Genomic DNA, 57,211 nt, shown 5'->3' with positions numbered 1-57,211 from the left:
GAATGATGTCGTAGTGCCGAATTGTACACTGCTCGATTGTGACAGCCATCCAACGGTAAGGATCACCAGTTCTGGGTGGCCTTGCGTATTGTTTGACGGATCGACTCTGAATTCTAGAGAATCATCCTGTACTTTTCACGCCAGCAAAAAAATCGGGGTATGCTTTATAAATAATTTCGAACACGGGATATATGGCTTCGACGTGCCTGATGGGTTGCCGTGCGGATAGATAGTGGATTCGCAATTATTCACCCAGCAACGGATTGGCGCGTAGGTATCCAGTATTCCCGACCTGCAATTGAGACACGGCAACCATCGGCATCAATTGCGATCGAATAATCCGAGATCTGCCTGCTGAGCCTCAGTGGCAGACCATGAAAATATTCGAGACAAATGCAAACCCATTCCCTCAGAAACGATTCCTTACCGTCTCCGCTGCGCGCCAAAGTCAGCAGAGTCCTCTCCAGGCTCTTGCGGCGTCTCGCCGCGACAAACTTCTCATCGACGGCGGCAGTGAGCCCCAGCGTGTACCGTTCGTTAAGGAACCGGATGAAGCCGCTCAACGCTGCAAGTTGCCCCGGCGCTTTGCACAGAAGGCCGTCTACGGCAGTTTGGTCCGGCAATGAACGTCCAGATGCATCTGCAGAAAGAAGCAAACTCGCTGCGGGGCGTAATGCCAAGCGCATAGAGCGTGTTGTTAACTTTCCCGCAGCAATCTTTGTCCGAAGCTTGTTGCTGTAGACAGACAATACGATAGCCCCAACTGTAGCGGCGGGCACAGTAGCGATGATCGCGCCGACTCGTCTGATTTCAGAATCTGCCTCACGTGCTACGGCGTCGACGGTCGTCTGCTTGCTCTCGGCAAGCCATTTCATCGGTAATCGCACGCGTCGGAGTCCTTCCGCACCAAAGGATTTCAGCAGATCCGGATAGGCGGGAATTGTCCCCCAGTGCTTCTCAATCTCAGCAAAGAATGGCACATAACGATGGACAGTTAATGCCGCACGATGCTCGCCGACATGACACTGCAGCCACGCGCCGAAGTCGGCAAACAACGTGGCAAATCGCGGCGACTCGAACACCGCCTGATCCAATTTCACGCGTTTTTTGTGTAGCCCGCGCCAGTAACAGGCTTCGCAGACATTCTTACGGCCGGCTGGCATCTGATCGCCACAAGCGGGACAACTGATGGTCCCTATAGTCAGGCACGCCTTGCACAGCATGCGTCCGTCGTCTGATTTCGCGAGCAACCGGTGTCGGCGACACGCCTGACACGTGGCGAAATCACATCGCGCGCATGCAGGGCATACCTGCACCTGTAAGCCAAGCCGCGAAACGCCGGAAAGGCGGTTCGACGGTCTCCCACATTCTCCGCACGGCTTTGGCAAGACGAAATGTGGCCGGCACGCGTTGCATACAGGCCCATATTCCGTCACTACGCCGATGTTGCGCCCGTGCTCACCGCAGCGAACGCATTGCCGTGCACTTTCGCATTTGCGGCACATGGAATCCTCACCCGGGGGCAATCTGGCAAAACTCCCGCAGGACGGGCAAACGCGGCGCTTGAACGTACGTGCGTAACAGGTAGCACAATAGCGCTTTCCCTTATACCGACGATGCGCCTTGTCCATTACGTGACCGCAGGCGTCACAATGCCGCATATTTCCCACGCCAGTGCCATCTATCACGGCCGTACCCGTCGCCTAAGCCGAGCCACCATCCGCTGTACCGCAATTCTGGGATGCAGGCGACGATATGTTGTTGACCGCTTCGTGTGGTGCGGCGTCGCTCGCGCCGGAAGCCGAGACAGCAGTGAATCGAGACACGCCGGGGCATTGCCTCCGCCGAATAGCAATGCGCAACGCGTAAGGCCTTCGGAATCCATAGCATCTGCTAACACATCCGGTCCCGCATCGAGAATCTGGCATGCAAGCGCCAATAGTGCCACCCGCTCTTCAACCGGCAACAGCTCCAGTGGAAGCCCTGTTGCCGGCGATTGCATAAGTCTCTGGTCTAGCCCCACGCGAACGAACACCCGAACAAGGCACTGATGTCCGCTACGCCCTGCTGCGCGAAGCAACGCGATAATGACGCGAGTAAGCCGGAACCATTCCGTAGTCTCGATGAGCTCATTGCCATAACACCCCATCCCGCGCTGCAGTACCTCATCGGCAAACTGCTGGAAGTTCGCCGCCAGCGGACTCCATGCAGGTAGCGACTGGCCGCGAAGGTCGGCCTTGCAGCTAGCGCACAGTGCAATGTGAGAGTCCGACTGAGTCAGTCGGTGCGGTTCAAGCACTGCCCCACACGAGCCGCAGTGATCCAGCAGCGCGCAATCGTGCTCAAAACAGCCCGTGTGCCACGCAAATCGCCAGGATCGCCGATAGTACGGTGTGCGATCCATAGCGAGACATGCAGGGCAGAACTGCAATCCTCCGTGGCGCAATCGATTTCGGCAACCAACGGCTAGAATCCACGGCCAGATTGCAGTATTCAAGCCTTTCGCACCCGCAACTTTAGATGCGGCGCCACGCAGTGTCAGGTCACCATATTCGCTACCTGACAAGCCACCCCTAGCATCCGTCTCCCCGACCATTCCGCGATCGAGATCGGTCATCCAGACACGCCGATGCGGCCATAGGCATGACGTCAGCACAAGCGGATCACAACCTTGGGCCAAGGCCAGACGCACCAACCAGGACGACAGCAGCTCGTCCGGCTGGCGCATCACACGGACGGCCATGCCGGAAATCACGCAGCAAATTCCCGGATGCCACTAGTGGGACGCATCCAAGCTTTAGCCTCAACTGTTGTCCTGTCGATGCACTCCGTACCGTTCTGGATTGCATCATTGGCACACGCGATAAGCAGACGGTGCAGATTGCCGAGATTGCCATCGCAGATGGAATGCAAGCTCAGCGCTAGTTCAGGTTGATGCAGACGCGACGGTTTCCGTAGCGGCAGGACGCGCTCGAAGCTCGCTAACAGTGCTTGGAACTCCTTGTCCAACACCCACTTTGGCAGGCTAAATACATCAAACCGGCTTGCATGCTGCGGGTCAGTATGCAGCACCCGCACCGCTTCTCGAGTGCCAACGCCGACTATCGGAATGGCGAGTTCATTGCATAACAGCTTGATTGCGTTCATGACTTCGCGCTGTTTGATCGGGGAGCCGGTTAGAAGTGAGTGGAACTCATCGATCACCAGCATGCGCACATGGCAGGCACGGAACAGGTGAATTACTTGGTAGCGCAACTTGGCGCATGGATCCGTTGCACGATACGGTGTGAAAAACTGCTCCAGTATGGATATGTACAGCCCCTTTTCATCGGCACTCGGTGGGGCTTCAGCAAGAATGACTGGTTTGACTGGTTCTGATTCTTCGTTCACGTATCCTTTGCCACAAAGCTCGGCGAAGCGGCGCACGATCGTGGTCTTGCCATTATTCGACTCCCCCACGATCAAAAGATTGGGCATGCGTGGCCGTTGCGGCTTGTGCAGAAGACCCTGCAACGTCTCCAAGATCTGCTGTGCCTGGGCATAGCCGATCCAGCGTGGTAGGTCTAGAAAAGCCGTGCGCTCCTTGTCGGACAAAGCCATTACGTGCTGAAACTCTGGATGAATGTGCGCATAATTGCTCATGCAATATCTCCGTACGGATCGACGTCATCCAACAAGTCGGCAATGGCAGCATTGACCAGCGTCGGCGCAGCCGCTGTCGGCCGCCGTGGCGCTACGCCGGCCAAAGGGGAACCCGGTGACACTCTATTCGCGTGATCCTTGCGGCGCTGTGCCTGCTTGCGTGCACGCTTCGTCTTTTCCTGAGCCTCATCGACCTTCGCTCGTAGCTCCGTAACAGCGCGCAGAATCTGGTGGTGATTAATGCCAGCCCGCCCTTCCTGCTTGAGTTTTTCTCTGACTTCACGGTACTCCCACACGCTCATAGCTGGCAACGCCTGGTCAGCGAACGGTATCTTGAAATACTGCCTAATTTCGGCGTCGAAGAACCACAAGGAGCTGATGTCGCGTGGATCACGTCGAAACGTGAACTCGCGTTTCACGCCTGTCTCCTTGTCGACCGCGTTGATCCACGGCCGCAGTGCTTCGGCGTAATAGCTCATTCCATCAATGGTCACACCGAACGTCTGCACAGTTCGCTTAAATGACGGCAGAAAATCCAGCAGGATGCTGTGCCCGTCCACCGGGCGAGGAGGGATGCCTACGCCTGGTATCTCAGCATTACCAAAAACTCCAATCTCCCATTTTCTGGAGGGCGACATCATCAGAGCCGAGTGCAGGCGCCGGTGGTACACCTTGCAGATTAAGGTCACGAGCCATTCTTCAAACTCGGATTTGGTCAGAGCAGCATGCTTCTCGGCGTCGTAGCCATCGCGCTCCTTGACCGACGAGAAAGTAGTGCCTGGAAGAGCGTGGATTTCGCGTAATAGTGTGCCCAGCATTCGCTCGATATGCCCCCCGTACCGTGGTTGCTTTACAGGGCGAAACTCTAGATTGATGCCGTACATCAAGCACGACTGCTGGAAATTGTTTGATCGAAAATCCGCCCCGTTGTCGACGTGAATGGTCTTAGGCACGCCCCACACCGGCCATTGAGCATCGACCCGATGAAGCGTTAGCCAGTCTTCTTTGGGTAGGACCGAATGTGCAACACACATGGCCACAGATGTCTCCGACGGCGGATCGAAGGAAAGGTAGTAGCCGGTGACCATACGGCTGTGCACGTCCATGGCCAGCGTGATCCATGGGCGACCGATGGGCTTACGGTAGGTATCATCAACAAGGATGATATCGGCCGGCGTGTGGTCGATTTGCACGACGGCCAGCGGATAGTCCGCGTTGGGAAACTTGCCGGCCGCCGGCAAAAATCGGTTCTTTGCCTTCTCCTTGTACCCCCGACTACGCAGTCGCTCCCGCTCGCTTAGACTTCCGATTCGAGATCGAATAGCCGATTCCCCTGGGGCATTGATCCCTCTCTCCAAGCAACGCCTCTGGATCTCCACGATTGTCTTCTGTGCGCTGGGACGCTGGCTGGTCAGGTAGAAATCCGACAAAGCCTGGCTCACGACCTCCTCGGCTTGTGCCGAGATGCGCCCCTTACCCTGTTTCCACCCTCGCTTCCGGGGAATAAGCGCCGAAACAACTTCGTAGGCCCGGTAGCGCTGGAGCCATCGATATAGCGTCCCGGTGTCAACGCCGACCTCTTTTGCGCGCCGCTCAACCGCTTCTCGCCCCCCCGCAAATTCGCCCAGCAAAGGTTTGATCGCGGTAAATCGCTGCTCCGCAATCTGCCAGTCTTTGTCCGCGATCTCCGTCAGGTCGACATTGTGCGTCGTCGACTGCAACGCGGCCTGGACCGGCCGCAGTTCACCCAGCCGAAGTGTCGTACTGCGCCCCGTTTCCACGTTAATGCCAATTGCAGTTTCGAAATCGAGAGTCTGTGCAATCTTGTAGATAGCGTGGTCATGTTGTACGAACGCCCCGATCTCCAAATTTACGCGTTGTCGGCGCGGCTCGAATTCTGGATTGATATGATTAATATCATCGTGCATGATCTGACACCCACAGTTCGGTCTGGTCACAGAGAGGGCGACTCATGTCACAGTCGATCCGCCGGTTCGCCAAAAGATGCCAGATGTGCGCTACGCCATTTGCGCGATAGGCGCCCATGAAGTGACGAGCTAGCAGGTAATGAAAAGTCGTGGAGCCCATCTGCCGAAGGTTGCCGACGATCCACTGCGACTCTTCAGATGCGAAATGCATTCGCTGAAATCGTTCCAGAAACCGAATGTTCTGAAAGGTTTGATCTCGAATGCGAGACTCATCCTGAATCTGGAACTGCCAGCCCTGCGCGCGCGCAAACTGGCGCGCAATCTTCCACTTACTTGCCCAAATACGCCAATTGGTCTGCCATGCCTCTGCAGGTTTAACCTCGACGAGTAAGGGGCGCGGGTAGTCGTCGTAGGATCGATCGCCGAGTCGATAATGAACTAAATAGTCGGGCGTGTAGATATTGGGACGTCCCTGTGCATCGGTAAACGGAATACGCACCGGCTGAGGCGTGACGTCGAGAATATCCAACATGAATTCGGCCCGGATCAAGAAATCCCTTTCCAGCGTCGATTCGAAGGGAATTGGCGTCTCCCGCCGGAACATGTAGACGCCAGATACGCTGCGCCGCGTCGGGCCGATGCGGCGAGTCTGATGGGGGGATACCGGATCGCACCTATTGTCACTCATCGTGCTTTCAGTCGCAGTTAATACAGCAATTTCATCGCAATAAATTCCACCATAAGCCACGACGAAACATAGGTTTCAGGGGTCCCGTGTCGCAGCTATTTAAATATCTTACAGGCGCAATCCGCCGCAGCCCGGCGAGATCACGCTCGCCCATCTGGGCGTGCTGTTTCTCGACGAACTCCCGGAATTCGACCGTCACGTACTGGAAACGCTGCGCGAGCCGCTCGAAGCGGGTTCGATCACGATCTCGCGCGCCGCGTGGCAAACCGACTTCCCCGCCGCCTGCCAGCTCGTCGCGGCGATGAATCCATGCCCGTGCGGCTGGCGCGGCGATCCATCCGGGCGTTGCCGCTGCACGCCCGAAGGCGCCGTACGCTATTTGCGCAAGCTGTCGGGGCCGCTGCTCGACCGCATCGACATCCAGATCGACATTCCCGCGCTGCCGCCCGCCGAACTCGCGGCCCGTGCGAACACGCCCGGCGAACCGAGTGCCGCCATTGCCGTACGCGTGGCAGCGGCACGCGCGCGTCAGTGGCAGCGACAGGGCAAGATCAACCGGGAATTGAGCGGCCGCGACACCGATGAAGTCTGCCGCCCGGACGCCGCTGGCGAAGCGCTGCTGCGCGAAGCGGGCGAACGGTTTGGCTGGTCGGCGCGCGCGTACTACCGGGTTCTGAAGGTCGCGCGCACGATCGCCGATCTCGCGGGCGCGTCGGTGCCCGCCTCGGCCCATATCGCAGAAGCCATCCAGTACCGTCGCGCCCTTGCAGACCATTAGAGCCCACATCGAGCGCCGCTTACCCGGCAAACGTCATCACCGCTGCAAGAAAATGCCCCAAAGACTTGACTTATGCACACAGCGCTGCATTAGCAAGCAATTTGTGAGAAAAGCACATCCATCTGGCGGTATTTTTTCAAACCATTGATTTTATTTAGTTTATTGAATTGCCGATTACCCGGGCAAACTAACGAAAAGCCCACAGGACGGACCTTTGCAGCCCGCTATCCGCTGTTTTCCACAAAGTTACCCACAGGACCTGTGGGTAACCCGTAAACTTCCAATCAAATCCGGGTATTAGCGCCACAAGCTACGAAGGAACTTTCATTCGAATCGGCGATCGCTCGCCCTCAGGAGAGCTTGAACGAGCCGAAGAACTGGTCGATCTGCTCGACGGGCGGCAGTGCGCGGCCCACGATGGCGACCTCGTATACATGCGCGCCCTTCGCGACGAGCCGCGCGTGGATCGTGCGGGACGTTCCGCTCTCACCAGTCGTGCCTGCCTTGCCGGTAAGCCGCATCTCGACGCCCTCGACCGTCCCGCCCGCCGCCAGCGGGACCGCCACATCGTGGGCGCCGGGCGCATCGGACGACAGGCCCACGTTGCGCGCGAGCCCCGCGCGCAGGAACGCAATCACCCGCTGCTGCGTTTCGGGCCGTGCGTCGGGCAACTCCACCGTGCCGACCACGAAAAGTACATCGTCCACTTCGGCTGTCTGCATGCGCATGCGCATCGGCGTGCCGTCGATGTCGACGTCGCGCTGGTCCGCCGCCGGCTTCGCGGGTAAATCGACGCTATAGCCGCTCGCGTTGTTCGTCACCGTGCGCCAGTCGTAGGTCGGCGTGCACGCGGTCAGTACGCCCGCAGCCGCGAGGACGCACAGTGCCCGCGGGCCGAATCTGAACAGCAGCGAAGCGCAAGCGTGGCGAAAAGCAGTCAGAGACATGAGGTGCAAGGAGAACGGAAGTTAAGGGGACGCAATACAGGGGCGCAATACAGGAGCGCAAAACAGGGACTCAACAGCACCGGCAGCAAGCTCGCGGCCGCATTCGACTGCAACCCGACTGCAACCCGACTGCAACCGAACGACAACCGCCGCGCCGCGTGATTCGGCGTTAGAATACTTCGGCCAGATTTCCGGTGTCCGAGATTCCGCTCATGAGTTCCGCCTCCCCTACTCCCCCGACCGCCCGCCGCTCAGGCTCCATTCGCGGCATTGTCGTCGCGCTGATCGTCGGCGCGCTCGCCGTCGCAGGTTACTTCGCTTTCTTCGGCAGCAAGGAGCGCGCGCCCGACGCCACGTTCACCCTGCTCTCCGGCCAGAAGATTTCCACCGCCGACCTGAAGGGCAAGGTCTATCTCGTCAACTTCTGGGCGACGAGCTGCACCACCTGCATGAAAGAAATGCCGCAGATGGTGCAGACCTATAACCGCTTCAAGGACGAAGGGCTCGATTTCGTCGCCGTGGCGATGAACTACGACACGCCGACCTACGTCGCGAACTACGCGCAGACGCGTCAATTGCCGTTCAAGGTCGCGATGGACGACGGCTCGGCGGCCAGGCAGTTCGGCAACGTGCAGCTCACGCCGACCACCTTCGTCATCGACCGCAACGGCAAGATTCTCAAGCGCTATGTCGGCGAGCCGCAGTTCGCCGAACTCGACGCGTTGCTGCAAAAAGCGCTGTCCACCGGATGACGGCGCACTGAGCGCGGCAGCGGCTCACCACATAGAAACGGCAGCGGTTCCCGCTGCCGTTTTCGTTTGCGCTTTCGCTACCGCTTTCGACTTCAGCCGCGCGTTTCCGGGTCGCCGCGCACGACGAGCCCATAGCGGCGGATCTTCTCGTAGAGCGTGGCCTTCGCCATCTGCAACTGCACTGCTGCCTGCGCGACCGCGCCGCCCGACTGCTCCAGCGCGTCGGCGATCAGCGCGCGTTCGTACCGCTCGACGCGCTCCTTGAGCGGCTGCGCCGCATCGCCACTGCCGCCCGCAGACGTGGGGGCATCGTCGGGAATCCCAAGCACGTAGCGGTCCGCCGCGTTGCGCAGCTCGCGCACGTTGCCAGGCCAGTCGCGCTGCGCAAGACGCAGGCGGTCGCGCTCGGTGAGAAGCGGCGCGGGACGCTGGTAGCGCACCGCCGCGTCGAGCAGAAAGTGCTCGAAGAGCGGCACGATGTCCTCGCGGCGCTCGGCGAGCGGCGGCAGCGCGATCGTCACGACGTTGAGCCGGTACAGCAGGTCGCGCCGAAATGTGCCCGCCGCGACATGCTCGGTCATGTCGCCCTTCGCCGCCGAGATCACGCGCAGATCGACGCGCACCGGCTGGTTCGAGCCGAGCCGCTCGAGGACGCCGTCTTGCAGCACGCGCAGCAGCTTCACCTGAAGCGCGAGCGGCATGCTCTCGATCTCGTCGAGAAAGAGCGTGCCGCCCGAGGCATGTTCGAGCTTGCCGATCCGCCGCCTGGCCGCGCCCGTGAATGCGCCCGCCTCGTAGCCGAACATCTCCGATTCGAACATCGGCTCCGGCAGCGCGGCGCAGTTCACGGCGACGAACGGCTTGTCGCGGCGCGGCGAGCATTCGTGCAGGCTGCGCGCGATCAGCTCCTTGCCCGCGCCGGTGTCGCCGTTGATGAGCACGGCCGCATCGGTCGGCGCGACGTTCGCGATCAGGCGGCGCACCTGCTCCATCGCCGGACTCTTGCCGATGATGCGCGGCGCGAGCGTATCCTGCCCCGCCAGCTCGCGGCGCAGCGCGAGGTTTTCGAGCACCAGCGTGCGGCGTTCGAGCGCGCGGCGCACGGTTTCGATGAGCCGCTCGGTCGCGAACGGCTTTTCGATGAAATCGTAGGCGCCGTCGCGCATCGCCTGAACGGCCATCGTGATGTCGCCGTGCCCCGTGACGAGGATCACCGGCACATCCGGCGCGCGCTCGTGGCATTGCGCGAGCAAGTCGAGGCCGCTCGCGCCGGGCAGGCGGATATCGCTGACCACGACGCCCGCGAACTGCGCGTCGACGAGCGGCAGCGCCGCCTCGGCCGTGGCGAATCCGGTCGCGTCGAAGCCCGCGAGCTGCAGGCTTTGCACGCCCGCGCGCCGCACCAGTTCGTCGTCCTCGACGTAAAGCACCTGGCCGCCGGTTGGAGTCACTTTGGAGTCACCATATTCGTTCGATTTCCTGATCTACCTGATTCAGACGTCGGTGGCGGCGACCCGCGCCGCGCTCACCTGTGCGCGGCGCAGCGTCAGCACGAAGCACGCGCCGCCGTCCGGTTCGTTGTGCGCGACGAGCGAGCCGCCGCAGTCGCGCGCGATCGAGGACGAGATCGCGAGCCCGAGGCCGAGCCCCTGTCCCATCTCCTTCGTCGTGAAGAACGGCTCGAAGAGGCGCGGCATCACGTCTTCGGGAATGCCGGGCCCGTTGTCGCGCACGCGAATCGCAATCGTCGCGGCCTGCGCTTCGATATCGATGGCGATGCGCGGCGACGCCGCGTCCGCCGCCGCGTCGAGCGCGTTGCCGATGAGGTTGATGAGCACCTGTTCGAGCCGCAGATCATCGCACTGCGCGACGAGGCCCGGATACGCGCCGTGCGGATCGAACGGAACGACGAGCGGCTCGCCCACGGTGTTCGCCTTGCCCACGGTGCCCGCCGTGCGATCCGTGAGCGTGAGGCTCACGCTCACGCCCGCAAGGCGCTTGGCGAGCAGCGCGAGCGCCTGACGCAGCGCGCTCGCCACCGGCGAGCGCAGGCTGCGCGGGCGCGCGCGGCCCACGAAGAGCTTGAGCTGGTTGACGATCTTGCCCATGCGTTCGGTGAGCGAGCCGATCGCCTCCAGATTCTCGTGCGCCGCCGCGTACTGGCCGCGTTCGAGGAACACGCGTGTGTTGTCCGAGAAGCTGCGCAGCGCCGCGAGCGGCTGGTTCAGTTCATGCGTGATGCCCGCCGCCATCTGGCCGAGCGCGGCGAGCTTGCTCGCCTGGATCAGCTCGTCCTGGGCGGCACGCAGCTCGGCTTCGGCGCGCGCACGCTCCTGCACTTCGCGCTGCAACTGCTCGTTGGCCTGCGACAGATCGGCGGTGCGCTCGGCCACCCGCTCGTTGAGCATCGCGTAGGCCTTTTGCAGCATCGCGCGGCTTTGCATGACCTCTTTCACGCGCTGGCGCCGCTGCCGCCAGTAAAAAACGAGCAGGCACAGCGACACCCAGGCGAAGCCCGTCACGATGGTCGCGCTGCGCGTGGCGACGACCACCGGGCGCACCGGCGACATCGTCACGAGATTCCAGTCCGGCACGCCGAGCGCGCGGCGCGTTTCGATGTAGCGCGGCGCACCGATGCCGCCGCCGATGCCGCCGCCGATGCGCACGATATCGGCGTCGTCCTGCAGCACGCGTTCGACGTGCGCGGGCAGCGGCGCGATGATCTGGCGCGCGTACTGCCGCGTCCGGTCGATGGACGCCACGACATCGGCGGGCAGCGGCCGCATCGTGTGGTACTTCCACGCGGGCACGGAGGACAGGAAGATCACGCCGTGATCGTCGGTGACGAGGAGCGGCTCGCCTGAGTCGGCGCCCGGAAACCATTCGAGATTGAGCTTGACGACCGCCACGCCGACGATCTTGCCGCCGCGCCGCACCGGCTGCGAAACGTAGTAGCCCGGATCGTGCGAGATCGTGCCGATGCCGAAGAAGCGGCCGACGCCGCCCTTCACCGCATCGATGAAATACGGCCGGAAACGGTAGCTCACGCCGACGAAGCTGTCCTTGTCGCGCCAGTTGCTGGCTGCGATGCACATGCCGTCGGCCTGGATGATGTAGGTGGTGGTCGCGCGCGCGTGGCGGTTGACGTCTTCGAGATAGCGGTTCGCCGCGTCGATCCACTCGGGCTTCGGATCGACGAGCACGTCCTGCACGAGCGGATGCTCGCCGACGATAAAGGGCAGCGATTCGTAGCGCTCCAGCGTGCTCCTGAGCGCGGCCGTCGTGCGGTCGCCGCGCACGGCGGCGGCGTGGCGCAGCGTGTCGATGCCGCTTTTCCAGGCGAGCGTCCACGTAAGCGCGCAGACCGCGACGAGCCCGGCGGCGAGCGCAAAGAGAATGAACAGGCGGCGCGTCACGCGATCGGCTTCCAGACGGTCAAACGGGGATTAACGGAATTGTGGCACAGGCGCACCGGGCGGAGCGCCCCGGCGAGGTGCGAGCGGATCGAGACGACCGCCGCGCCGGAAAAAAAGACAGCGCGCCGCAGGGGGTCGGCGCGCTGTCACGCCGTGTGGGCGGGGAAACAGAACGAAACGGAACGAGCTTGAGAGGCGGGAATCCGGCAGCAATGCCCCGGTGAACCCGCCCCTTCGTCCCGCGAGCGCGCAGCTTAAGCCTGTGCGCTTTCCTTCACATCGACTTCGCCCGCGAGCACGGCACGCAGCTTCTTGCGGTCGAGTTCCTTCTCCCATGCCGACACCACGACCGTCGCCACGCCGTTGCCGACGATGTTGGTCAACGCGCGGCACTCGCTCATGAAGCGGTCGATGCCGAGAATCAGCACCATGCCCGAGAGCGGAATCGTCGGCACCACGGCGAGCGTCGCCGCCAGCGTGATGAAGCCCGCGCCGGTCACGCCGCTCGCGCCCTTCGAGGTGAGCATCGTCACCGCGAGCAGCGTGAGCTGCTGCGTGAGCGTGAGGTCGGTGTTGGTGGCCTGCGCGATGAACAGCACGGCCATCGTCATGTAGATGTTGGTGCCGTCGAGGTTGAACGAATATCCGGTCGGCACGACGAGGCCCACCACCGAGCGCGAGCAGCCCAGACGCTCGAGCTTCTGCATGAGCTGCGGCAGCGCCGATTCCGAGGAGCTCGTGCCGAGCACGATCAGCATCTCTTCCTTGATGTACGCCACGAAGCGCACGATCGAGAAGCCGACGAAGCGCGCAATCGTGCCGAGCACCACGAGCACGAACACGATGGACGTGAGGTAGAACGTGCCGATCAGCTTCATCATCGGGATCAGCGAGCCCACGCCGTACTTGCCGATGGTGAACGCCATCGCGCCGAACGCGCCGATCGGTGCGAGCTTCGTGATGATCTTCACGACGCCGAAGAGCACGTTCGAGATGCCTTCGATGAACTCGGTCACGACGCGGCCGCGCTCGCCGATCTGCGTGAGCACCGCGCCGAACAGCATCGCGATCAGCAGGATCTGCAGGATCTCGCCCTGCGCGAACGCCGAGGAGATCGTGTCGGGAATGATGTGCATCAGGAAGTCGACCGAACTCGTGCCGTGCGCCTTTTCGGCGAACGAGGCGACCGACTTGGCGTCGAGCGTCTTCACGTCGACGTTGAAGCCCGCGCCCGGCTTGAGCACGTGCGTGGCGATCAGACCCAGCAGGAGCGCGAAGGTCGAGACGATCTCGAAGTAGAGCAGCGCCTTGCCGCCCACGCGGCCAACCTTCTTCATGTCCTCCATGCCGGCGATGCCGGTCACGACGGTACAGAAGATGATCGGGCCGATCACCATCTTGATCAGCTTGATGAAGGCTTCGCCGAGCGGCTTCATGTCGACGGCGAGCGCCGGCGAATAGTGGCCGAGGATAATGCCCACGACGATCGCGAGGATCACCTGGACGTAGAGCACTTTGTGGAGGGGTTTCTTCACGGTTTTTCCTGCATGCAAAAGTAAGCCAATGGCCGAACGCGAGCGCGCGGCGCGAATGGGAGATCCGGGCGGCGTTCGTGCGACGCGTGCCGCAACAGAACGGGGGGGAATCAGCGGAATTCGGCGGGGGTATCGGGCATCGACTGTCTCCTTGCTGTAGTTGTGAGGCCTGGGTGGCCATGCACGAAGCATTGCAAGGTTGGTGCCAGACGGCTTAATCGTCTAAGCCATTGATTTATTTTATTTTTCACGCCTGACGAGCGGCGAGGAATCCGGATTTCCAGAATTCGGCGCGGGTGGCGTATGGATTTCCGCACGCCTTCCGTAAGCTTCAGCCGCGCCCCTTCCACGGCACGAGACGCCGCTCCAGCGCGCGCATGCCGAGATCGAAGCCCCAGGCAAGGAGGCCGATCAGCACGATGCCCATGACGACGACATCGGTGCGCAGGAAGCTCGACGCATTGAGCACCATCTGGCCGAGGCCCGCGGTCGCGGCGACCATCTCGGCGGCGACGAGCGTCGTCCAGCCGAAGCCGATCGCGATGCGCAGCCCCGTGAGGATCTCGGGCAGCGCGGCGGGCAACACGACGAAGCGCACGATTTGCCAGAAGCTGCCGCCAAGCGAGCTGGCCGCGCGGATCTGCTCGACCGTGGCGCTTCTCGCGCCTGCGCGCGCGGCCATGGCGATCGGCGCGAAGCAGGCGAGAAAGATGACGACGATCTTCGCGGTCTCGTCGATGCCGAACCAGATCACGACGAGCGGCAGATACGCGAGCGGCGGCAGCGGGCGGTAGAACTCCAGCGGAGGATCGAGCAGCCCGCGTGCGATGCGCGAAACGCCCATCAGGATGCCGACGGGAATCGCCGTCGCCGCCGCGAGCGCGAACGCGCCGAACACGCGCAGCACGCTCCAGGCGAGATGCTCGGAGAGCGGCAAACCGCCTTCGATACGGCCCTGCCAGGCATCCACGAACGCGCGCCAGACGGCTTCGGGCGTCGGCAGGAAGAGCGGCGGCACCCAGTGCAGGTGCGTCGCGAGCCACCAGAGGAGCGCGAAACCCGCGACGGATGCGGCGGAAAACGCCGCGGTCGAGCCTTCGCCCGGCATGCGCCAGGTCTTTGCGCGTTTTGTTTTACGTATTTCGGCACGCGGTGCGGCAAGCGGCTGTTGCGCAGGCGCTTCCAGCGCCGCGTCATGCATCGATTCCTGAGGCACGCTCATCCGTTCCCCCTCACGTGAGCACCAGTCGCGCCCGAGCGAGCGTGCAGCAGACGGATCAGCCGCTCGCGCCACTCGATGAACGCCGCCGACGACTTCACCGCGCGCGCATCGCGCGTCTCCAGATAGCGCCGGGAGAACGGCAGCGCGTAGTCGTATTCGATGCCATGTTCGATGCGGCCCGGCCCCGGCGTCATCACGATCACGCGCGTCGCGAGAAAGAGCGCCTCCTCGACGTCGTGCGTGATGAAGAACACCGTCTTCTTCGTGCGGCCCCAGAGGTCGAGCACGAGTTCCTGGATCGACTCGCGCGTCATCGCGTCGAGTGCGCCCATCGGCTCGTCCATCAGCAGCATCTGCGGATCGCTCGCGAGCGCGCGCGCGAGTCCCACGCGCTGCTGCATGCCGCCCGAGAGCGCGTAGACGCGCGAGCGCGCGTGTGCATCGAGCCCCACGCGCGCAAGCTGCTCGCGGGCGATGCGTTCGCGCTCGGCCTTCGGCACGCGCTGAAAACGCAGCCCGAGCGCGACGTTGTCGAGCACGTCGAGCCACGGCATCAGCGCGTGCTTCTGGAACACGACGCCGCGATCGGCGCCCGGTCCCGTCACGCGCGCGCCGTTCACGCACACTTCGCCGTGCGTGGGTTCGGTGAAGCCCGCGATGCAGTTGAGCAGCGTGGTCTTGCCGCATCCCGACGCGCCGAGCACCACGACAAACTCGCCGGCCTCGACCGCGAGATCGACATGCGCGAGCGCGACGGTGCGCTGCGCGCCTTCGTAGACGACACTCAGGTTGCGGATTTCGAGCGAACGCATGGTGCGGTGCGTTGGTGGCCGTGAAGCCGCGTTCAGTGCGCCGGAGCGCGCTGCACGAACTGCGGATCGATACCCGCCGAGTAATCGGGCAGCACGTTCTGGATCGCGCCCTGCGCCTTGAGGAACGTTGCGGTCGCAAGGAGCGACTGCGCCGCGCCCGACTGCGCGCCGCCGCCGAGCCACGCTTTCGACGCCTGCTCCGCGGGCGTCGGGAACGCGTAGAGCGCGAGGCTCGCGGGTACATCCTGCGGATTCGCGCCGGACGCTTTCGCAACGGCTGCGACCTGTGGCGACGCGGCGGTCCAGGCGGCGCCATGGGCACGATAATCGGCGTCGGCGGCCGCGAGCACGCTCACGAACTTCGCAATGAAATCGGCGTTGTCCTTCGCGAAGCGGCGATCGGCGACGAAGCCGTCGAAGGTCGCCTTGCCGGTCGCCTTCGCCACCTGCCCCGACGTGATCAGCACGCGGCCGTTCTTTTTCACCTGCGCGAGCACGGGGTCCCAGATCCAGGTCGCGTCGATGTCGCCGCGCTGCCAGGCCGCTGCGACTTCGGGCGGGCGCAGGTTGACGATCTTCACATCGGCGGGATGGACGCCCGCGTGTTCGAGCGCGACGAGCGTGTGGAAATGCGACGTCGACACGAACGGCACGCCGACCGTCTTGCCCTTGAGCCCGGCGACGCTCGTGATGCCGGAGCCGTCGCGCGCGACGAGCGCTTCGGCGTCGTTGATGTTGTCGAGGATCCAGAAGAGCGAGATATCGACGCCCTGCGACAGCCCTGCAGCAATCGGGCTCGATCCCGCTTCGCCGAGTTGCGCGGAGCCCGACGCGAGTGCACGGATCACCTCCGCGCCGCTCGCGAACTTGCGATAAGTGACCTTGTAGCCGGTTGCCTTTTCGACGAGGCCCGTCGCCTGCGCATAGCGCCACGGCAGCACCAGATCCTGGCAGGCGATCACGACTTCGCGCCGGGCGTCGGCGGCATGCGCGGCGCCCGCGCCGAACGTCGCAACCAGCGCGACAGCCACGGCCAGCGAGGCCAGCGAAGCCACTACGCGCCGCGCGAAGCGCGATGAAGCGAAGGCAGGTGTCATCGATACAGATTCCGTACGCAAAGGCATATCGTGCACCACGAGCGCGCCGCGCATAGGCGCAAAAAAGCCCGCGTTTAGCGGGCTGTTCGGAGAATGAGCGGAGGATGAGCCGCGCTGCCTGCACACGGCTGACCCGACGCTTTCGGCACGGCTTTCACCGTGCCTTTCGATCAGACGACTGTGACCGATCAGCAGTTATCGGGAAAACCCATGTGAATTCCGCTGCCCATGATCAGCAGTTAGCGGGAAAAAATGCAGTAGTTCGTGGGAATAGTACCGCATCGCACCTCTGCGATCGCCCTCCGCTATTCGACAACCTCCAGCCGTTGGGACTGCGTACATGGTCTTTGAGCGAACAACTGCCGCGCCCCATCCCCTGGCTACAGGCGCTATTGCACTTCGAGCTTGTCACCTGCACGTGAAATCGCAGCCGTCACAGAAGGTTGTGGTTTCTGGGGGCGTATAGCGAGAAGTTAGGTTTTTGGGTGAAATACATCGCTGATCGAGCAGCAATCCCCTACCGATAAGCAAGTTGGCCCCCGAGATACAGCCGAGAACGGCCGCAGCGCCCCGAACCGCCCCCAAAAAAGAACCTTTCACGGCAGTCGGGCAGGGCCGTCCTCATCGCATAACGTTACGCCGCCCACAAACGCCAACCTTAGACCGCACTGACAGCAACGATCAAACACCGGGCCGCATTGAACATGCCCATTAATTGGGGTTGCATCATATGTCAACAACAACGCTCGGTAAGCCTGTAAAAGCACAAAGCCCGGAACGAAGCCGGGCTTTGTGTTTGGTCGGTACCTGTGCAGCTCTATACGTTTAGCTTACCAACAGCTTTGAAATAATTATCACTTATCGCTTTGTAGACAGACTGATCCGCCCCGGAGGCCGGCTTATGGAAGCTAGCCACGTCCACACAGTTGCCGTGGCCCGTCGTCTCTGGCAAGGACCTCGCAGCCGCAGCGGCCGGGACTCCACCATTAATGTTTGACATAACACGCAACTCAAGTTGCCGAGGACGCAGAGTCTTGGTCATTTGTTCCACCTACCGAGTTCAATTCAGGAAGTCGCAGCGGCGTAAGCGACATCTCAGCCAATACGACCTCTTCCAACCTAGGGATGGCACGAAGACTGACATACGTTGAGGGAGCTGCAACTCCCTTGGACTGCAATTCTAGCACCCCTTCTTTCGACTTTCGTGACCCGGCGTCAAAAAGCGCGATGAACCGCCGAGGGGCCACTCCGTCGAACTGTATCAACCGGACCAGCTTAGAGTTAGCAATATCCTCAGTCAATGCGTCTGAGTGTAACCGGGTTGCCAAACTCTTTCGGTACGGTTCAATGTAATACACCTCCGAAATTCCAGCCGCAACAATATGCCGTGCGCAGGAATGACATGGGTACGTCGTCACATAAATCTTCCCACCCAGTACTCGCTCCCCAGCCACTCGTGATGCGCCCAAGATCGCGTGCATCTCAGCATGCACGGCTCGGGAGAACTCAATGAGATCCTTTACTCTCGAGTCTTTTAAAATTGTTTCAAGTGCCTCTGCTTGCTTGTCACTTGGTATTACCGAATTCCCTACCAATGCCTCAATTATCTTGGTTGCGATTGTTCGCTTCTCTAAATCGTTATGGCACTTTGATCCGGGCAAGGCATAACAGCGGTGATCTCCCTTAGCACTATCTGACACTAAATGAAGAGAAGGCTTTCCATATAAACCGCCACCACTACTGGGTACATCATTCCAACCTGTAGCCAGTAGCTCGCCAGTCGCAGATGTAACAGCGGCCCCGACCTGACGCGACATACAGGCTGAGTTACGAGCGGCGGATGCTGCTGCATACATCGCATTCTCCTCTGGAGTAGGGGAAATCACCGCCGTTTTAAAAACCAGGTGAAACAATCGACGTAGTTTCTCAACTAGCTGACCGATCGCCGCCCCCTCTGTCGGCCCGACAATCGATTCATCAATTCGAAGAAAAAAATCACACTGCGGGAAGGTGTCACGAACCGACTGTCCATGACTAAATTCTTCACCGGAATCCGTATCAATGAGTTTTTCGATATCATCCTTAGTCAAGCCTCCGGATGCCCCCACCATGTTTCTCTTTCGAATTTCGAGCGGGGAAAAGACACCGACTGCAAACAATGCCTCCCCATAAACAAGGCGAAGTAACTTCAACTCGTCGCTGTTCTTGATCGAGTCGATAACATGGCAGATACGATGCGACTGTATCTGTTGATTTGGTAGCAACATTGCCTCTTGGGCCGCATCGCTAAACTCGCCATGTGCTTTGCGTCGATCACCGCTAATCTTGGCAATAGCCATTTTCGCCAGCACATCATTCTTGTGATGCCGGCGAAGTTCATCTCCAGCTCGGATAAGCGTCTCTATTTGAGAATATCTGGTCTCATTTCCTACCTCCACGTTAACGGCTTCGGCATTCATTTTAATCAAATCACTCAATCTAATCTGGACGGTTTTATAGCCAAATTCATTGAGTGCATTGCCGATCTGACTTGCCGTTTCGTGAAGCGGCGATCCAATTGGCCCACAAAGTGCAATCACTAATTCTGGCGTCAAGCTAGCCTTTGCCTCAAAGGTTGAGTCGACGGTATTAGACTGCGCCGACGGCCTTGACATTGCGTTTTCTGTGATCGATTGGGGAACCGCCATTTCATGCCTCGCCAGTTATTTATATAAACCGCACATCCCGATGACTGCAAGCTATGCCTGACACCATGCCCCGGGCTCAGGCTCCTGTCAAAGGGAATTAATTTACCATCACAGACAATTACCATCTCGACGTCCGCCGAGCCATCACCATTCGCGTGAGCGAAGCAACTGTGTACCACTGCGAATGCAAAGGACCACGTCAATACCCTTCACGAATACCCCGAAACCGCTCGATTCCGAAGCGACCGCCAGAATTCGCTCATGAGTAGCTCACATTTCTTGCGATTACTTTCACTCAATCCCGCGATCCATCAGCTTGCACCTGCAGACGAACCCGATATGCGTACCGGTTTGCCTGAGCGTCGTACAGCGCATGATGACTCGGCAATCCGTTTTTCTGATGAAAATCGTAAAGCAGCAATTCATTGATGTGATTGGCCACAGGTAGTGGGGCACACCACTGCGGGACGCGGTAATCCAGCGCATCAATGAACAAATCCCAGTCCGTCTGGTAATCGAAACAAATCTCTACGCACTCGTCAGTTGGCCTGACGATCTCCAACCAGTTGATGATGCGCGCGCGAAGATCATCAAATGCGCACGCCGAGTGAACAATTCGGCCTAGCTGGGGAATCACAGCTTCGCGCACAAACGCGCTGCATGCCTGATCGGGATACGGCACCTCGGCATAGAAATCCTCACCCGACTCTGCCGCCATGCCGATGCTGATCAGGTGGCAATCGATGAAATCAGTAAATTCCGTGTCGATGAAAACCTTGAGTGGCATTCCTCGTATTCCCCGACTGCAAATTGTGAGCCGACAACGTGCACCATGATGTACCTACTACCTGTAATCTGGAAGGCTTCGGCTAGAGCTGCCCTGCGTTTTGTGAAGAGCTGACCGCATCGGCAATCGAAAACTCCACCTCATCGAACGGACTCCACCCGCCCGATCCCGATGGCGCCACTTTCAGCGTCGCCTCAAAAGCCGCGGCGGCTGCCACGTCCTCCACCTTGCTGGCCACCGCTTTCACTATGGCCTTATTCTCGTTCCACTGCGCATCAGGTGCCGCCTCAATTGCGGCCTTAAGCTCACGCTCAAATCTCGCTTCCGCATCTGCGCGGGCATGTGTCAGTTTCATTGACGTCGCCTGATCGGCTCGCCCCCACGCCGGCACTTTCCCTGCGGTCGTGCTCCAGCCCTCCATATCTATCTGTGCGGACACGATACCGATCTCACGGAGGGCTTTCAGCGCAAGGTGTGCGTCTCGGAAGAACCTGGGCTTGCGCTCACGGGTAGTGACCAGCATCGCCTCACCATGCTTCGCCACAAAGAACACCGCCCACAGATTGGTATTCACCGCCCGAACGACGGTCGTTTCGATACCTCCGCTCCAGACATTGGCCCGAGCCGTATCGATATCAAACTCTCGTTGAGTCCCCATTTATCAAATTCCACTTGACGCGCCTCAATTTGTGCAGATTAAATCAGAACGTGACGAAATACAAATTACGTTACCCAATCACTATCGCTGACATCAACTAACCCAACACGCATATGCCTCCCCACCCACCAGTCCAGAGCTATCCGTTAAACACGAAAGGACGCAATTTCGTCGTGGGCGATATTCACGGCTGCTTCTCGCTGCTTGATGCCGAACTTCAGACGCTTGGTTTCGATCCGGAGCGCGACCGGCTGTTCAGCGTGGGGGATCTGGTTGATCGGGGCGAGGAGTCGGACGCCGTACTTGAAGCTGTGAGCCGCTACGGGATCAAGGCAGTACGTGGAAACCATGAACAGGGCATCCTCGACTGGATGGCACTCAACGGAGACGGCCCCAGTCCTCAGTTCCTGACAGATATGCGCGCCGATCCATATCACGCAATATCCGAGTGGGCGTATCGCGACGGTCCGACGAGGCAACTGGCCTCCAACGGCGGGGAATGGTTCATCAAGCTCTATGGCACCGAAGACATGGGGTGGAACCGGGCGCAAGCTATCGCGCGTTATTTCGCAGCGTTGCCCTATGCCATTGAGATCGAAACCGAACACGGCCAGATAGGGATCGTGCATGCCGATGTGCCGTTCGCAAGCTGGTACCAGTTGCTGCGTGCGTTGACTCGCCCAACTCCCGACGATTCAACGCGTGAGCAGCTCCTGTGGGATCGCCGAAGATGGAAATTGCGTGCCGTGGCCGATCATATTGAAGGCGTAACGGCCGTAATTGCCGGACACACGCCGACTCACGACGTTGCCCAGTGCGGCAACCTGATCAATATCGATACCGGTGCAGTCTACGGCAACAAGCTGACCATCCTGAACCTGAGCGACGTTCGCGGGGAGTTGGCCCGTGGCGATCGCGGCATCAACGGACGGCCTGGCTCCGCCACCTTACAGTTCTTATGAAACTACTTGTCCTGTCCGACCTGCACAACGAATTCGAACCGATGCCTTCGGACTCGGAAGCCTTGTCCGAAGCGGACCTGGTCGTCCTCGCCGGCGATATCCACACAAAGGACCGCTCAATCGACTGGGCGAAGGCTTTCGTGAACGATCCTGACAAGCCTGTCATCATGGTGGCAGGCAACCATGAGTTTTACGGCGGGCATTTCGATCACACACTGACAAAGCTGCGCGAGGCCGCGGACGGCAGCAGCATCCATTTCATCGAGGACGATGCCGTCGTGATCGGCGGCGTGCGGTTTCTCGGATGCACGCTGTGGACGGATTTTCGCCTGCCAGGCAGTGAAATTTCCGCAGCCATCTCGATGCGAGATGCACAAAGCGCGATGAACGACTTTCGCAAGATCCGGGCAACCAGTTCTTACAGGCGCCTGTATCCCGCAGATACTGTCCGGCGGCACGAGCAATCCCGCGCATGGCTGGCGAATATGCTGCAGGAGCCGTCCGATGGCCGAACGGTTGTCGTGACGCATCACGCACCATCGGCTCGATCGATCGAAGAACAGTACGCCGGTGATTCACTCGCATCGGCATACGCATCCGATCTTGAATCGCTGATGGGCCCGAGCGTGGATCTGTGGGTCCACGGGCATATGCATGCAAGTTTCGATTACAGCGTGAATGGCACGCGCGTGGTCTGCAATCCACGCGGCTACTCGCCTCGCCATCCGAATCCCGGATTCAACAGCAGTCTTCTGATTGAGGTGTGAGCGCCGGTATGCTGCTTTTTCTCGACACCGAATACACAGGCCTAGGTCAGCGCCCGCCAAAGCTCATCAGTTTGGCGCTTGTGGCCGAGGACGGCTCACGCGAATTCTATGTCGAGCTGAGCGATACATGGACGCTCGACGACTGCACGCCGTTCGTGCTGCGAGAAGTTCTACCGCTGCTTGACGGGCCGAGACGACCGCTTGACGTTGCTCGTGCACAGTTGAGCGCATGGCTCGAAGACGCACCGCGTTCCGTACAGATTGCGTGCGATTCGGAAACAGACTGGCGATTCCTGCTTGACCTCGCTGGCACGCCACAACCGCCCAGTCTGCTTGATCATTACTTTGACCTGAGGCCGCTGATCGACACCGCGATCTACGATCGCGCAGTGACGGCATATTACGAAACCGACCCACATATACACCACGCGCTGGTCGACGCGCGCGCTTACCGGAAAGGCTGGCTCGTATGGATGGATTCCCGCAAGGAATCGGGTACGTGATATGTCGCAAACAGATCAAAAAGCGAGAACTCATGAGTGCGCAGTCGACCGGCTAGTGGCGCTCTATTTCGTCGACACCGAGTTCACGAACTTCGACGTGTACCAGCTCATCAGCATTGCGATCGTCGTAGAAAACGGGAGCGAATTTTATGGCGAGGTCACCGACTTCGACCGCAGCGTGTGTAGCAACTTCGCTCATTCAGTCGTGCTGCCCAAGCTCGGGCGGTTTCCTGATCGCGCAATGTCATTTCTCCAGCTTCGCAACGCTCTCAGAACGTCGCTAGATGGTCTCCCGCTCACGCCTGCGCCGATCCTGTGTTTCGACTTCGAAGGCGATCTGAAACTCGTCGAGCACCTGCTGGGTACGTCACTACCGGCAGGCTGGGAAACGCTGGACATCTACAGCCAGATCGACTCTCTCGACACGGAGCGGTACTTCATGGAATACGACGCCGACGATCATCATGCCCTCAACGATGCGCGAGCAAACCGATACGCCGTTCTTTGATCAAGAGCTCGATCATGACTGCAGCGTGACAGAACCTTGGCAGAACCGCTGTACTGACTCATGTGCCTATACGACAAACAACGGAGCGGCCGGAAGGTCATCTTGCCCAGCTACATCAGATCATGACGAGTCGCGAACCGGAAGATGATCGTCGATTTTTATTCTGACATTTCTGACCAACCATGCCTGTCCGACGCATTCCCAAAAACCACCTGTTCGTTACAGGACGATTCTCGAGCAGAAAATCCGACCATGCTGTTGAATTCGAATCGCTTCTGGAAAAGGAATACATGATGCTGCTCGAATTCGATGAGCGCGTCGCCCGCTTCGAAGGCCAGCCCGTCAATATCCCTCTGGTCGGCGTCCCTCGCGGCTACACGCCAGATGTCCTTGTCCACTATCGAACCGATCCGGCAACAGGAGAAATTCGTAAACCGTTCCTGACGGATATAAAGCATTCGGACGAACTCCGACGCAACGCCGAAAAATACGCGCCCAAATTCAGGGTGGCAGAGCGATTCGCCGCCGAAAATGGCTGGGAATTTCGCGTGACGACCGAAAAGGAAATACGGATACCCAGGCTCGCGAACCTCAAGTTCCTGCGCGAATACCGCAACATCGAACCCCACGAACAAGAAATCAATCATCTTCGCTCAACCCTTGAGCAGTGCACCGATCAATTATCTGTCGCAGATCTGCTCAGCTACGTTGCACCCAGTGCAACCGAACGCCTTCGCTGGCTTCCAGTGATCTGGTTCGCCGTACTGCACCGGATCATCAATGTGGATATGGATCAACCGCTGACGCACTCAACCCTGCTTCGCCTTCACGGCTCAGAGCAATGACCGCGAATTCACCCGCCCAGTTCTTTATCCAGAAGGGTGCCACGATTTCGAGTAATGGCAGGGACTACATCATCACAGCCATTGCCGACATCAACCTCGTGTTTGCGCGAGATATCGAATCGAAGGCCAAGGTACTGCTCAAGATAGGCGATATCGGACCGCCGCGATTAGTCCACAAACCGCTGACTGATGAAAGTGTTGAGCGAGACTTATTGGGCGTACCCGCCGATCAGTGGGCCATTGCTGAAGAACGTCGCCAACTGATCGCCCCGCTTCTCGATAGCTATTACCACCGGTCCAACGCACTCGCTTACCAGCTTGCCGCGCGGGCCGGAGTTAGCAAAACAACAATTTACCGCTGGCTCGCGGAATTCCGGAATTCCGGCCTGCTTTCGTCGCTGCTACCCAACGCAAGTGAACGTGGCGGACGCGGAAAGGCACGAATATCGGCGGAGGTCGAGACCGTTATCCGGGATTGCATCGAGAATTTTCACGATACGATGCAAAATCGAACAATCGCCGAAACGATCACCGAGATCAGGCGCCGCTGTACTAATGCCGGCCTGCCACCACCTGCGATCAACACCATCCGGATCCGTCTGCAGCGGACGGACGGCCACGAACGCGTAGGTAAGCGTAACGGCCCCGCAGCTGCCCACGACCAGTTTGCACCGATCATCAGCTCCATTCCCGATGCCAACTGGCCGCTCGCCATGGTGCAGGTCGACCACACGCTCCTCCCAGTCATCATCGTAGACGACATCCACCGCAAATCCATTCGCCGCGCATGGATCACGCTGGCAATCGATGTATTCAGTCGAGTGTGTCTTGGCATGCACCTGTCGCTCGATGCCCCGTCGGCGATGTCCGCAGGCATGTGCATCTCGCACGCGATTCTTCCCAAGGAGCAATGGCTGAACCGGATCGGTACGACCGTCGCGGAATGGCCGTTCTGGGGCACGATGGGAATACTGCACATGGATAATGCCCGCGAATTTCGCGGCAACATGCTGAACCGGGCCTGCCAGGAATACGACATCGACCTGCATCTGCGACCTGTCAAGAAACCTCGTTATGGCGCGCACATCGAACGGCTGATGGGCACGGTCTCGCAGGGTCTCAAGGGGCTAAAGGGTGCAACGTTCTCTGGCCCGGATGAAAAAGGAAAGTACGACGCTGAAGGCAACGCCTGCATGACTTTCAGCGAGCTGGAAAAGTGGCTGATCCTGTTCTTTGCACGGTATCACCGGAAACGGCACAGCGGCATCCGCATGCCCCCGCTCGACAAGTGGCGAGAAGGTTTGCTCGGCAACGGAACTCAGCCCGGGCGCGGGTTACCCGTCAGGCGCACGGATGGCGAGCAGTTACGCATTAACTTCATGCCGTTCGAGGAACGTACCGTTCAGAACTACGGCGTCGTAATCGACGATGTTCACTACTACCACGACGTTCTGCGCCCTTATATCAACGCGCCACACCCAGAATTCCCCAGACACCGCAGGAAATTCCGCTTTCATCGAGATCCACGCGACATCAGTGTCCTGTATTTCTACGACGAGATCTCGCGGCGCTATTGCGCGATTCCCTACCGGGATACCAGCTTGCCACCGGCAAGCATCTGGGAACTTCGCGACGCACGTCAACAGGCAAGCGAGCGAGGCATTTCACAAGAAAACGAAAAAGCGGTCTTTGCGCTGCTTAACGAACAGCGGCGACTCGAAGAGGATGCTGCGGCAAAAACAAAATCGGCACGACGTGCGCAGCAGCGCCGAACGCAGCATGCAATCGCTCGGCAGCATAAGACCGAGGATTTACCGTCCGTGAGCCAGATCGAATCTTCGCCACCACTCGCTGTACGCGGCTACGATCCCGACGCAGTTGTCCCCATGGAGGATGATTGATGTCGTCCGCAGAGCCATATGCCCACCTGAACAGGGCGGCAGCCGAACTTGCTGAGCTATCTGACAGCGCACGTATCCATGCTATTCGCGCCGATAGCTGGCTCGGATACCGCGATGCGAAAAAGGTTCTTTCGCGCATGGAGGATTTACTCTCCTATCCGCGGATCACGCGCATGCCCAACATGCTTCTCGTGGCTCCGTCTTTCAATGGCAAGACGTCGATCCTCAAGCGATTCATGTCGCTTCATCAGCCCGATCTGGATGCCACAAATGAAATAACGGTTTGCCCGGTTGTCATGGTTGAGGCTCCGCCTAAACCCGATATTTCGGACTTTTACACTCGCATCCTCGACGCTCTCACGACGCCGTACAAGCCCACGGCCTCCGTTGCGGAGAAATATTCCCAAATCAAGAAGCTGTTCCGCCTGATGAACGTGAAGATGCTCATCGTGGATGAAATTCACCATCTGATCGCGGGCAGCCTCAACCGGCAACAGGAATTCCGAAACGCGTTGAAAAGCCTGGGCAACGAAACCATGGTGTCGATAGTTGCAGCGGGTATCGAAGATGCCTACAACGCCTTCAATACTGATCCACAGATGTCGAGCCGCTTCACGCCGGAAGAATTGCCGCTCTGGAAGGCCAACAACGAATTTGGCTCGTTGCTCGCGACACTGGAATTGCGTATGCCCCTCAGGTTTGCGTCGAATCTCAAGGACCCCGCAACGATGCTGGCCATCCATACGCGCAGTGAGGGTGCCATCGGTGACATATGCGATCTGGTCAAGGAGCTCGCGGTCGATGCGATTCGTAGCAAGACCGAATGTCTTACCCTTGATCGAATACAGTCAATGTCGTGGACACCGCCGTCCAGGCGCAAGCAACACCGTCGTGCCAGAGCGGCATGAAAGGTCTGACATCGTCGCTCTGGCCAATTCGCTACCGGCCGCAGCCCGACGAGTTGCTGTCGTCGTGGCTGGTTCGTCTCGCGCACGGGCACGGCCTGAAGGTACAGACGCTCTGCAATTTGGCTTTCGGAAACAGGCTACAGGTCTGGAATCGCGATATCGACCGACTCGCGCCGCTGTGGCTGATAGACGAACTCTGTTTGCGAACTGATACACCGTTCGATGTCGCCTGGGACACGACTCTACGCGCCTATGAAGGCCGGCTGTACCCCACGTACCGCGCATCCGGTATGTTGTCGTGGATATTGATGCTCAATCTGTATCACCGCAAGCGGCGCGGCTTCGGAATGCAGTTCTGCCCACGATGCCTGGCGACCGACCTTGTGCCATATCTCAGGAAAAGCTGGCGTGTCGCATTCAATACTGTCTGCTCCCTGCACGGGAACCTGCTAGCCGATCGATGTCCAGCCTGCGGCGAATCCATCGCGATTCATCGCATCAGTATGGTACGTCCGGATGCGCTTGACGAAACTAGCCTTGCATATTGTTGCTCGTGTGAATTCGACCTTCGAAAAGCGCCAGTATTATCGCCCTCCGTCTATGACGCACCATCCTCTAATCTGCTTTACGGCTTGAGTAGCGCGCTCCTGAGCGGCCTCCATGACCAAACGGTTTGGGATCTGGGTCGATTCCAGGTCATGCATCATATTTGCCGAATAATGACGACTCGCTCCGTTCGGGTTCGATTGCGGGAATTCGCCGCCGATGCCTGCGGAGTCACTGATATAGACCTCGTCAACGGGTATCGGAATTTCGAAACGAGGAATATTGAGGAGCGGCACCACGTTATCCAGTTGGCGGCCTGGATCATGGACGAACCAGCATTGCGACTTACTCATGCCTGGCAGGCTGGGTTCATTCGATATAGCACATTTCTCAAGGGCTTCGATGGAACCCCCGATTGGTATGTGCGCGTCGTCAAAAAATTCTCCAACTGGAGAACTCGCCCTATGTACGACACCTAGGTCTTGTGCGGCTCAGTATCGGACCGATCTTCATTCTCCGTCAAATTTTGGCCAAACTCATCCGAGGCGGGAAAAGTGATCTTCCGCTGCTTGCACATTGCGTGTTGTTGGCGACGATCGGCTGCATATCAAGGTCTACGGGAACGGCACGGTCAAGTGTGATTCGGAAAAGCGGAGAGTCCAGGATTCGATGGCATCCCGGTTAGGTTAATATTCATCCAGCACAAAGCGCACCGACAAACCATTCATTGCTATCCTAGGATCAAATTTTGGAGCGGTCTGTCGTTACTTCTTTTGAGGCGCAGCGGTCGCTAGGTCTGCTTTACCTATAGGGCATCAACATACGTTTTCAACGTTCGTTACGGAGTCGGCGATGATCGCCAGCAAGTACCAGTTCAATCTAATCGACAGCACTGCACGTGCGCAACAGATATCGCAGCGGATGGCCGAGGCCCGAGCGAATCATCGCGTAAAGCGTGAATACAAATTCCGAAGCGGGCGTGAGCTTCTGGCGGTCATCGAGATGCCAATTGACCACCTGCTGTACCGGCTGGAAAATTTCCGCACGCTAAGCGATCAATTGAGCCACGTGGCGTCAGGTAAAGTGGACGAGGACTTCTTCGCGCCATCACACCGTGAAGACCTTAGCACCCAATCCGTTCAGCATGACATTCTGTTTTCGCTCGCGCAGAAAGGTAGCGGTGAGTCGATTATTGCGATTTACGACGAGTTGGGGCGAGTAAAAGAACAAACTGACGAGCTAATCATCTCCTCAGACGGCGTAGTGGTTAACGGCAATCGTCGCCTAGCAGCCATGCGCGAGTTGTTGGCGAGCGGAAATTCGGACTTCGGTCGATTTGCAATCGTGACCTGTGCGGTTCTTCCTGAATCTGCAACCGACGACGAAGTGCTGACTTTGGAGATCGAGTTGCAAATGCAGCCCGACACGAAGCTGCCTTACGACTGGACCTCAGTAGCTCTGGCAGCTCGCGAATTGCAGAAGCGGCACCACTCAGACGACTGGATTGCTCGCCTGATGAACCGTGATGTGCAGGAAATCAGGCGCCTGATCAAGATGATCGACGGGGCTGACCTCTACCTATCGGACCACCTCTGCAAACCGCGTGCTTACAACACGCTTGAAGAGACTGAGCAGGCATTTATACAGATCGCAAATCGCAATCTGGCTAAAACTGATAACCCGGCACTACGCGAAATTACTCGCAAATTCGATTTTTTGTTGATTGAGAACCGGCAACAAATCGAACTACGAGCGTACGAGCTGATCAATAATATTGAGGCTAATCCGGAGATATTTCTCGACAACATGGCGGCTACTTGGGACATTGACCTGCCGCCGGCACCATCGCATTCACCGTCTCAGTTCAAGATCAGCTTTGAAGACGATACAGCAGAGCCGGCAGGCAAGGATTATTCCGTGCTCGGACACTATCTGGATAATCTTGGGGACGACCAAGCGGTACGATCCGCGGCTGCTCGTGCAGTGGAAGAGGTGTCTGTGCTTTCGGGTGAGCAGGGCAAACGCAAAGATCTCGCGGCTCTGAAGTTCGCAAAGACAGCGCAGCAGAAACTCACTGCTATTAACCTTCGTTATGCCAACGAAAGCACCTTCGCCGAACTTCGTACAATCCTGACAAGCTGCGTGACACAGTGCTTAGCGCTGACGGGCGACATTGACACACGTCTTGGCAGGGAGTGACTTCAGTGCCGATAATTCTCTTGCGCTATGAGGAGCGTGGGCTACGTGGCGTCTTCGAACGAGGAGCAGGTGTTAGCTACGGAACGTGGGTTCGAATTCGTACCTACGCAATGGACGCCGACCGCACCGCCCGAGCCAATGAACGAACGATCGAGCTCGGCTGGCGCCACGCCCTTCATGTGCTGCGAGCCGCATCAAGCCTGCAGGGGCAACTCGGCTTCAATTTTGATACTGATGCGTCGTCCAGCGAGCGCGTACAGCAGTTCATGCTCGAATTCAAAGCTGTGCGTGCCGCTGCGAATCTGTTACGGCTTGATATCACTGAGGAACAGGTCGTCTCTCGGCTATCTGACCTCGGTTGGGATTCTGCGAAACATGCGCTAAAGCCCTATCAGGCTCAGAATCTGCGCGAGCTGCTCGTGCTACCAAACGGCGCGAACTTCTCGGTGCCGGGCGCAGGAAAGACTACGGTAACATTCGCGCTACATCTTCTTTCACCAGTCACCACACACCGATTACTGGTCGTCGCACCTCGTAACGCCTTTATGGCTTGGGAAGACGTCATTGATGAGTGTCTCCTGCCGGATGCAGCCGAATCTGCCCGCGAACCATTCACTCAGCTCGTAGATGGTGAATCGCGAATCGCTGACACACTACGTGAAAATCCACGCCGAATGTTGATCTCCTACGATCAGCTCGTCAGGGTTGAGTCGCAAATTGAGGAACTACTCTCACGCAACAGAGTCCATCTCGTGCTCGACGAGGCACATCGGATAAAAAACGGCCCAAGATCGCAACGTGGGACGGCTCTGCTCAAGCTTGGCCACCTTGCTGTTCGTCGCGACATTCTCACCGGGACGCCGATGCCGCAGCAACCTGCGGACATGCAGTCGCAACTAGACTTCCTCTGGCCAGGCGCGGGTCTCGGCGCCCGCGTAGCAGCAGGTGAAGCACCTCGCTCGGTCCTTGGGAATCTATACGTGCGCACGACCAAGCAGCAGCTTGGGCTTGAGCCGCGTCGGCGCATCGAGGTGCCGGTGACCCTCTCTGACGCGCATCTTGCTTTCTACGCGGTGCTCCGAAGTGATGTACATGCGCAGGCAAGCTTACTAAGGCAGGGCAGGAGCGGCTTCCATCTAGTGAGAGCCCGTCGCTCAGTGCTACGCCTGTTACAGGCCGCAGTAAACCCGCAATTGCTTGCCGGCGATATAGAGATGGCCGCCGATGCACAACGCAGCCAACTGCTACAGGCGGTGCTTGCCGAGGGTGAATCGGCGCGACTGCTCAAGGCTGTGGAGTTGGCCAATACGTTTGCGGCAGAAGGACGCAAAACTCTAATTTGGACAAGCTTCCGCTCCACCGTTCATCAGCTTCGCGCCCTCATGCCGGAACTTGGGCCGGCAGTGATCGATGGTAGTACTGGCGTCGGCGACGAAGACGACGATTCGACCCGGCAGGGGCAAATACGCCGTTTCAAAACCGACTCAAGCTGCCGTGTCATGGTGGCCAATCCTGCTGCTGCTTCTGAAGGAATGAGCTTGCACATGGTTTGCCACGATGCCGTGTACCTAGACCGCAGCTACAACGCGGCCCATTTCCTGCAGTCCATTGACCGCATTCATCGTCTGGGTCTTCCAGAACGAACCGAGACACGAGTGCACATTCTGCAGAACCGCCTGCCACCGGATGTAGGCTCGATCGATTTGTCTGTGGCCCGAAGATTAGGTCAGAAAATAAGGGCAATGGAGCAGATGCTTGGCGACGAGGATCTGCATGAACTTGCCTTGGACGAGGAGGCCGTCGGCTCCGATCTCGAGGATTCCATCGATCCACGCGATATCTTGGATTTGCTCGCGGAAATCGAGCGACAAGCACCTGCAGACACCGATGACCTCGTCTAGCAGATTTATTGGCGGCAGTGGCTCGGCTTGGTTGCGGCCATCGGCGGTCGAGGGGTGGCGTGCTGTCAGCCGTCAATTGGCGAGCGCGCCGCATGAGCCGGTGACAAAAGCGGTGGGGCGTCTTAAAGCCAGCTATTCGACGGCAGGTTTAGATTTCGCCGGCGGCACAGCAATCTTGGAAGCTCTCGGCCCAGCAGTTGAGTCGGCACACAAGAGTTACCAACTTTTGATCGAGATGGAAGCCCGGCGAAGCGTACCGACATGGCTAACAGTCCTGCCGCGTGGCCGTCTCGCGTTTCGTGACGTACTCACTGCGGACGTGCACGAGTGCTTCAGGCGTGCCGGCGCCTTCTCTGCGCATCCCACGCGGGACGCCGTCGAATTCCTAGATCGCTTGGCTAACATGGCCCGCGCTCAGGCAAATCTTGCCCTCGTTGAATCGGGGCGCACTGCCGAACGGAAGTCCTTCGATCTTGAGGTCGCTCGGTGCGCCACGATTTCGGGCGCGCCGCCTGTGGAGTGGGTTGCGTTGGATGATAACTCAGCCGGTTTTGATATTCGGTCCAGCCGCTGCGTCGACGGACAAGCTAGGCCAAAGCTGATTGAAGTGAAGTCATGCCGCAGCAGCCCCCTACAAATGATCGTTACACGGCACGAGTGGCAGACCGCCTGTCGCAATCGTGACTCATTTGTTGTTCACCTTTGGGATATTGCTACTGATCAATTGCACGAGCTGTCGTGGGAGTATCTGCAGCACCATATGCCAGTCGACCAAGGCAACGGTCACTGGGATAATGCGACGCTGATTCTCCGTGGGTTGCATGCCAACTAAAGCAGATCTATGATTCAGCCTAACTGGAGAGATCTGTGAAGAAAACTGACCAAACTGCCATCAGCACTTACAAATCGGCACGAGGTGTCAAGGACTGGCTGGCGCGAACGCGCGCGACGGCATCCGGAGCTATTTTTGAGGGCCGCTGTGAAGACCTGCTCAAGGGCTTGCCAGACGGGTGCATAGATCTAGTCGTCTCGTCCCCCCCATACTGCATGGGCAAAGAATATGAGAATCGGCGGGACAACATCGAGAATTTCATTGCAAATCACGAGAAGATATTGCCGGAGGTTTGTCGCGTCTTGAAACCTGGTGGCAGCTTGTGCTGGCAGGTTGGATTCCACGTCCTCGATGGCATCTCCACGCCGCTGGATTTCCTAGTCTATGATGTCATGCGAGACATCAAGGAAATGAAGTTGCGCAACAGGATCGCCTGGACGTTTGGACACGGTCTGCATTGCCAAACCCGCTTTAGTGGGCGCTACGAGACCATCCTTTGGTACACCAAGGGCGAGGGCTACGAGTTCGATCTTGATGCCGTGCGCGTGCCTCAAAGATATCCCGGCAAGAGGCACTCCGCTGGCCCAAAGAAGGGTCAACCCAGCGGAAATCCTGCTGGCAAGAATCCGAGTGACGTTTGGGATATTCCTAACGTCAACGCAAACCACCTTGAAAAGACAGAGCATCCGTGCCAGTTCCCTGTCGGTCTAGTCCAACGGCTAGTTCGTGCACTTAGCAAAGAAGGCGGTGTTGTTCTCGACCCGTTCTGTGGAGTTGCGTCCGCTGGAGTGGCTGCACTCGTAGAAAAGAGGCACTTTATAGGTGCCGAACTCAGCCCTGAGTATGTCAAGGTCGGTGTGGAACGCCTGCGTTCAACCATCAAGGGCAAGATTCGGTTCCGCCCGGCGGACCGCGCCATTCCGGAACCGAGCCCGACCTCGATTGTTGGACGTCGACCACCGGGTTTTGCGACAAATATCAGCGTTGAAGATAGTCTAGAATCGGCCTTCATCAGCGCAGATTGAGTCAACGCCCCTTAGCCGCAAAGCTGATTTAGTTGCGGTAACAACTTCTGATTCTGTTTTCAACCACTCGCGCGGCCAGTGGCGCTACCGTAGCATAGGTGTCGACGCTGCTCTCGCGTATGGCCGAGGTCGAAGATCGGTCCCCCAGTCGCCGCATAGCGGCTTAATGGCAAGTGCTGCTCAAATTACATCGTGGAGCTTATTCGACAGTTTTCCCCAGCTACTGCCCGTGTATGCGCTGAAATCGACATTTCGTATGTTTTTCAGCTTCGTCACGTAGTCGATTTGCGATAGCGTCGCGCCGCCTTTTAGCAGCCGCCCCAGTAATAACAGTAGGCCGCCGACGGTTGTGGTCGACAACACCCCGCCGTTCGGAACAGACCGCCACTTCCCCTTAAGATTTTCACTCGCACCAGCCAACAACCGCTTGAGCTCTTGGACGCAATAATCGATGTAAGCGCTACGGTCACCGGCATCGTTCAGGTCTCGTGCCCCATCACGGTCCCACGTTTTGTAAAAAGCACTGTTTTTTCGCATTAGCGGCATAACCACATACGGCCCAAGAGACCCAGAGGCAATCTTGTCTGAAGGATCGAACTGCGACATCTGCAACAAACCCGCTAGTGCCCCTTCCTTCGATAATCGAGTCACAATCGCGCGTGCGATCGCCAATGGCGTCTCCGGATTGATAATCGTCTCAAGGTCCTGCCGTAGCTGCGTGTGTACCGAGCTTTGATTGTTATTAATTCCCAAAAATATTTCCGCCTCAAACTTCACTCGCATTTCCGGCGTATAGCTTGATGGGAAGATAATTCCGGTTACCAAAAGATTTTGGCGCTGCCGCAAGCCGCTGATTTTCTGATCCAGCCCATCATTTCCTTCGTAATACGACAAGATGCGATGCTGTCCGTCAACGATCCCAACAGTGCCGAGTTCAAGTGGAAGGCTAAGTTTTACGTTCGTCTTATGACGCATCGCATCTGGATCTATCGGCTTGCCACCATCCTCCAACAGCAACGCTGTCGCTGGAAGCGTTACGATGAGGTTGTTGATGAATACCTTGCCGTTATTACCCAAGTACTCCCGCATCTCCGACAGCTTCTCTGCCCTAACGAAGCGCTGGTACGAAAGATCAGGGTCTTCCCAACCGTCTCGCCGCATTACATAAGCTCTCTGAATAAGAGCCATCGGATCGGCATAAAACGACGCAACGGCAAATCCCGCTGGATAGCTCGTATGGGCTGCAGGGAGGGCAAACGCAGGGAAACTATCGGATGCGACCGCGCGACCCGAAACTCTGGCGTCTCCCACTTGATGCAGTGCAACGCCAAGAAATTTCAGCAACTCGAACTTTGCTGAGCGGAAAATGGTTTCGACCAAGGATGCAAAGTATCGCGCCTGCGCCCTACTCAAAATGAGCATCGGCGAAGGGTCACCCACCGAGTCGATAACATCAACGTCCTCGGAGTAGTAAATGTGCCGCACTTCCAAATCTTGAATTTGGTACTTTGGCCCAAGCGCCTCCAAAAGTCCCGGGTTTTTCTTGCAATACTCGGGAAAGAAACCTGTCGACCAATTCGCAGCGATTTTCCCATGCAGATATATCTTGTTGGTGCAATGTTTGGTCGCGTCTTTACCTGCAGTTTCTTCGCACAACAGTACAACGTTTTCCCACACAAAGATGTGGTCAAGTTCGCCTGTTCGCCCTCCTACCGTGAAGTGCACCCCGTCAGCCGAAACGTGCTTGAATCCCGCTCCCTCAAAGATATCTTTGATTTTTGGCGCTTGACTTGCTTTGCCAGATTGTGGCGCACGAGATTTCTTAACCGACTGCTTCTTGGACGCGGTAGGTATCTTTTTGTTGGGCACTGCGACTCCTAAAAACGTGAGATAGCATTAAGCCCTTAGTAGGGTATCTCCCCGAATTCGGCTGCTATCCAAAAAATCCTTTAGACATAACTCGAGCAATTAATGCGCTCTTCCCGCTCTGCCTCTTTCTCAAATGTCAGAATTATCGCTGCGCCCTCCGGACACTCTTTAAATGCGGCCGAACGCGTGAGGCACAGAAAACTACATTAGGACAAAGTTCTCGACGCTAATCGTCGCATCCCAGCAACAGATAAACCTCGCGCGCAACAAGCTCACCAAGGTCGGTGTAATTCACCTCACCATAGCTTGTGCCGGAAGAAAAATATTCAAAAGCTTCGTAAACCTGATCCAGCACATACCGATCATCAATAAAATGACTTCCCGGATAGGCCAACATGATAGGCGGTATCGCATCAAGAATTACGAGATGCCCTGATATCTCATGTCGACTTACTTTGAACACTGCCATTCGACGAACGCGGCATCGAGTTCTATCGTTGATGAACCATTTTTCTTCGATTACTCCATCGGAATCGACCATCACGTCCATCGGCACTGTCCACCCGTCGTCATCGCTCGCTGTCTGCACGATCGTCGCGACGTCAGACAATGACTTTAATGCACGTACGATTGACGCTAGAAAATCTGGAGGCTCCTTGTACGACGATGCTGAAGCTTCGACTAGCGAAACAGCGCGTACGGCTGCCGACGAAACCTGCTCGCCGACGGCGACACCATCTACCGCCGCAGACATCGTACGCATCTTGGCCTGGACAGCTAGAGGTAAATCGCAGCTGCGCCAAATGCTTTTTCCCTGAAGATCAGTAAATAACCGTCGTTGAGCTAACTTGTGCTCGTGACTCGACAGCACGCGAGAAGGGTCATGCTCGACTAGCGTTTGCTCACTCGGCTTGTGTGATCTGGAGCGATGTCCTTCCAACGATTCTACCGCAGCGGCTGGATTTTGATTGGCACCCGCCGATTTTCGCTTCGTCTCGGCATGCAACTGATAGTTCAGCACCCTGAATGGGAACGGATGCGAGCATGAGCGCAACTGGTACACAAGGAACGTCTGCCGATTGCCACCAGGACCGGGAAGCCATTTTCCTGTCGCGGACAAATCGGTCACGCCCCAAAACGGAAACCCCATCTGAGGATAGATGGCCTCGCCTACAGTTGAGTCTCTCAGACACGACGTACCAACCCAAGCGGCAGCACGCCAGGCGATCGGATCACCTGCCATCCTCGCGACATCCGATGCGCTCGCGTGTGGAATACCTGCGGCCAGCACGAGCTTCATTACTCGCGACACCGTCAACCGACAATCGGTGAACAAAACGTCTTTTGTCAGCGGTGGAGTAAATAGCCTGGCCAGTAGAGCACTGGACGACCCGAAATAAAAACGGATCAATTCCATGCATGGAATGATGATCGCCCGACCATCCGGCAGTGCAACCCTGACGCAGTTCGATCGTGTATTTGCCGCGTGCCATGGATGCGATCCGAACGGCAGCAAATAGCTACCATCTTCGTGGGGCCCGCCTGCCTTGACCATCGACGTCGTCGCATCGTCGATCAGCAACTGTAGAAACGTCTCGGATTCGTAGACGGGTGATGCAACAAGAGCTTGCCCGGACCAGATGTCCCCTACGCCAAGGGTCACCATCGTGCCAACCGATACCCAGCGTTTGACCTGCCTCTCCACCGGCAAAGTGGAACGGGCACTCAAAAGGAGAGCGTGGTCGTCCAAAACAGTAGCGTCGAAAAGTCTGGACAGGTGAACGAGAACGGATGGCTGGCTACGCCGCACCATCCGATTCGGGAATGCAATCTGGCCGAACCAATCGATCCGCCAATATTCGGGTCCCGATGGAAAAGCCCCAATGCGTAAGGAACTACGCTTTTCCGATGATTGACCGGAACCCGGCATTTACGTCCGGCTCCCGGCCCAAGCCGCGGCGGAGAACAACCAGCACGAACTGATTTTTCCCACTTATTACTAATTTTTCCCGTTTACTTCTGAACGTCCACAACGACGCCTGCGCCCTTCGCCTGCAGATCGGCGTGATAGCTCGAACGCACCATCGCGCCAACGGCGGCGTGCGTGAAGCCCATCTTGTACGCCTCTTCCTCGAACATCTTGAACGTGTCGGGATGCACATACGCGCGCACCGGCAGGTGGTGCTCCGAAGGCTGCAGATACTGGCCGATCGTCAGCATTTCGACGTCGTGCGCGCGCAGGTCGCGCATCACCTGAAGCAGTTCTTCGGTGGTTTCGCCGAGACCCACCATCAGGCCCGATTTCGTCGCGACGTTGGGATGCTGCGCCTTGAAGTCCTTCAGGAGCTTGAGCGAGTGGGCGTAATCCGCACCCGGGCGCGCTTCCTTGTAGAGGCGCGGCACCGTTTCGAGGTTGTGGTTCATCACGTCGGGCGGCGCGGTGTTCAGGACTTCGAGCGCACGCTCCAGACGGCCACGGAAGTCCGGCGTGAGGATTTCGATGCGCGTGAGCGGCGAATGCTCGCGCACCTGGCGGATACATTCGACGAAATGGCCGGCGCCGCCGTCACGCAGGTCGTCGCGGTCGACGCTCGTGATCACGACGTACTTGAGCTTGAGCGCGGCAATCGCGCGCGCGAGCTTGCCCGGTTCTTCCTGGTCGAGCGGATCGGGACGGCCGTGGCCGACGTCGCAGAACGGGCAGCGGCGCGTGCACTTGTCGCCCATGATCATGAACGTCGCCGTGCCGTGGCCGAAGCATTCGCCGATGTTCGGGCAGCTCGCCTCTTCGCACACCGTGTTCAGGTTGTGCTCGCGCAGAATGTTCTTGATCTCGTAGAAGCGCGAGTTGCCGGTGGCCGCCCTCACGCGGATCCACTCGGGCTTCTTGAGCTTCTCGATGGGGATGACCTTGATCGGAATGCGCGCGGTCTTGGCCTGCGCCTTCTGTTTCACGGTGGCGTCGTACGGAGCGGCGTCGGTAGCAGGTTTGTCTGCGGGGTTCGCGCCGGAGGTGGGCGTTGCGTCAGTCATTCTGTCGATCCATTCAGGCCGCGGGTGGGTCGCCGGCCTGCGATTGCGGCGGTTGTCCGCCTGAGGCCGCCTGCGCGGCCGGGTCCACAGCGGCCGCTTCGGCTGCCGGGTCTGGGGCAGCCGCTTCGGCCACCGAAAGAGTGGGAGCGAGATGCGTGAGCGCATGCCCGCCGAAATTCGCTTCGAGCCGCGCGGCGAGCGTTGCGGCCACGTCGCGCCAGCTCGCGGCGACGCCGAGCGTTGCCATATCGACGGTTTCGAGGCCCGCGTAACCACACGGATTGATCGCAAGGAACGGGCTCAGGTCCATCGACACGTTCAGGCTCACGCCGTGATAGCTGCAGCCGTTGCGGATCTTGAGGCCAAGCGCGGCGACCTTCGCGCCGACGTGCGCGGCGCTCGTGCCCGGCACGCCTTCCGGTACGTATATTCCGGGCGCGCCAGCCTTGCGAACACCGGCGAGATTATACGCCGCCAGGGTTTGGATGACGGACTCCTCGATGAGGGTGACCAGCTCGCGCACCATCAGCCTGCGGCGGCGAAGATCGAGCAGCAGATAGGCGACCACCTGGCCCGGGCCGTGATACGTGATCTGGCCGCCACGGTCGATCTGGACGAGCGGGATACCACTATCGGCGACAAGGAGATGCTCGGGCTTGCCCGCCTGGCCCAGCGTGAAAACCGGAGGATGCTCGACGAGCCAGATTTCGTCGGGCGTCTCTTCGGTGCGGGCGGCGGTGAACTCGCGCATGGCGTCGAAGCTCGTCTGATACGGCTCGACGCCGCGCCAGCGCAGCACGATCGGCGCGATGGCCACGATGGAGGCGACAGACGCGACGGGTGCGGGATTCGCTGGGGAGACCGGCTCCGGCATATCGGAGTCGGATTGAATCGGCAGAGATGAAACCGGGGTGGCGCACATGGTTTCGGGAGTTTACCGAAATCGGCGCGCCCGCGCCCGACTTCAAAATAGGGCCGGTGAGGTGACGTCGCCGGAACGCTGAAGAACGATTAGGCGGCGAACCCGGCGGGCGCGCGGCGTTGCCCACCGCGCGCCGCCCAGCCGCAAGACCTCAGATCGTGCGCCAGCCGTCGCCCGCGTGCAGGCCGAAGCGGGCCGCGGCGCGCGTCACCGCGTCGACCATCTGCTCGCGCACGTTCGCGGGCGACGCGAACGCCACCCACGCGGGCCGGCCGCCTTCCGCGCCGATCCACAGGCGCTCGCCGCGCCGCAGCCGCACCGTGTGGCCCGGTTCGAGCCAGTAGTCGGCCGTGTCGTCGCTGCGCGTGAGCCAGACCGCGCCGCAGCGCACCGTGATCCGCGTGCTGCGCGCCACGCGCACCGACGCGACCTGTCCCGTGGGCACCTCAAACGTGATATCCGAAGAAATCTCTCTCATTTCCGCCTCCGACAGTGCTGCGTTAATGGCTACAATCGTAGGCACATCAAGGGCTTGGCCAAAACGATCAATTTTCACGGCTATGTGAGAAAAACTACGATGGATCTCCGCCAGCTCCCGGCGCTGAACGCCCTGAAGGCGTTCGAGGCCGCCGCCCGTCACGAAAGCTTTTCGCGCGCCGCCGACGAACTCTTCGTCACGCACGGCGCGGTCAGCCATCAGATTCGCGCACTCGAAGCCGAACTCGGCGTCGCCCTCTTCACGCGCGACGGCAAGCGCGTGCGCCTCACAGAAACCGGCCGCCGCTACGCCGCCCAGGTGCACGACGCACTCTCGCAGCTCGCCCGCGCCACTCAGGAGATCCGCGCGGGCGACCGCGAGCGGCGCCTCGTGGTGTCGATGCTCTCGTCGTTCGCCGCGCGCTGGGTGACGCCGCGTATCGGCCGCTTTATCGAGGCGCATCCGCAGTGGGACGTCGAACTGCAATCGACGAACCAGCTCACCGATTTCGCGCGCGACGACGTCGACGTGGCGATCCGCTTCGGCTACGGCCACTATCCGGGCCTGCACGCGGAGCTACTGCTCGACGAGATCTACTTTCCGGCCTGCTCGCCCCATTTCCGCGGCGGCAAGCTGCCCTCCGATCCGCACGAGCTGGCCGACCTGCCGCTGCTGCGCTCGGACGACGAACTCTGGCGGCCCTGGTTCGACGCGGCGGGCCTCGCCGATGTGCCGGAGCCCAAACGCGGCGTGCTCTACCAGGATTCGTCGAACCTGCTGCAAGCCGCGATGGACGGCCAGGGCGTCGCGCTCGTGCGGCGCTCGCTCGCGATGCACGAGATCACGCTCGGGCGCCTCGTGCGGCTCTTCAAGGACATCGACGGCCCGAGCCCGTGGCGCTACTACTTCATCTGCACGCCGCAGCGCATGCAGACCGAACGCGTGCAGGCGTTCCGCGACTGGGTCTTCGATGAAGTGGCGCGCTTTCGGCGGCTCTATGAGGATGCGTGCGAAGCCGGTCCGCTGATGACGGCCGCCGCCGCTGCGTGGCGCGAGCGCTCCGGCGAGATGCCGTGAACGCAGTGGACAGGCTGTAAACGCAACAAGGGCCGCACGAAGCGGCCCTTGTTTCAACAGCGCTGTTCAACTGCACGCGGCGCGGTTACAGCACGATTTTCACCATCGGATGCCCCGTGAGCGCGCGATAGATATCGTCCAGATGCGTCTGGCTCGTCACGCGCACCGTCACCGTGAGGCCGGTGTAATTGCCGCCGCTCGACGGACGCGTTTCGGTTGCGGTTGCGTCGAAGCCGTTGTCGAACGTGCGGATCACCATGGCGATGGTCTGCGCGAACTCCGGGTGCGTCTTGCCCATCACCTTGATCGGGAAGTCGCACGGAAACTCGATCAGCGATTCTTTCGGATTGGCGTTCTGCGCCTCGTTCATTGTTCCACTCCTTGCAGCGATGCAGCCGCGATAGTCTGATTGCGCTGCGCGAGCGCCTCGGTGGCCGCCCGCGCCTTCGCGCGCCGGTACGCCGCGTAGTTCGCCACATAGAGCGCCGCATAAACCGGCCCCGGCTTGCCGTCGCCCACGGCGCGGCCGTCGAGCGTCAGCGAGTGAGCACTCATTACCCTGCGCTTACTTCTTGCTGACCATGAGCATCAGCGAATCCCACACGCGGCCCACGACACCGGCCTGCGGCACCGTATGGAGCGCGACCACCGGAACCTGCGCGAGCACCTTGCCGTCGGCGCCGACGAACTTCGCCGTGCCGACCTGCTGGCCGTCCGCGATCGGCGCGATCAGCGGGCTCGTGAGTTCGAGCTGCGGCTTCGCGTTGCTGACGGCGCCCTTCGGCAGCGTCACGTACTCGTCCTTCTTCACGCCGACCGAAACCGAATCCGCCTGGCCCTTGAACACGCGCGGCGTCGCGATCGCCTGGTTCGCCTTATAGATACGCGTGCTGTCGTAGGCGGAATAGCCGTAGTTCAGCATCTTCATGCTGTCCTCGACGCGGTCGTGCTCCTTGTTCTCGCCCATCATCACCGAGACGAGACGGCGCGCGCCGCCGTCGGCGAGCGGGCGCTTCGCCGACGCGATCAGGCAGTAGCCCGCGGCCTGGGTGTGGCCGGTCTTCAGACCGTCGACGGTCGGATCGATCCACAGCAGGCGGTTGCGGTTCGGCTGCTTGATGTTGTTGTACTTGAATTCCTTGACCGAGAAGATGCCGTAGTACTCGGGATAGTCGCGGATCAGGTGCGTCGAGAGCGTCGCGAGGTCGCCCGCCGTCGTGTAGTGCTGCGGATCGGGCATGCCGTTCACGTCGGCGAAGTGCGTGTGCGCCATGCCGAGCCTCTTCGCCTCGGCGTTCATCATGTTCACGAAGTTCGGCTCGGAGCCGCCGACCAGTTCGGCGAGCGCGATGGCCGCGTCGTTGCCCGACTGGATGATCATGCCGTACACGAGGTCGTGCACGGAGACCGGCTTGTTAGGCTCGATGAACATGCGCGATTCGTCGGTTTTCACGCGGCGCACGCCTTCGCTCGGCATGACGACCTGGTCCATCGAGATCTTCTTCGACTGCAGCGCCTCGAACACGAGGTAGGCGGTCATCAGCTTGGTGAGCGACGCCGGTTCGGCGCGCTCGTCGGGGTTGCCCGAAGCGAGGACCTGGTTCGCCGTGGCGTCGACGAGCACCCACGAGCGCGCGTTCACCGCGGGCGGCGGCACCTGCGCGAAGGCGCTGGCCGACGCAAGCAGCGACGCCGGCAACAGGGCGACGAGCGTGACGTTACGAACGAGCGAAGGAGAAACGAAAGCGGAGGAAGACGATTGGCCGGAGGAGAGAAAACGCATAGGTTCGTATCGGGCTGGATGAACGTTGCACGCCATGCGGCGCACAGGCTGGGAGTGCCGGTGAGCGGATGCGCGAACCCGCGAAGCCGGCGCAAAAAGGCGAGCGTTGGACCGGCTGCGCAGCAAGAAGGTTCGCGCGCGGCGCAGAGTGCGCACAAGCGGGTCGGACGGCGCCCGAGCGCGGCGAACCGCGGGCCGAGACATCCACAAAAAGAACGGCCATTATACGCGCGGCATTGCGGCATTTTTGTGCGAAACCAGACCGCGGCAAACCCGCGCGAGCGCGCGGGCCGCCAGGAAAAAACAGGGACGATTGAGGACGGCGTGCAGCAGCTAGCGCCAGGCGTCGACGATGATGCGCTTGAGGATGTGAAGCTTGCGGTGCAGGAAATGTTCCGCCCCCGGAATCACGACCACGGGCAGTTCCTGCGGGCGCGCCCATTCGAAGACGGAAAGGATCGGCACGGTGTCGTCGAGTTCGCCGTGCACGACGAGCGTGGTGTCGGGCACCGGCGCGACTTCCCAGCGGCTCGCCGCCGTGCCGACGAACACCATGCGCTCGATCGCGCCGCCCGCTTCGACGTAGCGCTTCGCGACGTGCGACAGCACGAAGGTGCCGAACGAGAAGCCTGCGAGCACGAGCGGCACGTCGGCCTGGCCCGGTTGCGCGCGCATGTACGCGATGAGTTCGAGCAGGTCGTCCTGCTCGCCGATGCCGTTGTCGTGCGTGCCTGCACTGGCGCCTACGCCGCGAAAATTCGAGCGGTACGTCGTGTAGCCGAGCTGCACGAGCGTGCGTGTGAGCGTCTGCGCGACCTTGTTGTCCATCGTGCCGCCGAAGAGCGGATGCGGGTGCGCCACGAGCGCGATGCCGCGCACCGGCGTGCCCGCATCGGGGCGGTCGAGCGCGCATTCGATTGATCCAGCCGGTCCGCCGATGGTGAACTTTTGAGTCTGTGCATTCATCGTGCGGCAGTCCTCAGCGGTCGATCTTCAGGCGCTCGACTACCTGGCCGTTCTGCAGATGCGAAACGACGATTTCCTCGATGTCGGTTTCGTCGACGTAGGTGTACCACGTGCCCTCCGGGTACACGACGATCGTCGGGCCCTCTTCGCAGCGGTCGAGGCAGCCCGCCTTGTTGATGCGCACCTTCCCCGGGCCGGCCAGGCCCAGTTCCTTCACGCGCTTTTTCGCGTATTCCTGCATCGACTGGGCGCCGCAGTTCGCGCAGCACGGGCGCTCGGCGCCGGGCTCGCGCTGGTTCAGGCAGAAAAAGACGTGGTACTTGTAGAACGAATCGGTCATGGCGTGGGGTAGCGTGGCGTAGTGTGGAACAGCGAGGAGAACGCGGCGCGGGCCGCGCGGGGCGTGACGCACGTCCGCGTGGCCCGATGTGGCCCGATGTGGCATGAGGTGACCGGATCTCGCGCGCGGTGGCGTGCGGCGTAGCGGATGCCGACGATTATAGCGAGCGTGGCGGAATCGCTCCTGCGCGCGCCCGGGCCGCTCGCGCGCGGCGACGTCACGGCGTATCGGCCAGTTGCTGGGTGCCCAGCCACGCGCCGACCTGGCCCACGAAATCGTCGCTCGCCGCCGCGAGCGCACGCACGCCGCCAGCGGCATCGGGCGAACTGGCCGGCACGCGTGCGACGAACGCGCGCTGCGCGATCACCTTGCCGCCCTGAATCAGCGTCGCGCGCGCGGTGAGCACGCCGAAGCTTTCGGTCGCGCTCGCGAACACCTGCTCGAACTGGTCGAGTTCGACCTTGAGCATCGGCGCCTGCACGGCATCGGCGCCCGAGAGCACCGTCGCATGCGCGCCGAGCGAGGTGCGCAGGCGCATCGTGAGCAGACGCGCGGGCGACATCGTCCAGCGGCTGTGCGCGTAGCGCCCCGTGCGCTGCGCATCGGTGCTCAGGCGATAGAGGATGCCGTCGTTGTCGAGCGGCGGCGGCGCGCTCACTTCGAGCACCTTGAGCGGCGGCAGTGCGCCCGCCGCCGGGGTCATGGACACCGGACCGAGATCGTAGCGGGTCTCGTTGAGCGCGAACGGACGGCCCGCGCAGGCCGCGACGAGCGCGGCGGCTGCGAGCGCCACGAGCGCCGTCAGGGCGGTGCGGCAAGAGAAAATCGAACGTGACATTGCAATTCCTTCTGGGTCGTGCGGGGACGCGCTTCGTGCATCGGAGGTCATACGGCTGCGCCTCGTGTTATGCCTCGTGTTGCGTCGCTTTCCACATCACTTTCCACCCGCAGCGGCGGGCCACGCGAAGCCCGGCTCGCCCGGCCCCGGCGTGGGCAGCGGCGCGCCGCCGAACAGCAGGCTGGTCGGACTCGTGCTGAACGTGCCCGCCGCGCGGTCCACCGAGCGCATCGCCGAGCGCACGTCGTCGGTCAGCGAATTCACGCGCGGCAGCGTGTCGTAGCCGAGGCGCGCGGACAGATCCTCGATCGACGCGTTCATCGACTGCAGCGCCGTGCCCGCCCGCTCCGCCGCCGTGCCGGCCTTGTTCAGGTTCGTCTGGAACGGGCCGTCCGGGCGGTTCACGTTCTGGATCAGCTGATTCGTCGACTGTAGCGTGCGCTGCAGATCGGCGACCGTCGCGGGCAGGCGTTGCGTCGTCGGCTCGAGCTGCTTCGCGAGTGTGTTCGCGCTGTCGGCGGCCTGGTGCAGGCTCGTGACGGCCGCCATCATCTGCTGACGATTCGGCTCGGACAGCAGTGCGTCGAGGTCGTCGGCGACGCTGTCGAGCTTGCGCAGGAGCGCCTCGCCGCGCCGTTGCAACTGATCGAGCAGGCCCGGGTGCAACGGCAGTTGCGCAACGTGCGCCTCGGAGGAACGCAGCGGCGACAGGTCCTGCCCCGTGTCGTCGAGTTGCACGAACGCAATGCCCGTCACGCCCTGCAGCGCGAGCGTGCCGAACGTCGAGCGCGTGATCGGCGCCTTCTGGTCGACGAGGATGCGGATCACGATCTGCCCCGGCTTGTGCGGATCGAAGCTGATCGAGCGCACCTTGCCGACGTCGAGACCGCGATAGCGCACGGCCGCGTCCGGGGAGAGGCCCGTCACGTTCGAGTGCGAAATCAGGTCGTACGGCACGCGCACGACGCGGTCGGCGCTGAAGAAGAACACCACCAGTGCGATCACGACCAGCAGGCCGATCGTGAACAACCCGGCCCAGAACGCATGCGGTTTGTTTTCCATCGTCAGATTCCTTCGTTGGCGGCTGCAGCCAGCCAGACCGCGCTACGTATTGCGTACTCAACCACACACTGCGTCAGCATGGACCGCCTCCCATCGAGCCGAACGCCGGCGCGAGCGCGGCGCGCGGCAGCTTCGCGCGGCGCTCGGGCGGCAGCGCCTGCAACGCGCGCCGTCCACGCATGCCCAGAAAATATTCGCGAACGAACGGATCGTCCACGCCCGCCACTTCTTCCACCGGCGCCGCAATCAGCACGCGCCGCTCGGCGAGCACCGCCACGCGCGTGGAGAGCGCGACCATCGCATCGAGGTCGTGCGTGACCAGCACGACCGTGAGCCCGAGCGCGCGGTGCAGCGTGCTGATCAGATCCACCACTTCGTCCGACGAGCGCGGGTCGAGCCCCGCCGTCGGTTCGTCGAGAAACAGCAGCTCGGGTTCGAGCACGATCGCGCGCGCGAGGCCCACGCGCTTGACCATGCCGCCCGAAAGCGCCGCCGGCATCTTCGACGCATGCTTGCACGGCAGCCCCACCATCTCCAGCTTGAGCATCACGATGTCGCGCAGCAGGTCGGCGGGCACCTTGCCCAGCTCGCGCACCGGCTGGGCGATGTTGTCGAACACCGTCAGCGAAGAAAAGAGCGCGCCGTGCTGGAACAGCATGCCCGTGCGCGTGCGCATGAGGCGCATGTCTTCGGCGCCGACCGTCGCGAGGTCCTCGCCGAACATGCGGATCGAGCCCGAACTCGGCTTTTCGAGCCCGAGGATCTGCCGCACGAGCGTCGTCTTGCCCGCGCCCGAGCCGCCGACGATCGTCACGATCTCGCCGCGCCGGATATCCAGATTCAGATGCTGGTGCACGATGTTGCGGCCGTAGCGCTTGGTGAGGTTGTGCACCTCGATCACCGGCTCGCCGATGGCGGGCAGCGGCAGATCGCGCACGGCCTCCTTGAGCGGCGTGCTCATGAGAGCCCCACGTTCTGGAACAGGATGGCGAAGACGGCATCGGCGAGGATGACGATCGTGATCGACGTGACGACCGAAGTGGTCGTGCCCTCGCCGAGGCTTTGCGAATTCGCCTTGATGCGAAAGCCGAAGTGGCAGCCGACGAGCGCGATGAGCATGCCGAACGCCACGCCCTTACCGAGGCCGATCCACAGGTTCGCCATCGGCACGACGCTCGGCAGCGACCGCGCGAAATACGACATGTCGATGCCGAGCACGAGGCTCGCCGAGAGCGCGCCGCCGAGGAGCGCGACGATGTCGGTCCAGATGACGAGCAGCGGCATCGCGACGCCGAGCGCCACGACGCGCGGCAAAATCAGGCGCAGCCCGTGCGAGATGCCCATGACGCGCATAGCGTCGAGTTCCTCGGTCACGCGCATCACGCCGATCTGCGCGGTGATGGCCGAGCCCGAGCGCCCCGCCACGAGAATCGCGGCCAGCACCGGCCCGAGTTCGCGGATCACGGAGAGGCCGAGGATGTTGACGATGTACTGGTTCGCGCCGAAGAGCCGCAACTGCTGCGCGGACAGATACGACAGCACGATGCCGATCAGGAACGCGACGAGCGCCGTGATCGGCAGCGCCCGCGCACCGGCGTTGTAGACGTTCGCGGAGATCTCGATCCACGGCATGATCTTTGGCCGGCGCAATACGCGCAGCAGGTCGAGGACCACGCGCCCGAGCATGCCGATGCCGCCGTAGAGGTGATCGAGGAACGAGAAGATCCCGAGGCCGAACTGCGTGACCGGATCGACGCGGATCACCTTCTCGACCGGTTCGCGCACCGAGTCGAGCAGCGCGATCCGGTTGAAGATGTCGCGCTGGGTGTCGGTGAGCGTGACGAGGTCGGGCGGCAGCTTGTGCCCCCAGACGCGCCAGAGCGCCTGGCCGCCGACGTGGTCCATGCGATCGACGCGCGAGAGATCCCATTGGCCGACGTGCTCTTTGGCGAGCGCGTGCAGCCGCACCGCGGCGCCGCCCAGTTCGCGATCGCGCGCAAGGGCGAGCGCGGTCCACTGGCCGGAGAGGCGAACGATCTTTCCGTGGGCACCGGCCGCGATGTCGAGGCCGGGCGGTGTCTCTTGAGTCAAGGTCGTCGAAATGACGGGAGAAGGTGAACAATCATTGTAGCGAACGCGCCCCCTTTCGGCGGTCGTGGCGCACAGGCCCGAGGGGCTTTCCCGGGGTGCTCTCTCTCTACATGCTCGCCGTCCGGCGGTAACGGTTCCGCGGCGGCGCCACCTACTACAATACCGCTCATGAACGCGAAGCCTCCTTCCCCCGCTACCCCGCCCGCCGACGACTGGCGCATCGACCGCGAGCGCGCGGTCAGGCTGTTCGGCCCGGCGGCCCACGACTGGCCCATCGAGATCGTCGAGGAAACCGGCTCGACCAACGCCGATCTGATGACACGCCTGAAGGCGCTGCCGCAGCGGCGCAACGCCCTCGCGCGGCCGATCGTGCGCGTCGCCTACCTGCAGACCGCAGGCCGTGGCCGGCGCGGACGCAGTTGGGTCGCGCAGCCCGGCGACGCGCTGCTGTTCTCGCTCGCCTGTGTGGTGCCGCGTCCGATCGACGGCCTCGCGGGCCTGAGTCTCGCGATCGGCTCGGCACTGGTCGACGGCCTGCGCACGCTGCCGGTCGCCGCGCCCGGCCAGATCGCGCTCAAGTGGCCAAACGACGTGCTGCTCGAAGGCGACAAGCTGGTCGGCATCCTTGTCGAGACCGCATGGAACACGCCGAGCGCGACGGCGGTCGTGATCGGCATCGGCACGAACGTGCGCGGCGCCGACAATCTCGCGGCGAAAGTCCACGCGCTGAACGCAGGCGCCGACGCGCCGCCCGTGCCGGGCACGACGCCCACGGCGCTCTCGCGCGTGTGGCCGAACGCGAACCTGACCGACACGCTCGCCGCCGAACTCAACGCCCTCGAATCCGCGCTGCAACGCTTCGGCCAGTCGGGCTTCGCGGCGTTTCAGGCGCGCTGGAACGCGTGCCACGCGTATGCGGGCCGCGAGGTGGTGCTGTTCGAGCAGGGCAAGGAACTGATGCGCGGCGTGGCGATTGGCGTGGACGAGCGCGGCCAGTTGCTCGTCGATACCGCGCAGGGCCGCGAAACCGTCACGACCGGCGATATCTCGCTGCGGATCGCGGACGGCGGCGCATGAAGCGCGCGCCGGGTCGTTTGCCGAATCGTTCGCCGAATCAGCCGCCGCATTCGCCACCGTATTTGCTCATCGACGCGGGCAATAGCCGGATCAAGTGGGCTGTCGCCGATGCTGCGGGCGCGCTCGCGCATGCGGGCGCGGCGAGCCACGACAGCCTGCGGGACGGCGCGCAGCCGCTTCCGGGCTGGTCGAATCTGCCTGCACCCGCCAGCGCATGGATCTCGAATGTTGCGGGCGATGCCGTCGCGCAGCGGCTCGATGCGCTCATCGAGGCACAGTGGCCGGGCCTGCCGCGCACGGTGATTCGCGCGTACGCGCAGCAATGCGGCGTGACCAATGGCTACACGACGCCCGATGCGCTCGGCAGCGACCGCTGGGCCGGCATGATCGGCGCACGCGCCGCGTTTCCAGACGAGGCGCTCCTGATCGCGACGCTCGGCACCGCCACGACGCTGGAGGCATTGCGTGCGGACGGCACGTTCGTCGGCGGACTGATCGCGCCGGGCTGGTCGCTGATGATGCGCTCGCTCGGCGAGCACACGGCGCAGTTGCCCGTGCTCAATGCGCTCGATGCGCGCGCCGCGGGCGGGCCGATGGGCGGTAACAACAGCGGTGAGAGCAGCGGTAACAGCGGTGGCGGAGCCGAAGACGCGCACCACGCCCTGCCGTTCGCCACCGATACGAAGCGCTCGATCGCGGCGGGCTGTGCGCTCGCGCAGGCGGCGCTGATCGAGCGTGCGTGGGCGGATCTGGAGCATGCGTGGCATGCCCCGGTGCGGCTGGTGGTGAGCGGCGGCGCAGCCGCCGTTGTGACAGCGGCGCTCAAGGTGCCGCATACTCGTCACGATGCGCTTGTGCTCGCGGGCCTCGCGCTGATCGCGGCGCAATCCTGAGCGCCGGGCGACGAAGGCAACGAGCGAAGGAACAAGCAACGGAACACGAGCGCCGCGCGCAATCCGCGCGGCGCGCAGATTAACGATATCGACGGAGCCTCACACGATGCTGCGCTGGCTGATCGCCATCCTGATTCTTGCCAACCTCGCCGCGTTCGCGGCCATTTCCGGCGTATTCGGCCCGACGCCTGCTTCGGGCATGCGCGTGAGCCATCCGCTGAACCGCCAGATCCATCCCGAACGGCTCACCGTGCGGCCGATCCTGGCTTCCGAATCGCTCGACGTGCCGCTGGTGGGCGGCCCCATTGCGGAACCGCCCGTGGCGGCTTCTTCACTGGTGCAGTGAGCGGCGCAATGAGCGCAGTCGGCGCACGCGGTGCGCCTGCCCTTTGGGAGCGGCGCTCAGTCTTGCTGCGCGCGCACCTTCTTGAGCAGCTTCGTCGTCGAGCGATCGTGCTCGAACGGAATCGCGAGCGCCGTTCCGCCCCAGCCGCGTACGAGCGCCGATTCGGGTAGCGCGTCCATATTGTAGTCGCCGCCCTTCACGAGCACGTCGGGACGCAGCGCCCCGATCAATTCGACCGGCGTGCGCTCGCCGAAACACACGACCCAGTCCACGCTCTCCAGCGCCGCGAGCAGCGCCATGCGATCGTTTTCCGTGTTGATCGGACGATCGTCGCCCTTGCCGAGCATGCGCACCGACGCATCGCTATTCACGCCGACAATCAGCGTCGCGCCCAGCGCCTTCGCGTCGGCGAGATAGGTCACGTGGCCGCGATGAAGGATGTCGAAGACGCCGTTGGTGAAAACCACCGGCGCGTCGAGCGTCGGGCGCAGTTGCGCGAGCGCCTCGCGCGTCGTGATCTTGCGTTCGAAGGATGCGGACATCGAAGAGAACTCGATAAAGAAAGGCCAACGAGAATGACCAACGGAAACGGCCCGGCGCGCTAACGTGCCGGGCCGTCGTGAATTCGCGCCGTGCCGCGCAAGGCCGGGCGGCGGCGCATGCTCAGGCGTCAGGCGGGTTGTTGCCCCGTGCCTTGCTCGGCCTGCAGGCGCAACGTCACTTCCTTGCGATAGCGGTTCAGTTCCTGCGCCGTGGTGAACGTGCGCTCGAACAGGATCGACAGGTTGTGCAGGATACGCTCGACGACCTTCTTTTCCCAGCCGTCGTCGAAGCGGATCTGCTCGTCGAGCCAGCGCTCGAGCCATTCCGGATCGGGCAGACGCGACTGCACCGTATCGCGCGGGAAGAGCGACTGGTTCACGTGCAGGTTGGTCGGGTGCAGCGGCTTGTCGGTGCGGCGCGCCGACGCCATCAGCACGCCGATCTTCGCGAACGCCGCGCGTGCGGCGTCGCCGAAGTTCGTGAGCGCCTTCTTCATATAGCGCAGGTAGGCGCCGCCGTGGCGCGCTTCGTCGCGCGAGATGGTTTCGTAGATGGCCTTGATGACCGGCTCCGTGTGCCATTCGGCCGCGCGGCGATACCAGTGGTTCAGGCGGATTTCGCCGCAGAAGTGCAGCATCAGCGTTTCGAGCGGCGGCGCCGGATCGAACACGAAGCGCACCGCGTGCAGCTCTTCTTCGGTCGGCGCCAGTTCCGGCTTGAAGCGGCGCAGGTACTCCATCAGCACGAGCGCATGCTTTTGCTCCTCGAAGAACCACACGCTCATGAACGCGGAAAAGTCGCTGTCGTCATGGTTGTCGCGCAGGAACATCTCGGTGGCCGGCAGCGCCGACCATTCCGTGATGGCATTCATCTTGATGGTTTGGGCCTGCTCGTCGGTGAGGAGCGATGCGTCGAATTTGTCCCAGGGAATGTCCTTCTCCATGTCCCAACGGACCGATTCGAGCGATTTGTAAAGTTCCGGATAAAGCATCGTGTTCATAGTCCCGCCCCTGATCTGCGCATAACGTGCGCATGACGATTTCGTAGCGTGCCGCGCGCTGGGCCGAACAACCCGGCGCGCAGGCGAAAGCTTTCGATTTTACGCGGTAATCAGCCGTCCAGACGCGCCCTGCAGCAGTCTCGCGCCTACGGATCAGGCGATCCGTAATGCACAGATGAAAGGTACTCTGCCGAGCTTGCGCGTCGAACCCAGACGCAGATGCCCTTCCTGGAACCCCGCTGCCGGTGCATCCGCCGGGCATGCCCACGTCGCCGGGCTTGCTTGACGCCCTTGCGTGACACCCTCGTTTGACACCCGACCAGCCGTCACCGTAAACGCCATGCGACATATTGTCGCACCACTGCCACCTGTCGTGTTCAGAACACACGCAACTTCCATTTCGAAGTGGGCACGATGTGGGCAAAAACGGGGTAAAAACGCGCCAAACAACGTCCAAAACAGCCGAAAAACCTTACATCAGCATAGCATGCGGACCTTTCAGACCCGGCGCGCGGCCTCCGGGCGGGCCGGTTCGCCACCCGCAGGAGGCTTGAGCCAGGTCAACAGCACCTCGCGCTGAGCGAGCGTGTCCCGATAGCCAAGTTCAATCAGTTCGCAGGTAAACGCCCGCTCGAACAGGAGATAGCTCGCGAATGCGGCCCCCGAAGCGCGATTGCCGCCCACGGCGCCCAGCAGCATGCGCACCGACGCGGGCAACTCCAGCAGATGCCGCGCGGCGATCAGCTCGATGCGCTTGCGCGGCGCGATGGTCAGGACGTCGACGTGATGCCAGGCGCTCTCGGGTTCGACCGTGTGCGGCAGTTGCAGCACCACGCGGTTGATGTGCTCGAGGCGCTCGATGTCGGCGCCGAGCGAATCGAGGAACACGCTCGCGAGCACCTGCTGGCCGATCTGCGCGAGCGACGGATAGACGTCGATGTCGGGGCGCGCGGCGGGCACCTCGGGCGACGGCGCGCCGGCGCCGATCACGACGATGCGCCGCGCGCCGAAGTGAATGGCGGGACTGAGCGGCGCGATCTGGCGAATCGAGCCGTCGCCGAAATATTCGTGGCGGCCGTCGAGTTCGAGGCGCACGGCGGGAAACACATACGGAATCGATGCCGACGCGAGCAGATGCGCGGGCGTGAGCGCCACCATGCGCGCCGTGCGCTGGGCGCGGCGCCAGGCGCTGATCGGCTCGCTGGCCTGATAAAAGGTCAGATGCCGCCCCGACGAATAACTGATTGCCGTGACGGCGAGCGCGTGCAGACGCCGCTCGTCGAGCATCTGTTCGATGCGGTGAAAGTTCATCGTGCGCGCGAGCAGGTGTTCGAGCGGCCCGTTGTCGAGCAGCGTGCGCGGCATGCGGCGCGCCGCGAAGCCGAAGGTGGCCCAGCCGAACGCGAGCGCCGCGAGCCAGCGCGCGCCCGCTGCGGCGACGCCCGGCCAGTCCGTGCGATAGACCTGATCGGCGGAGATGTTCGACCAGACGTCGACGAGGCGCGCCGCGCCCTGCGCGAAATGGTCAGCGTGACTCGCAATCGACGTCGCGTTGATCGCCCCGGCCGAGGTGCCGCAGATGACCGTGAACGGCATCTCGCGGCGCTCGGGCGAAGCTTCCTGCGCAAGCTCGGCAAGGGCGCGCAGCGCGCCGGCCTGGTAGGCCGCGCGTGCGCCTCCGCCCATCATCACGAGCGCAAGCCGCATGATGCCGACGCTCCCCGTGTGCGCTCTCGCGCAGGTTCAACCCGTGCGCCGCGCGCCTCACTCGGGCCGCGCCGGCGCCTTCTTCGTGCCGCGCGGCGCGGACGTCTTGCCCGCGCTGCGCTTCGCCGCGGGCTTCGCGTCGGCGTCCGCGCCCGCCTGCGTCGCTGCCGTGGCCGCTGCCGTAGCGGCTGCAGTAGCGGCCGCCTGAGCAGCCTCGGCCGCAGCCGCGGGCTGCGTCATGGCGAACTGCGCAAGCTGATTGAATTGCGACTGGAGCATGTTCCACCACCCGGAGGCGTCGAAGCCCGGCGGCGGTGCGCCGTCCGTTCCGGCCGCCTCGGCCGCGGGCGGCGGCTCGGACGCGGCCTTCGCGCCGGCGTTCGCCGAAGTGCTCGCCGACGCGTGCGACGATGCGCTCTCCGACGAGGACGACGGCGACGACATCTGCGACTGCGCGAACGCACCGAACGCGCGCAGCGTCGAAAGCGTGGCGCGCTGCACTTCGAGCGCCTGGATCGACGACTGCAGCATGCTCAGGTTCAGCTTGAGCCATTGCTCGACGGCGCGCAGATCGGTGATGCGCTTGTCCAGTTCGTCGATATTGGTGAGCGGGGCCATCATGTCGGACATCATCGACAGCGACGGCCCGAAGCCCTGCGCCATGCCCGGCTCGCTGCCCGGAAACGCGCTGCCGAACGGCGTGAGGCGCATCATCCCCCACATGCGGTCGAGCATTTCGGCGGGCGGGAAACCGGGGAAGCCCGGGAACGGGGGTACGGAGCCTGCTGGGTCGGTCATGCGGATCTCCTCGCACGGTTGGAGGTCAAGTGGGAACACTGTTGTCCGATCATACCCCGCGGACCGTGCCGTGCGCGATGGCCCGCGTTCGGGCCCGCCAGCCTGCCCTTTGTTGGCGTTGTTGACGTTGTGGACGTTGTGGACGTTGAGCGGACATCAAGGGCCGAACAGGTCGCCAGAAGGATCGCCGAACGGATCGCCAAACGGATCGCCGCCGGGAAAATCCGGCGCGCGCCGTTCGCGCAGCGACTGCACGCCCTCGCGCACATCCGGACCCGCGAAGCCCATGAATTCGAGCGCGAGCGACGTGTCGAAAGTCGGCCCGGCCATGCGCAGCCAGTTGTTGAGCGCGTACTTGGTCCAGCGCACGGCGGTCTGCGAGCCGTTCGCGAGCCGCGCGGCCACCTCGAACGCCTTCGGCAGCAGATCGCTTTCGTCCACCGCCAGCGACACGAGGCCGATGCGCTCCGCCTCCTCGCCGCTCACCGGCTCGCACAGCAGCAGGTAGTACTTCGCCTTCGCCATGCCGCACAAGAGCGGCCACACGATCGCCGCATGATCGCCCGCGGCGACGCCAAGCCGCGTATGACCGTCGATGATGCGCGCGGTCTTCGCCGCAATCGAGATATCGGCGAGCAGGCCCGCGACGAGCCCCGCGCCCACGGCCGGGCCGTGCATCGCCGAAACGACCGGCTTGCTGCAATTGATCACGTTGTAGACGAGGTCGCGCGCCTCGCGCCACACGCGCGCGCGCACGTCGAAATGCGTGGCCATGTCCTCGACGAGCTGCAGATCGCCGCCCGCCGAAAAACCCTTGCCCTCGCCGCGGATCAGCGCGACGCGCGCATCGGGATCGCGGTCCACGTCGCGCCAGATTTGCGCGAGTTCGCGGTGCATGTCGGCGTTGGCGGTCGCGAGCGCGCTCTTGTTCGCGCCTTCGCCGCTCATCACGATTTCGACGATGCCGTGCGCGTGCCGCTGCACCCGCAGGGCGCGATAGTGGGCGTAGAAAGGATCGTTCATGCGCAGGTTCTCCTTGCTTCGGATGGCTGACGACTTTTAAGCGACGCTCATACCGCTTCATGCGGCGGCGCGACCGCCTGGTCGATCGCACCGAAAATCGACTTGCCCGCCGCGTCGAGCATCTCGATCTTCACCGTGTCGCCGAACTTCATGAATTCCGTGCTCGCCTCGCCGTGCTCGATTGTTTCGAGGCAGCGCTTTTCGGCGATGCAGCAGTAGCCGCGCTTCGCGTCCTTGTTCGAGACCGTGCCCGAACCGACAATCGCGCCCGCGCGCAGATTGCGCGTCTTCGCCGCGTGGGCGATCAGCTGGCCGAAGTGGAACACCATGTCCGTGCCCGCGTCGGGCTGGCCGACCTTCTTCCCGTTCCAGTGAACCAGCATCGGCAGATGCACGCGGCCCTCGCGCCAGTGCTCGCCCAGTTCGTCGGGCGTCACCGCGACCGGCGCGAACGACGTGGCCGGTTTGCTCTGGAAAAAGCCGAAGCCCTTCGCGAGTTCTGCGGGAATCAGGTGGCGCAATGACACGTCGTTGGCGAGCGTGACGAGGCGCACCGCCTTGAGCGCGCCCTCGGGCGTGGTGCCCATCGGCACGTCGCCGGTGATCACCGCCACCTCGGCCTCGAAGTCGATGCCGAACGCTTCGGACGCGCACACGATGTCGTCGGCGGGGCCGATGAAGTCGTCGCTGCCGCCCTGGTACATGAGCGGATCGGTCCAGAACTCGGGCGGCATTTCGGCGCCGCGCGCGCGGCGCACGAGTTCGACGTGGTTCACATACGCCGAGCCGTCCGCCCATTGATAGGCGCGCGGCAGCGGCGCCATGCAGTTGCGCGCATCGAAACTGAAGCTGTTGCGCGCGCGCCCGTGGTTGAGCGCATCGTAGAGATCGAGCAGTTGCGGCGCGTAAAAGCGCCAGTCGTCGAGCACGCGTTGCAGCGTCGGCGCGATCGTGTCGGCGATGGCGGCGGTGCGCAGGTCGCGGGAGACGACGATCAGCTGGCCGTCGCGCGTGCCGTCCTTCAGCGTGGCGAGTTTCATAAAAGCGGGCGTTGTGCGTATGACGATGGAGGAAATGTATTCTACGATGGTGAATCCGCCCGGCCAAAGCGTGCCAAAGCGTGCCAAAGCGGACTCAAGCGGGCCATGTCACAGTAACGTTCATCCTCTACCGCCCCATTCCAGCCGATGTCGACCGCCACAGCCCCGATCCGCCCCGAGCGAACCGGCTCCGACCAGCCGCGCAGCGCGCGCGCGTGGCGTTGGGTGGCGGTGTTCATCGCGGTCGCGATCCTGCACGGGCTCGCCGTGGCGTGGTTCGAGCGGCACCGCGATGTGGCGCCGCCTGCATCCGCCGCGCACGTGCCGGTTCAGGTTGCGCTGCTCAAGCCCGAGCGCATCGAACGCGAAGCCCCTCCCGCAACAGCCGCCGCCGCACCGAAACCCGCCACGCACCGCGTGCGCCACGCGCCGCACGACGCGCATGCGCTCCATGCCATTACACCGCTCCGACCGCTCCG

53 protein-coding genes and 1 pseudogene (1 of these 54 running past the window's edge) are annotated in these 57,211 nt (G+C 61.4%); 19 read left to right on the top strand and 35 right to left on the bottom strand.

The genetic code is table 11. The features are described 5' to 3' along the window. Positions 1–248: 248 nt before the first annotated feature. The 5 genes from ACFPTO_RS11815 to ACFPTO_RS11795 all read right to left on the bottom strand — a co-directional run bounded on the left by ACFPTO_RS11815 (position 249) and on the right by ACFPTO_RS11795 (position 6,258). Positions 249–1,163, bottom strand: coding sequence for a hypothetical protein (locus ACFPTO_RS11815; protein ID WP_377711536.1), 915 nt, complete (start codon positions 1,161–1,163; stop codon positions 249–251). A 521-nt stretch (positions 1,164–1,684) separates the two neighbouring features. Further along, positions 1,685–2,728 (bottom strand): TniQ family protein, encoded by a 1,044-nt coding sequence (locus tag ACFPTO_RS11810; RefSeq protein ID WP_377711727.1) that lies wholly within the window; start codon positions 2,726–2,728, stop codon positions 1,685–1,687. Positions 2,729–2,751: 23 nt separating this feature from the next. Further along, positions 2,752–3,642, bottom strand: a complete 891-nt coding sequence (locus ACFPTO_RS11805; protein ID WP_377711535.1) for a TniB family NTP-binding protein — start codon at positions 3,640–3,642, stop codon at positions 2,752–2,754. After that, entirely contained in the window at positions 3,639–5,570 is a 1,932-nt protein-coding gene (locus ACFPTO_RS11800) for a Mu transposase C-terminal domain-containing protein (RefSeq protein ID WP_377711534.1), read from the bottom strand. Before ACFPTO_RS11800 ends, ACFPTO_RS11805 begins: the two co-directional genes overlap by 4 nt. After that, positions 5,560–6,258, bottom strand: a complete 699-nt coding sequence (locus tag ACFPTO_RS11795) for a heteromeric transposase endonuclease subunit TnsA (RefSeq protein WP_377711533.1) — start codon at positions 6,256–6,258, stop codon at positions 5,560–5,562. The genes ACFPTO_RS11800 and ACFPTO_RS11795 overlap by 11 nt, the downstream gene beginning before the upstream one ends. 115 nt (positions 6,259–6,373) lie before the next feature. On the opposite strand from ACFPTO_RS11795, the pseudogene ACFPTO_RS11790 reads away from it, so the two are divergent. Then, positions 6,374–7,036 (top strand): annotated as a pseudogene (locus tag ACFPTO_RS11790) (ATP-binding protein); the annotation flags it as partial. 350 nt (positions 7,037–7,386) lie between these two features. On the opposite strand, the gene ACFPTO_RS11785 reads toward ACFPTO_RS11790, so the two are convergent. Then, on the bottom strand, positions 7,387–7,983 hold the full coding sequence (locus ACFPTO_RS11785; protein ID WP_377711532.1) for a hypothetical protein: 597 nt from the start codon (positions 7,981–7,983) through the stop codon (positions 7,387–7,389). Positions 7,984–8,195: 212 nt separating this feature from the next. Between ACFPTO_RS11785 and ACFPTO_RS11780 the strand changes: the two genes are divergently transcribed. Next, the gene (locus ACFPTO_RS11780; RefSeq protein WP_377711531.1) at positions 8,196–8,735 is read left to right on the top strand and encodes a TlpA disulfide reductase family protein; all 540 of its coding nucleotides are present in this window, start codon (positions 8,196–8,198) and stop codon (positions 8,733–8,735) included. 92 nt (positions 8,736–8,827) lie between these two features. Here ACFPTO_RS11780 and ACFPTO_RS11775 read toward each other — a convergent pair whose 3' ends face one another. From ACFPTO_RS11775 to ACFPTO_RS11735, 9 genes are all read right to left on the bottom strand, one after another. Beyond that, on the bottom strand, positions 8,828–10,186 hold the full coding sequence (locus tag ACFPTO_RS11775) for a sigma-54-dependent transcriptional regulator (protein WP_377711530.1): 1,359 nt from the start codon (positions 10,184–10,186) through the stop codon (positions 8,828–8,830). Positions 10,187–10,228: 42 nt separating this feature from the next. Next, positions 10,229–12,166, bottom strand: coding sequence for a sensor histidine kinase (locus tag ACFPTO_RS11770; RefSeq protein WP_377711726.1), 1,938 nt, complete (start codon positions 12,164–12,166; stop codon positions 10,229–10,231). 239 nt (positions 12,167–12,405) lie between these two features. Next, the gene (locus ACFPTO_RS11765; RefSeq protein ID WP_377711529.1) at positions 12,406–13,686 is read right to left on the bottom strand and encodes a dicarboxylate/amino acid:cation symporter; all 1,281 of its coding nucleotides are present in this window, start codon (positions 13,684–13,686) and stop codon (positions 12,406–12,408) included. A 331-nt stretch (positions 13,687–14,017) separates the two neighbouring features. Further along, positions 14,018–14,908: an ABC transporter permease subunit gene (locus ACFPTO_RS11760; protein ID WP_377711528.1), complete on the bottom strand. Its 891-nt coding sequence runs from the start codon at positions 14,906–14,908 to the stop codon at positions 14,018–14,020. After that, on the bottom strand, positions 14,905–15,720 hold the full coding sequence (locus ACFPTO_RS11755) for a taurine ABC transporter ATP-binding protein (protein WP_377711527.1): 816 nt from the start codon (positions 15,718–15,720) through the stop codon (positions 14,905–14,907). Before ACFPTO_RS11755 ends, ACFPTO_RS11760 begins: the two co-directional genes overlap by 4 nt. A 32-nt stretch (positions 15,721–15,752) precedes the next feature. Next, positions 15,753–16,817 (bottom strand): taurine ABC transporter substrate-binding protein, encoded by a 1,065-nt coding sequence (gene tauA, locus ACFPTO_RS11750; RefSeq protein WP_377711526.1) that lies wholly within the window; start codon positions 16,815–16,817, stop codon positions 15,753–15,755. Positions 16,818–17,827: 1,010 nt separating this feature from the next. Continuing rightward, positions 17,828–19,504 (bottom strand): anti-phage dCTP deaminase, encoded by a 1,677-nt coding sequence (locus ACFPTO_RS11745; RefSeq protein WP_377711525.1) that lies wholly within the window; start codon positions 19,502–19,504, stop codon positions 17,828–17,830. Between the two features lie 295 nt (positions 19,505–19,799). Continuing rightward, entirely contained in the window at positions 19,800–20,291 is a 492-nt protein-coding gene (locus ACFPTO_RS11740; RefSeq protein ID WP_377711524.1) for a hypothetical protein, read from the bottom strand. An 82-nt stretch (positions 20,292–20,373) separates the two neighbouring features. Further along, positions 20,374–20,949, bottom strand: coding sequence for a hypothetical protein (locus ACFPTO_RS11735; RefSeq protein WP_377711523.1), 576 nt, complete (start codon positions 20,947–20,949; stop codon positions 20,374–20,376). Positions 20,950–21,122: 173 nt separating this feature from the next. Between ACFPTO_RS11735 and ACFPTO_RS11730 the strand changes: the two genes are divergently transcribed. The 12 genes from ACFPTO_RS11730 (at position 21,123) to ACFPTO_RS11675 (ending at position 33,846) form a co-directional block, all read left to right on the top strand. Further along, complete coding sequence (locus ACFPTO_RS11730; protein ID WP_377711522.1) at positions 21,123–21,911, top strand: metallophosphoesterase; 789 nt, start codon at positions 21,123–21,125, stop codon at positions 21,909–21,911. Then, entirely contained in the window at positions 21,908–22,678 is a 771-nt protein-coding gene (locus tag ACFPTO_RS11725) for a metallophosphoesterase (protein ID WP_377711521.1), read from the top strand. The genes ACFPTO_RS11730 and ACFPTO_RS11725 overlap by 4 nt, the downstream gene beginning before the upstream one ends. Before the next feature lie 8 nt (positions 22,679–22,686). Further along, a complete protein-coding gene (locus ACFPTO_RS11720; protein WP_377711520.1) occupies positions 22,687–23,181 on the top strand; it encodes a 3'-5' exonuclease family protein in 495 nt (164 codons plus the stop codon). 55 nt (positions 23,182–23,236) lie between these two features. Further along, positions 23,237–23,689, top strand: coding sequence for a hypothetical protein (locus ACFPTO_RS11715; protein WP_377711519.1), 453 nt, complete (start codon positions 23,237–23,239; stop codon positions 23,687–23,689). A gap of 290 nt (positions 23,690–23,979) precedes the next feature. Continuing rightward, positions 23,980–24,534, top strand: coding sequence for a TnsA endonuclease N-terminal domain-containing protein (locus ACFPTO_RS11710; protein ID WP_377711518.1), 555 nt, complete (start codon positions 23,980–23,982; stop codon positions 24,532–24,534). Continuing rightward, a complete protein-coding gene (locus ACFPTO_RS11705; protein WP_377711517.1) occupies positions 24,531–26,435 on the top strand; it encodes a helix-turn-helix domain-containing protein in 1,905 nt (634 codons plus the stop codon). The genes ACFPTO_RS11710 and ACFPTO_RS11705 overlap by 4 nt, the downstream gene beginning before the upstream one ends. After that, the gene (locus tag ACFPTO_RS11700) at positions 26,435–27,343 is read left to right on the top strand and encodes a TniB family NTP-binding protein (protein WP_377711516.1); all 909 of its coding nucleotides are present in this window, start codon (positions 26,435–26,437) and stop codon (positions 27,341–27,343) included. Before ACFPTO_RS11705 ends, ACFPTO_RS11700 begins: the two co-directional genes overlap by 1 nt. Beyond that, entirely contained in the window at positions 27,340–28,368 is a 1,029-nt protein-coding gene (locus ACFPTO_RS11695; protein ID WP_377711515.1) for a TniQ family protein, read from the top strand. The genes ACFPTO_RS11700 and ACFPTO_RS11695 overlap by 4 nt, the downstream gene beginning before the upstream one ends. Positions 28,369–28,741: 373 nt before the next feature. Further along, on the top strand, positions 28,742–30,088 hold the full coding sequence (locus ACFPTO_RS11690) for a hypothetical protein (protein WP_377711514.1): 1,347 nt from the start codon (positions 28,742–28,744) through the stop codon (positions 30,086–30,088). 110 nt (positions 30,089–30,198) lie between these two features. Continuing rightward, entirely contained in the window at positions 30,199–31,989 is a 1,791-nt protein-coding gene (locus ACFPTO_RS11685) for a DEAD/DEAH box helicase (RefSeq protein WP_377711513.1), read from the top strand. Next, entirely contained in the window at positions 31,976–32,821 is an 846-nt protein-coding gene (locus ACFPTO_RS11680; protein ID WP_377711512.1) for a protein NO VEIN domain-containing protein, read from the top strand. The genes ACFPTO_RS11685 and ACFPTO_RS11680 overlap by 14 nt, the downstream gene beginning before the upstream one ends. Positions 32,822–32,856: 35 nt before the next feature. After that, on the top strand, positions 32,857–33,846 hold the full coding sequence (locus tag ACFPTO_RS11675) for a DNA-methyltransferase (protein ID WP_377711511.1): 990 nt from the start codon (positions 32,857–32,859) through the stop codon (positions 33,844–33,846). A 180-nt stretch (positions 33,847–34,026) separates the two neighbouring features. Here the strand turns inward: ACFPTO_RS11675 and ACFPTO_RS11670 are convergent, their stop codons facing one another. The 5 genes from ACFPTO_RS11670 to ACFPTO_RS11650 form a co-directional block, all read right to left on the bottom strand. Then, on the bottom strand, positions 34,027–35,715 hold the full coding sequence (locus tag ACFPTO_RS11670) for a ParB N-terminal domain-containing protein (RefSeq protein ID WP_377711510.1): 1,689 nt from the start codon (positions 35,713–35,715) through the stop codon (positions 34,027–34,029). A 226-nt stretch (positions 35,716–35,941) separates the two neighbouring features. Next, entirely contained in the window at positions 35,942–37,645 is a 1,704-nt protein-coding gene (locus tag ACFPTO_RS11665; RefSeq protein WP_377711509.1) for a hypothetical protein, read from the bottom strand. Between the two features lie 83 nt (positions 37,646–37,728). Beyond that, positions 37,729–38,748 carry a lipoyl synthase gene (lipA, locus tag ACFPTO_RS11660; RefSeq protein ID WP_377711508.1) on the bottom strand — a complete coding sequence of 340 codons (1,020 nt, stop codon included), beginning with the start codon at positions 38,746–38,748 and terminating at the stop codon, positions 37,729–37,731. 13 nt (positions 38,749–38,761) lie between these two features. Next, positions 38,762–39,622, bottom strand: a complete 861-nt coding sequence (gene lipB, locus ACFPTO_RS11655) for a lipoyl(octanoyl) transferase LipB (protein ID WP_377711507.1) — start codon at positions 39,620–39,622, stop codon at positions 38,762–38,764. A 199-nt stretch (positions 39,623–39,821) separates the two neighbouring features. Continuing rightward, entirely contained in the window at positions 39,822–40,148 is a 327-nt protein-coding gene (locus ACFPTO_RS11650; protein WP_377711506.1) for a DUF2917 domain-containing protein, read from the bottom strand. Between the two features lie 99 nt (positions 40,149–40,247). Between ACFPTO_RS11650 and ACFPTO_RS11645 the strand changes: the two genes are divergently transcribed. Then, complete coding sequence (locus ACFPTO_RS11645) at positions 40,248–41,225, top strand: transcriptional regulator GcvA (RefSeq protein WP_377711505.1); 978 nt, start codon at positions 40,248–40,250, stop codon at positions 41,223–41,225. An 85-nt stretch (positions 41,226–41,310) separates the two neighbouring features. Here ACFPTO_RS11645 and ACFPTO_RS11640 read toward each other — a convergent pair whose 3' ends face one another. From ACFPTO_RS11640 to ACFPTO_RS11600, 9 genes are all read right to left on the bottom strand, one after another. Continuing rightward, positions 41,311–41,595 carry an HP0495 family protein gene (locus ACFPTO_RS11640; RefSeq protein ID WP_377711504.1) on the bottom strand — a complete coding sequence of 95 codons (285 nt, stop codon included), beginning with the start codon at positions 41,593–41,595 and terminating at the stop codon, positions 41,311–41,313. Then, positions 41,592–41,780: a hypothetical protein gene (locus ACFPTO_RS11635; protein ID WP_377711503.1), complete on the bottom strand. Its 189-nt coding sequence runs from the start codon at positions 41,778–41,780 to the stop codon at positions 41,592–41,594. Before ACFPTO_RS11635 ends, ACFPTO_RS11640 begins: the two co-directional genes overlap by 4 nt. Positions 41,781–41,790: 10 nt before the next feature. Continuing rightward, positions 41,791–43,008 carry a D-alanyl-D-alanine carboxypeptidase family protein gene (locus tag ACFPTO_RS11630; protein WP_377711502.1) on the bottom strand — a complete coding sequence of 406 codons (1,218 nt, stop codon included), beginning with the start codon at positions 43,006–43,008 and terminating at the stop codon, positions 41,791–41,793. Between the two features lie 333 nt (positions 43,009–43,341). Then, positions 43,342–43,974 (bottom strand): alpha/beta hydrolase, encoded by a 633-nt coding sequence (locus ACFPTO_RS11625; protein ID WP_377711501.1) that lies wholly within the window; start codon positions 43,972–43,974, stop codon positions 43,342–43,344. Positions 43,975–43,987: 13 nt separating this feature from the next. Next, positions 43,988–44,314, bottom strand: a complete 327-nt coding sequence (locus tag ACFPTO_RS11620; RefSeq protein WP_296649750.1) for a (2Fe-2S) ferredoxin domain-containing protein — start codon at positions 44,312–44,314, stop codon at positions 43,988–43,990. A gap of 217 nt (positions 44,315–44,531) precedes the next feature. After that, entirely contained in the window at positions 44,532–45,152 is a 621-nt protein-coding gene (locus tag ACFPTO_RS11615) for an ABC-type transport auxiliary lipoprotein family protein (protein WP_377711500.1), read from the bottom strand. A gap of 96 nt (positions 45,153–45,248) precedes the next feature. Beyond that, on the bottom strand, positions 45,249–46,214 hold the full coding sequence (locus ACFPTO_RS11610; protein WP_377711499.1) for an MlaD family protein: 966 nt from the start codon (positions 46,212–46,214) through the stop codon (positions 45,249–45,251). 73 nt (positions 46,215–46,287) lie between these two features. After that, positions 46,288–47,175, bottom strand: a complete 888-nt coding sequence (locus tag ACFPTO_RS11605) for an ABC transporter ATP-binding protein (protein WP_377711498.1) — start codon at positions 47,173–47,175, stop codon at positions 46,288–46,290. After that, positions 47,172–48,305, bottom strand: coding sequence for an MlaE family ABC transporter permease (locus ACFPTO_RS11600; RefSeq protein ID WP_377711497.1), 1,134 nt, complete (start codon positions 48,303–48,305; stop codon positions 47,172–47,174). The genes ACFPTO_RS11605 and ACFPTO_RS11600 overlap by 4 nt, the downstream gene beginning before the upstream one ends. A gap of 168 nt (positions 48,306–48,473) precedes the next feature. Here ACFPTO_RS11600 and ACFPTO_RS11595 point away from each other — a divergent pair, with 168 nt between their 5' ends. From ACFPTO_RS11595 to ACFPTO_RS11585, 3 genes are all read left to right on the top strand, one after another. Next, on the top strand, positions 48,474–49,382 hold the full coding sequence (locus tag ACFPTO_RS11595; RefSeq protein WP_377711496.1) for a biotin--[acetyl-CoA-carboxylase] ligase: 909 nt from the start codon (positions 48,474–48,476) through the stop codon (positions 49,380–49,382). After that, the gene (locus tag ACFPTO_RS11590) at positions 49,379–50,275 is read left to right on the top strand and encodes a type III pantothenate kinase (RefSeq protein ID WP_377711495.1); all 897 of its coding nucleotides are present in this window, start codon (positions 49,379–49,381) and stop codon (positions 50,273–50,275) included. Before ACFPTO_RS11595 ends, ACFPTO_RS11590 begins: the two co-directional genes overlap by 4 nt. Before the next feature lie 106 nt (positions 50,276–50,381). Then, positions 50,382–50,621 carry a hypothetical protein gene (locus tag ACFPTO_RS11585; protein ID WP_377711494.1) on the top strand — a complete coding sequence of 80 codons (240 nt, stop codon included), beginning with the start codon at positions 50,382–50,384 and terminating at the stop codon, positions 50,619–50,621. A gap of 56 nt (positions 50,622–50,677) precedes the next feature. Here ACFPTO_RS11585 and rfaE2 read toward each other — a convergent pair whose 3' ends face one another. From rfaE2 to ACFPTO_RS11555, 6 genes are all read right to left on the bottom strand, one after another. Next, positions 50,678–51,163 carry a D-glycero-beta-D-manno-heptose 1-phosphate adenylyltransferase gene (gene rfaE2 / locus ACFPTO_RS11580; protein ID WP_377711493.1) on the bottom strand — a complete coding sequence of 162 codons (486 nt, stop codon included), beginning with the start codon at positions 51,161–51,163 and terminating at the stop codon, positions 50,678–50,680. Between the two features lie 128 nt (positions 51,164–51,291). Then, complete coding sequence (locus tag ACFPTO_RS11575; protein ID WP_377711492.1) at positions 51,292–52,164, bottom strand: ferritin family protein; 873 nt, start codon at positions 52,162–52,164, stop codon at positions 51,292–51,294. A gap of 498 nt (positions 52,165–52,662) precedes the next feature. After that, positions 52,663–53,871, bottom strand: coding sequence for a patatin-like phospholipase family protein (locus ACFPTO_RS11570; RefSeq protein ID WP_377711491.1), 1,209 nt, complete (start codon positions 53,869–53,871; stop codon positions 52,663–52,665). 57 nt (positions 53,872–53,928) lie between these two features. After that, positions 53,929–54,669: a PhaM family polyhydroxyalkanoate granule multifunctional regulatory protein gene (locus tag ACFPTO_RS11565; RefSeq protein WP_377711490.1), complete on the bottom strand. Its 741-nt coding sequence runs from the start codon at positions 54,667–54,669 to the stop codon at positions 53,929–53,931. Between the two features lie 156 nt (positions 54,670–54,825). Further along, positions 54,826–55,692: an enoyl-CoA hydratase/isomerase family protein gene (locus tag ACFPTO_RS11560; protein WP_377711489.1), complete on the bottom strand. Its 867-nt coding sequence runs from the start codon at positions 55,690–55,692 to the stop codon at positions 54,826–54,828. 47 nt (positions 55,693–55,739) lie between these two features. Continuing rightward, positions 55,740–56,732 (bottom strand): fumarylacetoacetate hydrolase family protein, encoded by a 993-nt coding sequence (locus tag ACFPTO_RS11555; RefSeq protein WP_377711488.1) that lies wholly within the window; start codon positions 56,730–56,732, stop codon positions 55,740–55,742. A gap of 147 nt (positions 56,733–56,879) precedes the next feature. Here ACFPTO_RS11555 and ACFPTO_RS11550 point away from each other — a divergent pair, with 147 nt between their 5' ends. Beyond that, on the top strand, positions 56,880–57,211 hold the start of the coding sequence (locus ACFPTO_RS11550) for a DUF3108 domain-containing protein (protein WP_377711487.1). 1,102 nt of this gene lie beyond the right edge of the window; only the first 332 of its 1,434 coding nucleotides appear in the window; it begins with the start codon at positions 56,880–56,882; its stop codon lies beyond the right edge, outside the window.

This window comes from Paraburkholderia denitrificans (assembly GCF_042655705.1).
GTDB classification, from domain to species: Bacteria; Pseudomonadota; Gammaproteobacteria; order Burkholderiales; family Burkholderiaceae; genus Paraburkholderia; species Paraburkholderia denitrificans.
This window is presented reverse-complemented; position numbering and strand designations above follow the sequence as displayed.

Excerpts from the sequence above, each read along its gene's own strand:
- ACFPTO_RS11680 (WP_377711512.1), top strand. The coding sequence starts at position 31,976 with ATGACCTCGTCTAGCAGATTTATTGGCGGCAGTGGCTCGGCTTGGTTG.
- ACFPTO_RS11575 (WP_377711492.1), bottom strand. The coding sequence starts at position 52,164 with ATGAACACGATGCTTTATCCGGAACTTTACAAATCGCTCGAATCGGTC.
- rfaE2 (WP_377711493.1), bottom strand. The coding sequence starts at position 51,163 with ATGTCCGCATCCTTCGAACGCAAGATCACGACGCGCGAGGCGCTCGCG.
- ACFPTO_RS11645 (WP_377711505.1), top strand. The coding sequence starts at position 40,248 with ATGGATCTCCGCCAGCTCCCGGCGCTGAACGCCCTGAAGGCGTTCGAG.
- ACFPTO_RS11710 (WP_377711518.1), top strand. The coding sequence starts at position 23,980 with ATGATGCTGCTCGAATTCGATGAGCGCGTCGCCCGCTTCGAAGGCCAG.
- ACFPTO_RS11785 (WP_377711532.1), bottom strand. The coding sequence starts at position 7,983 with ATGTCTCTGACTGCTTTTCGCCACGCTTGCGCTTCGCTGCTGTTCAGA.
- ACFPTO_RS11665 (WP_377711509.1), bottom strand. The coding sequence starts at position 37,645 with ATGCCGGGTTCCGGTCAATCATCGGAAAAGCGTAGTTCCTTACGCATT.
- ACFPTO_RS11725 (WP_377711521.1), top strand. The coding sequence starts at position 21,908 with ATGAAACTACTTGTCCTGTCCGACCTGCACAACGAATTCGAACCGATG.
- ACFPTO_RS11695 (WP_377711515.1), top strand. The coding sequence starts at position 27,340 with ATGAAAGGTCTGACATCGTCGCTCTGGCCAATTCGCTACCGGCCGCAG.
- ACFPTO_RS11590 (WP_377711495.1), top strand. The coding sequence starts at position 49,379 with ATGAAGCGCGCGCCGGGTCGTTTGCCGAATCGTTCGCCGAATCAGCCG.
- lipB (WP_377711507.1), bottom strand. The coding sequence starts at position 39,622 with ATGCCGGAGCCGGTCTCCCCAGCGAATCCCGCACCCGTCGCGTCTGTC.
- ACFPTO_RS11570 (WP_377711491.1), bottom strand. The coding sequence starts at position 53,871 with ATGCGGCTTGCGCTCGTGATGATGGGCGGAGGCGCACGCGCGGCCTAC.
- lipA (WP_377711508.1), bottom strand. The coding sequence starts at position 38,748 with ATGACTGACGCAACGCCCACCTCCGGCGCGAACCCCGCAGACAAACCT.
- ACFPTO_RS11810 (WP_377711727.1), bottom strand. The coding sequence starts at position 2,728 with ATGCGCCAGCCGGACGAGCTGCTGTCGTCCTGGTTGGTGCGTCTGGCC.
- ACFPTO_RS11605 (WP_377711498.1), bottom strand. The coding sequence starts at position 47,175 with ATGAGCACGCCGCTCAAGGAGGCCGTGCGCGATCTGCCGCTGCCCGCC.
- ACFPTO_RS11745 (WP_377711525.1), bottom strand. The coding sequence starts at position 19,504 with ATGGCGGTTCCCCAATCGATCACAGAAAACGCAATGTCAAGGCCGTCG.
- ACFPTO_RS11625 (WP_377711501.1), bottom strand. The coding sequence starts at position 43,974 with ATGAATGCACAGACTCAAAAGTTCACCATCGGCGGACCGGCTGGATCA.
- ACFPTO_RS11805 (WP_377711535.1), bottom strand. The coding sequence starts at position 3,642 with ATGAGCAATTATGCGCACATTCATCCAGAGTTTCAGCACGTAATGGCT.
- ACFPTO_RS11685 (WP_377711513.1), top strand. The coding sequence starts at position 30,199 with ATGGACGCCGACCGCACCGCCCGAGCCAATGAACGAACGATCGAGCTC.
- ACFPTO_RS11735 (WP_377711523.1), bottom strand. The coding sequence starts at position 20,949 with ATGGGGACTCAACGAGAGTTTGATATCGATACGGCTCGGGCCAATGTC.
- ACFPTO_RS11585 (WP_377711494.1), top strand. The coding sequence starts at position 50,382 with ATGCTGCGCTGGCTGATCGCCATCCTGATTCTTGCCAACCTCGCCGCG.
- ACFPTO_RS11700 (WP_377711516.1), top strand. The coding sequence starts at position 26,435 with ATGTCGTCCGCAGAGCCATATGCCCACCTGAACAGGGCGGCAGCCGAA.
- ACFPTO_RS11555 (WP_377711488.1), bottom strand. The coding sequence starts at position 56,732 with ATGAAACTCGCCACGCTGAAGGACGGCACGCGCGACGGCCAGCTGATC.
- ACFPTO_RS11640 (WP_377711504.1), bottom strand. The coding sequence starts at position 41,595 with ATGAACGAGGCGCAGAACGCCAATCCGAAAGAATCGCTGATCGAGTTT.
- ACFPTO_RS11705 (WP_377711517.1), top strand. The coding sequence starts at position 24,531 with ATGACCGCGAATTCACCCGCCCAGTTCTTTATCCAGAAGGGTGCCACG.
- ACFPTO_RS11620 (WP_296649750.1), bottom strand. The coding sequence starts at position 44,314 with ATGACCGATTCGTTCTACAAGTACCACGTCTTTTTCTGCCTGAACCAG.
- ACFPTO_RS11720 (WP_377711520.1), top strand. The coding sequence starts at position 22,687 with ATGCTGCTTTTTCTCGACACCGAATACACAGGCCTAGGTCAGCGCCCG.
- ACFPTO_RS11615 (WP_377711500.1), bottom strand. The coding sequence starts at position 45,152 with ATGTCACGTTCGATTTTCTCTTGCCGCACCGCCCTGACGGCGCTCGTG.
- ACFPTO_RS11755 (WP_377711527.1), bottom strand. The coding sequence starts at position 15,720 with ATGCGTTCGCTCGAAATCCGCAACCTGAGTGTCGTCTACGAAGGCGCG.
- ACFPTO_RS11565 (WP_377711490.1), bottom strand. The coding sequence starts at position 54,669 with ATGACCGACCCAGCAGGCTCCGTACCCCCGTTCCCGGGCTTCCCCGGT.
- ACFPTO_RS11795 (WP_377711533.1), bottom strand. The coding sequence starts at position 6,258 with ATGAGTGACAATAGGTGCGATCCGGTATCCCCCCATCAGACTCGCCGC.
- ACFPTO_RS11560 (WP_377711489.1), bottom strand. The coding sequence starts at position 55,692 with ATGAACGATCCTTTCTACGCCCACTATCGCGCCCTGCGGGTGCAGCGG.
- ACFPTO_RS11630 (WP_377711502.1), bottom strand. The coding sequence starts at position 43,008 with ATGCGTTTTCTCTCCTCCGGCCAATCGTCTTCCTCCGCTTTCGTTTCT.
- ACFPTO_RS11815 (WP_377711536.1), bottom strand. The coding sequence starts at position 1,163 with ATGCCAGCCGGCCGTAAGAATGTCTGCGAAGCCTGTTACTGGCGCGGG.
- ACFPTO_RS11760 (WP_377711528.1), bottom strand. The coding sequence starts at position 14,908 with ATGAGCGTGCCTCAGGAATCGATGCATGACGCGGCGCTGGAAGCGCCT.
- ACFPTO_RS11800 (WP_377711534.1), bottom strand. The coding sequence starts at position 5,570 with ATGCACGATGATATTAATCATATCAATCCAGAATTCGAGCCGCGCCGA.
- ACFPTO_RS11650 (WP_377711506.1), bottom strand. The coding sequence starts at position 40,148 with ATGAGAGAGATTTCTTCGGATATCACGTTTGAGGTGCCCACGGGACAG.
- ACFPTO_RS11635 (WP_377711503.1), bottom strand. The coding sequence starts at position 41,780 with ATGAGTGCTCACTCGCTGACGCTCGACGGCCGCGCCGTGGGCGACGGC.
- ACFPTO_RS11690 (WP_377711514.1), top strand. The coding sequence starts at position 28,742 with ATGATCGCCAGCAAGTACCAGTTCAATCTAATCGACAGCACTGCACGT.
- ACFPTO_RS11610 (WP_377711499.1), bottom strand. The coding sequence starts at position 46,214 with ATGGAAAACAAACCGCATGCGTTCTGGGCCGGGTTGTTCACGATCGGC.
- ACFPTO_RS11595 (WP_377711496.1), top strand. The coding sequence starts at position 48,474 with ATGAACGCGAAGCCTCCTTCCCCCGCTACCCCGCCCGCCGACGACTGG.
- ACFPTO_RS11740 (WP_377711524.1), bottom strand. The coding sequence starts at position 20,291 with ATGCCACTCAAGGTTTTCATCGACACGGAATTTACTGATTTCATCGAT.
- ACFPTO_RS11780 (WP_377711531.1), top strand. The coding sequence starts at position 8,196 with ATGAGTTCCGCCTCCCCTACTCCCCCGACCGCCCGCCGCTCAGGCTCC.
- tauA (WP_377711526.1), bottom strand. The coding sequence starts at position 16,817 with ATGACACCTGCCTTCGCTTCATCGCGCTTCGCGCGGCGCGTAGTGGCT.